Source organism: Variovorax sp. AC103 (assembly GCF_979254005.1).
Genome location: NZ_CEEDFC010000018.1, coordinates 1 through 55698, shown reverse-complemented (window position 1 = coordinate 55698; position 55698 = coordinate 1). Strand labels below are relative to the sequence as shown.

The following is a 55698-nucleotide window of genomic DNA, read 5'->3' as shown; positions in this document are numbered from 1 at the left end:
TGGCTGTCGGGCGCCGGCGTTGGCCATCGCACGCCGGAGGGAGCGGCTGAAACCGCAAGGGGCTCGGTGGCGCCGCAGGCCGTGAGCAGCAGTTGGGCGCACAGCAGCGCGGCGAGCGGGCGGCGAAACCGGGGAGCGAAAGGCTGGGTCATCGAAGAACTCCGGGTGGTTGGATGCAGGCTGATACGGCGGCCCACCGGCAACGGGGTTAAACCCGTGTCGTCTTTTTTTGCCGGCCCGAACCCCGATGCCTTCGGCCGCCCGTACAAGCTCGGGTGAGAATCCCTCGATGTCTGCGCTACCCCGCGCCCCTTCCGCCAAGAACGCTCCAGAGCGCCAAGCCATGCCCGACGACCAGTTGATGCTGGCCTACGCGCAAGGCGACGCCGCCGCGTTCGACGTGCTCTACGCGCGCCACGAAGGCGGGCTGTTCCGCTTCGTCAAGCGACTGCTGGGCGCGCGGCTCGCAGCGCAGGCCGACGAGGTGTTCCAGGACACCTGGGTGCGCATCATCTCGGCGCGGGACAGCTTCTCGCCGCAGGGCGCGACCTGGCGCACCTGGGCCTTCACCATCGCCCACAACCTCGCCATGGACCGCCTGCGCGTGAGCGGGCGCGAAGTGACGCTCGACGCGCATGCGGACGACGACGGCGACGCCGTGCCCACGCTGGCGCGCGGCGTGCGTGGCGCGCTCGATGCGGCCGCGCATCCGTCGGCCGAAGAGCTTGCGTTCTGGCGCGCTGCCGGCCGCCGCCTGCTGGCCTGCCTCGACGAACTGCCGGCCGACCAGCGCGCGGCCTTCCTGCTGCACCATGAAGACGGGCTGACCGTCGAGGCGCTGGCCGCGAGCCTGGAGATCGGATTCGAGACCGTGCGCAGCCGGCTGCGCTACGGGTTGCAGAAACTGCGCGGCTGCATGGCGCGCTATCTGTCGGTGCTGGAGCAACGGGCATGAGCGGCAATCGCACCGAATTCGACGAAGAAGACGACGGCCTGCGCGACCCGGCATTGCGCCGCGCGCTCGACCACGCCCCCGACCGCGATGCGGCACCCGATGCGCGCACGCGCGACGCGATCCTGAAGATGGCGCACAACCTGGCTGTGGCGCCGGTCTCGGCAACGGGCGCCGCCGCCGCCAACAGCGCGCGTGCGATGCCGTGGTGGCGTCGCCTGCTCGGCGGCGGTGGTGAGCCGCGTTCGCGCATGCCGTGGAATGCGGCCTTCGCCACGGTGCTCGTCGCCGCGTTCGTCACGGTGCTGTGGCGCAGCGAGCCGGTGCCCGATGCGCGGCTCGATGGCGAGGCGCGTGTCGGCGGGGCCGCCGCGCCTGCGGCTGAAGCACCTGCGGCACCTGCGGCACCTGTGGCACCTGTGGCACCTGTGGCACCCGCCACGCCCGAACCCGCGCCGCCGCCGCCGGTGGCGGCACAGCAGGCACCGGCCGCTCCGGCCCCGGCTGCGCCCGCGGCCGAACAGCGCGCCAACGTGCTGCGTGATTCATCGTCCGCCAAGGAAACTGGGCGTGCCCAGCCGGCGCGCAAACAGGCGGCTCCGGCGCCCGCCGCAGCGGCACCTGTCGCGCCTTCTGTGCCTTCTGTGCCTTCTGCGCCTTCTGCGCCCCCCGCCGTCGTGGCCGAGCCCTCCGTGCCCGCACCTGCACAGGACGAACGTCGTGAGGAGCGCGTGGACAACGAACGCCGCCGCGCCTTCGCGCCGCCGGCGCCTGCTGCGCCCGCTGCATCCGTCGCGCCGCCGCCGGCCATTGCCGCCGCACCGCTCTCGCGCCCATCGCCGGATGCATCGGCACTCGCCAGCCAGGGCGGTGCCAGTGCCGACGTTTCCGGTGCGTTGCGCGATGCCGCGCCGCGCGCAGCCGCCAAGGCCGCACCATCCCGCGTCGCTGCGCCGCCGTTCGCCGCACTGGAGCGATGGACGTCGTTGAGCTTCACACGCGCGGGCGCCGAGATGCGCCGCGAGCGCGGCGATATCGAAGGGTTGCCCGCGTTGGTGGGCACGGTGGCGCGTTCGGCCACGGCACCCGATGCATCGCTGGACGCACCGGTCGAGGCGCGCCTGGCCCTCTACCGCGGCGGCGCGCTCATCGCAGTGCTGGAGATCGCCGGCGGCCAGGTGCGCTGGACGCCGCAGCCCGGCGGCACCGCGCTGGTCGGCACGCCGCCGGCCCAGGCGCTCGACGCCTTGCGCTCGGTATTGACGCGTTGACCGGCGCGCCGCTCAGGCGTTCTTGAAGTCCGGTGCGCGCTTGTTCAGGAAGGCGTCCATGCCTTCCTTCTGGTCGAGGGTGGCGAACAGCGCATGGAACAGCCGGCGCTCGAACATCACGCCGTCGCTCAGGCCGCTCTCGAAGGCGCGGTTGACCGACTCCTTGGCCGCCATCACCGAGATCTGCGAGTAGCCGCAGATCACCAGCGCCGCGCCCAGCGCCTCGTCGGCGAGCTTCTCGAAGGGCACCACGCGGCTCACGAGGCCCGCGCGCTCGGCTTCGGCGGCATCCATCATGCGGGCGGTGAGCACCATGTCCATGGCCTTGCTCTTGCCCACCGCGCGCGGCAGGCGCTGCGTGCCGCCGGCGCCGGGGATCACGCCGATCTTGATCTCGGGCTGGCCGAACTTGGCGTTGTCGGCCGCGATGATGAAGTCGCACATCATTGCCAGCTCGCAGCCGCCGCCCAGCGCGAAGCCGGCCACCGCGCCGATCACCGGCTTGCGAATGGAGCGAATGCTTTCCCAGTTGCGCGTGATGTAGTCGCCCTTGTAGGTGTCGATGAAGCTGTACTTGGCCATGGCCGCGATGTCGGCGCCCGCCGCGAACGCGCGTTCGCTGCCCGTGAGGATGATGCAGCCGATGGCGTCGTCTGCGTCGAAGGCCTTCAGGGCCTGGCCCAGTTCGGTCATGAGCGCGTCGTTCAGTGCGTTCAGGGCCTTGGGGCGGTTGAGGGTGATGATGCCGACCTTGCCTGCTTCGGTGCGTACTTCGATGTTTTCGTAGCTCATGGTGTCTCCGGGGGTATCTGGGGATCGGGGGAACTGGGGGAAAAACGCGCTTCACTATACCCAGCATGCCGGTGGGCCGCACGTGTGCGCACAGCCGCGAGAGGGCGTCAAATTCCGCTGCGATGCCCTGCGCAAGCCGCAGGGACTCCCTGGGCCCAGATGGCGCCGCGCGCCGGGTTTGCCTAGAGTGCCCGGCCATGACATCCAACTACGCCTACCTGTTCGTCGCCATCGTGGCCGAAGTGATTGCCACCAGTTTCCTGAAGGGCTCCGACGGTTTTTCGAAGCTCTGGCCCACGCTGGCCGCGGTGGCCGGCTATGCGGTGGCCTTCTTCTTTCTCTCGCTGACGCTGCGCACCATTCCGACCGGCATTGCCTATGCGATCTGGTCCGGCGTGGGCATCGTGCTGATCTCGCTGGTGAGCTGGCTGTGGTTCGGCCAGAAGCTCGACGGGCCGGCCATCGCGGGACTCGGGCTGATCATCGCGGGCGTGGTGGTGGTGAACGTGTTCTCGAAGTCGGTTTCGCACTGAGCGGCAAACGGGCTTTAGTTGAGAATTGTTCTCATCTAGAATGCCCGCCATGGAGTCGCCGATGCAAGAACATGCCGTGTTGCTGCGGGCCTATGCCCGCGTGCAGGAGCGATGCTCGCGCCTGCTGGTCGAGCAGGCCGCGCTGGTGGAAAGGCTAGAGGCGCAGATCGTCCGTTTACGCGGCGCGCTGGTGGCACGCGACTCGGCCATTGCCATCGTGCGCGAAGAGCTGGCGGTGCGCGCGGCCGTGGGCGGGGCGCTGCCCAAGCGGCTGAACACCTTGCTGTCGCCGGACAGGCGCCGTCATCTGATGGCGCCGCCGCCGCCGCCGCCGCCGCCGCCGCACGTGCCGGCCGACCTGCGTGAAAAGGCCGTGCTGTGCGTGGGCCAGGAAGAAGAAGCGCCGTCGCTCGCACGGCAGCTGGTCGAGATCGCCGGCGGCCGCTACCTGCACCACGACGGCGGCGACAACGCGGACGACCCTGCGCTCGAAGCCAGCCTGCGCGCGGCCGACCTCGTGATCTGCCAGACCGGCTGCGTGAGCCACGGCGCCTACTGGCGCGTACAAGACCACTGCCGGCGCACCGGCAAGCCTTGCGTGCTGGTCGGCGAGCCGCAGCCGATGCGCTTCGTGCGGCACCCTGGCGCCGCGGAAAACGCCTAGCCCTTCAGCCAGCCCGCCAGCTTGGTGGCGTCGTGCGCGAACAGGCGCCAGGTGGTCACGCCGGCCGGCAGCACCAGCGGCAGCCTGATCAGCTTGCGGTCGCGCGCCACGATGGCCGTGAACTTGGTCGTGTCGCCCAGGTACAGCGCCAGGTCGTCGAGCTTGGCGATGCGCCAAGCCTGCGCCGGCCGCTGCTGGCCGCGCTTGGCGACGGCGGGCAGCTCGATGCCGATCCACTCGTCGTTCGCGGAAAAGCCCGCCTTCTCGGCCGCGCCGCCGCGCAGCACCACCTTCACCTGCACGCTGCCGCCGGCCTCGGCCACGCGCAGGCCGAGCACCTGGGCCTGCTGCGACGGGTCTTCCAGCGTGGCCACGCCGTGCGCGCGCAGCAGTTGCGCGAGCGGGAGCTCCTCGGTCGAATGCACCCAGCGCGCCAGCTCATCGGCGTATGAACGGCCGCTCACTGCCTCCAGCGCGGCGGCAATGTCGGCCTCGCTGATCGGGCCGCCGTTGCCGCTGTGCGTCCACAGGTGGCGCATGACGTCGTCGAGCGTGCCCTTGCCTTCGTGGCGCAGCGTGAGGTCGAAGCACAGCGCCACCAGCGCGCCCTTGGTGTAGTAGCTCACCGTGCTGTTGGGCGTTTGCTCGTCCTGGCGGTAGTACTTGACCCAGGCGTCGAAGCTGGCGTCGGCCACCGGCTGCACCAGGCGTCCCGGCGTCTGCATGACCTGGTTGAGGGTCTTGTTCAGCAGGCGCAGGTAGGCGCCGTCGTCGATGCGTCCGGCGCGGCGCAGCAGCAGGTCGTCGTAGTAGCTGGTGAAGCCCTCGAAGAACCACAGCAGCTGCGTGTAGTTCTCGCGGCCGTAGTCGTAGCGCGCGAACTCGGCCGGCCGCATGCGCTTGACGTTCCAGGTGTGGAAGTACTCGTGGCTGATGAGGCCCATCAGCGTGGTGTAGCCCTCGGATTGCTTCTTGGCGCCGCGCTGCGGCAGGTCGCGGCGATTGCAGATGAGCGCCGTGGAATGGCGGTGTTCGAGGCCGCCGTAGCCGTCGTCCACCGCGTTGAGCATGAACACGTAGCGGTCGATGGGCAGCTTCGGCCCGCCGCGCTTGCCGGCCTTGTCGCCGTGCCAGAAGCGGATTTCGGCTTCGCAGATGGCCTGGGTGTCGGCAATGAGCTTCTCGCCGTCGAACGAGGCGGCGGCGCCCGCGATCACGAAGCGGTGCGGCACGCCGCAGGCCTCGAACTCGGCGCTCCAGAAGGCGCCCAGCTCGACCGGGCTGTCGGCCAGCTCGTCGTAGCCCGAGGCCCGGTAGCTGCCGAAGCCGTGTCCGTCGGTCTTGAGCGGCACCAGCGCGGTGGCGCAGGACCAGCGCGCGGCGCCGGCGGCCAGCGCCGGCGCGACGATGTCCAGCGCATGCGGCGCTTCGGTCTGGCCTTCCACCCGCAGGCACACGCTGGTGCCGTTGAAGAAGCCGCGCTCCGCGTCGAGCCAGGCGGTGCGCACCGAGTTGTCGTAGGCGCAGACCTGGTAGTTCAGTACCAGCGGCTGGCCGGGCGTGCATTCGACCAGCCAGCTGCATTTGTCCAGCTGCGTCAGCGCGGGCTTGCGGCGGCCCTGCGTGGCGCGCAGGCCCTGCAGGTTCTTGGAGAACTCGCGCACGAGGTAACTGCCCGGAATCCACACCGGCAGCGTCAGGCGCTGCTGGGCGTCGGGGGCGTCGATGGTCAGCGTGACGCTGAACAGGTGCGCATGCAGGTCGGTGCACGCCACGCGGTAACGCACGCCTGCCTCAGGCGCTGCCACGGCCGCGCGCCGAACGGGGGTTTTCGTCGCCATCAGCTGGACGAGGCGGCGAGTTGCTTCTCGACCTGCTCTGCGGGAATGGCGCCGGGGGTGCGCGTGCCGTCGCTGAAGATCAGCGTGGGCGTGCCGGTGATGTTGTACTTGCGGCCGAACTCGACGTTGCGCTGCAGCGCGGTCACGTCGCAGCTGCCCGAAGCCGTGGCCGGCTTGGCGCTGGCTTCCATCCAGTCGCCCCAGGCCTTGCCCTTGTCCTTGCTGCACCAGATGTCGCGCGACTTGACGGTCGAATCGGGGCCGAGCACCGGGTACAGGAACAGGTACACGGTGACGTTGTCGACCGTCTTCATGTCCTTCTCGAAGCGCTTGCAGTAGCCGCAGTTCGGGTCTTCGAACACCGCCAGCTTGCGCTTGCCGTTGCCGCGCACGATCTTGATCGAGTCTTTCAGCGGCAACTGGTCGAAGGCGACGGCGGTGAGCTTCTCGACGCGCTCCTCCGTCAGGTTCTTGCGCGTCTTCACGTCGATCAGGTTGCCCTGGATCAGGTAGTTGCCCTGTTCGTCGGTGTAGAAGATCTGCGAGCCGTTCACGCGCACTTCGTACAGGCCCGGCACGGGTGCCTTCGACACCTCGTCGATGGCCGGGAACTGCGGAATGCGCAAGGGCAGGTTCTTGCGGATCTCGGCTTCGCCGGCGGTGGCGGCCACGACCGCGCCCAGCGTGCAGGCGGCGAGAAGGAGGTTGCGTGCGAGTGTCATCGGGGAGATCCGTTGGTGCTGTGCGTAAAGAGGGCGAAAGAGAACGGTCAGGCCTTCAGGCCCATGGCTTGCGCCGTGATCCAGTGCTTCACCAGGCGCGTGCGGTCGAAACCGCGCATGCCCCAGTTGCGCAATGCAGGAAGTGGACCCAGGTTGTGCGAGAAAAGTTGCTGCAAGCCGTCGGTGGCCAGGCTCATCTGCAGCACGTCGGCGCGGCGCTCGCGCTCGTAGCGGCGCAGCAGGCGCGCGTCGCCCACGCTGCGCCAGTAGTCGCGGTTCCTGATGACCTCGGCCAGCGCGGCCGCGTCGGCCAGGCCCAGGTTCAGGCCCTGGCCCGCGAGCGGGTGCACGGTGTGGGCGGCATCGCCCGCCAGCGCCCAGGAGCGCGTCGGCTGCCCGGGCATGGCACCGGTCCAGCGGTCGGCAATGGCGCGGGCCAGCGGCCAGGCACCGCGCTCGCTCGTGAGCTGGAGGGCGCCGAGCGCGTTGTGGCTGGCCTCGGTCACGGCGGCGTTGAATTCCTCGTCGCCCTGTGCCAGCAGGGCCGGTGCGCGCAGCTGGTCGACCGACCACACCAGGGCGACCGCCTTGCCGTGCATGCCGCCCAGCGGCAGCAGCGCGAGCACCTCGCCCTTGTCGTTGAACCACTGGCGCGCGATGCCGTCGTGCGACTGGCCGGCCTCCATGCGCGCCGCGATCGCGTGCTGCGGGTAGCGCGTGACCTCGTAGCTCACGCCGAGCGCCTCGCGCGTGCTGCTGGCCTTGCCTTCGCACACCACGGTGAGCGGTGCGGCCACGGGCTCGGCGACGATCTCGATCAGGGGCTGGAAGCGCACCGCGTCGACCAGTTGCTGCTCGAGCGCGGGCACGTCGACGATCCAGGCGAGCGCATCGACCTTCTGGCGCGCGGCGCTGAACTGCACGCGTCCGCCTTCGTCGCCGTGCACCAGCATTTCGCGCACCGCGGTGGCGTGGGCCGCGTCGGGCCAGGCGCGCAGCGATTCGAGCAGGGCCCGGGAGGCGGTGTTGAGCGCGTACGCGCGGATGTCTTCCTTGCCCTGCGCGGCCGGAGGCACGACCAGCGCGACGCGCACACGCTCGCGCGCGAGCAGCAGGGCCAGCGTGCGGCCGACGATGCCGGCGCCACGAATGCAAACTTCTGGGGGGAGGGCCATGAATTCATTGTAAGAACATGGACGGCCCCCGGTCTTTGCGCACTTCGTGCCGCTTCGCCAAGCCCCGCGCGGGGGGATACCCGCGGCCCGGCAAGGCCGGTCGGGCGGTCTCCCTGGCCTGGGCTGCCGTGGTCTTGAAGCTGCGGGACAATTGCGGCCGCCTTCCAAGCAACCAAGGAACCCTCACCGTGTCCCAGCCCGCTTTCGACCTCGAAGCCACCATCGCGCGCCTGTTCATCTACCCGGTCAAGTCCTGTGCCGGCGTCGAGCTCCCCGAAATGCTGCTGACCGAGACCGGCCTGGAGTTCGACCGTGCGTGGATGGTGGTCGACGCGCAAGGCGAATTCGTCACCCAGCGGCAGCTGCCGCGCATGGCGCTGATCCGCCCGCAGATGAAGCACATGGAAGTGGTGCTGCGCGCGCCCGGCATGCTGGCGCTGCACCTGGCCTTCGACCGGGTCGAGCAGCCGGTGCGCGTGCGCGTGTGGAGGGACGAGGTGGCCGCCTACGACATGGGCGACATCGCCGCCCAGTGGTTCAGCGACTTTCTCTCGGAGCCCGGCAAGCCGCAGACGCTGCGCCTGGTGCGCTTCGACCCCGAGCACAAGCGCCTGTCGAGCCTGAAATGGACCGACGGCGTCGAGGCGGAGAACCAGTTCGCCGACGGCTTTCCGGTGCTGGTGGCCAGCGAGGGCTCGCTGGCGGACCTGAACGAGCGGCTCGCCGCGGCCGGCCACGGTGCGGTCGGCATCGAGCGCTTTCGCCCGAACATCGTGCTCGCGGGCATGGAGTCGCACGACGAGGACCGCGTCGACGCGCTGCACATCACCACCGGCGAAGGCGAGGCCGAGCTGCGCCCCGTCAAGCCCTGCACCCGCTGCCCGATTCCGGACATCGACCCGGCCACGGCCCTGAGCAGCCCCGAAGTGGGCGACATGCTGCGCACCTACCGCAAGGACCCGCGCGTGGACGGCGGCATCACCTTCGGCATGAACTGCATCGTGATCCAGGGCGTGGAATACACGCTCAAGGTGGGGCAGGCCGTGGGCGCGAACTACAGGTTCGAGTAAACCGCCCCCGGCGGGCGCCTCAGAAGCTCACGCCGGCGATCAGGATGATGTTGGCGTAGGGCGTGCATTCGCCCGTGCGCACCATGGCGCGGGCCTTGGCGGTACGGCGCTTGAACTCTTCGTGCGACACGGTCTGCGGCGCGATGCCGAGCGACTGCGGGTACCAGCCCGGCAACTGCCCGGCGTCGCCCAGTGCCTCGCCGGCCACCACGATGCCTTCGACCTGCATCTCGGACAGCACGGCCGTCAGCACGTCGTCGAGCTGCGGCACGCCGCGCGCCACGGCCAGGTCGATGCGGCGCGGGCCGTCGGGAATCGGCAGGCCGGCATCGCCGAGCACCAGCATGTCGCCATGGCCGAGCGAGGCGATCACCTGGGACAGTTCGGCGTGCAGCAGGGCGGTACGTTTCACAGCGCGGTCCAGTCGGGCGGCAGGGGGCTTTGCAGCACGTCGTCGCGCCGCGGAATGGAGGGTTGGGCGCCGGGCTGCTGGATGCACAGCGCCGCGGCGCGAATGCCCAGGCGCACGGCCTCGTCGAAGGACTGGCCTTCGCCCAGCGCCACGGCGAGCGCGCCCAGGAAGGTGTCGCCGGCGGCGGTGGTGTCGACGGCCTGCACTTTCGGCGCGGGATGGTGGCGCGCCCCGTCGGCGTCGACCGCCACCGCGCCGCGCGCGCCCAGCGTCACGACCACGCGCGCAATGCCCTTGGCGCGCAGCGCCTGGCCGGCTTGCGCGGCTTGCTGCGGTGTGTCGGCGGACTCGCCGCACAGCGCCTGCGCCTCGATTTCATTGACCACCAGCGTGTCGATCTGCGGCCACAGCGGCTGCGCGATCGGCTGCATCGGCGACGGGTTCAGCAGCACCTTGCAGCCCGCGCCGTGCGCCACTGCGATGGCGCGCGCGACCTGGTCCATCGGCGTCTCGAACTGCGTCACCAGGAAGGCGGCACCCTGCACCTGCTGTGTCAGCGCGGCCTCGTCGAGCGCGACCCGGGCGTTGGCGCCGGGAATCATCACGATGCGGTTCTGGCCGCTGTCCTCCACGAGGATCAGGGCCGTGCCGGTCGGCTCGCTGGACACCGTGCGCAGCGCCGTGGTGTCGATGCCGTCGCTGCGCAATGCGTCGCGCAGGGCCGTGCCGTGCGCGTCGTCGCCCACGCAGCCGATCATCTGCACGCGGGCGCCTTCGCGCGCGCAGCTCACCGCCTGGTTGGCGCCCTTGCCGCCGGGAATGGTGGCGATCGAATGGCCGAGCAGGGTTTCGCCCGCGGCCGGCGCGTGCGGCACGCGCAGCACCAGGTCCATGTTGAGGCTGCCGAGCACCACGATGCGCGGCGGCGGGTTGCGGCTGGAAGAAGGCGTCGAAGGCACGGGGGTCACGGGGGTCACGGAGTACGGGACTTTCGGGTCGGCGTGGAAGATGTGGAAGAGGCGGAAGAGGCGGAAGAGGCGGAAGAGGGGGACGGGCTGTGGTCCGCCGGCACGGTCGCTTCGCGGAAGCTCGCATGGCGTGCCGTGGAGGCGCGCACGCGCAGCTCGGGCTGCAGCACCACCTTGCGCGCATCGCGCCGCTTGCCGCTGACGCGTTCGAGCAGCATGTCGACCGCCAGCGCGCCGATGCGCTCCTTGGGCTGCGCCACGGTGGTGAGCGGGGGGCTCATGTAGGCCGACAGTTCGATGTCGTCGAAACCCATGATGGACAGCTCGTCGGGCACGCGCACACCGCTTTCATGCGCCGCGCGCAGCGCGCCAATGGCCATGAGGTCGTTGCAGACGAACACGGCCGAGGGCTTGCGCTCGGTGCGCAGGATGGCATGCATGGCCTCGTAGCCGCCCTGGCTGGTGAAGCCGCCGCGCCACAGCAGCGCATCGGCGTCGGCGATGTCGGGGGTGGCGCCGCTCTCGGCCAGCGCCATGCGCCAGCCTTCGACGCGCTGCTCGCTCGGCATCACGCCCACCGGCCCGCCGATGCAGGCGATGCGCTTGTGGCCCAGCGACAGCAGGTGCCGCACCGCGAGCAGGCCGCCCTGCATGTGCGCGGTTTCGACGAGGTCGCAGGCCGGGTCGTCGATCTCGCGGTCGACCAGCACGGTCGGCACGCGCAGGCCGTGCAGCTGCTTGGCCAGGGAGTCGCTGTCGTCGGTGCCGGTGCCCGCGCCGGTCGACACCACGATCAGCCCGTCGATGCGGCGCTCGGCCAGCACTTTCAGGTACACGCTCTGGCGCTGCGGCTCGTCGTCGGTGTTGCACAGCACCAGCGTGTAGCCGGCGGCGAAGCAGCGGTCTTCCACGATGCGCACGATCTCGGCGAAGTAGGGGTTGGAGCTGTTGGGAATCAGCATGCCCAGCGTCGAGGTGGTGTTGCTCTTCAGGCTGCGCGCCATCGCGTTGGGCACGTAGCCCAGCTCGCGGATGGCAAGCTCCACGCGCTCGCGCACCTTGGGGCTCACGTGGCGCGTGTCGTTGACCACGTGCGACACGGTGGTGACGGAGACTTCCGCCTGCAGTGCGACGTCCTTGATGGTGGCCATGGCTGTGTCGGGTTCCTGGATTTGTGGAAGGGCGTCAGGCCAGGCGGCGGTCGGCCCGGCGCTGGCGCAGGGTGTCGATGATGACGGCCACCACGATCACGGCGCCGGTGATGATGCGTTTGCTCGGCTCGCTCGCGCCCACCTGCGCCAGCCCGGCTTCGAGCACCGCGATGATCAGCACGCCGAAGAAGGTGTTGATCACCGAGCCGCGCCCGCCCATGAGGCTGGTGCCGCCGATGACCACGGCCGCGATCACCTGCAGCTCGATGCCGACGCCGGCGTTCGGGTCGGCCGCCTCGAGGCGCGCCGACTGCATCAGGCCCGCGAGCCCGGCCAGCAGGCCGGTGACGGCGAACACGATGATGCGGATGGGGCGCGGGTCCACGCCCGCGAGGCGCATCGCTTCTTCATTGGTGCCGATGCCGACCACGTGCCGGCCGAACACCGTGCGCGTGAGCACCACCTGCCCTGCGACCACCAGCACCACCGCCAGCACGAAGGCGGCGGAGATGCCGCCGATCCACGGCGCGGCCAGGCCCGAGATGGCGTCGCCCACGTACTGCGTGCGCGAGTCGGTCACCAGGTAGGCACCGCCGCGCACCGCTTCGAGCATGCCCAGCGAGACGATGAAGCTCGGCAACCGCCAGGCCACCGACACCGCGCCCGTGACCGTGCCGCACAGCAGGCCGGTGACGAGGCCGAGCACCGCGGCCACGGGCACCGAGAGCTTCCATTCGAGGATGGCGGCGGCGGTGACGGCCGCGCTGAGCGCCAGCACCGAGCCGACGGACAGGTCGATGCCCGCGATGATCAGCACGAAGGTCATGCCCACCGCCATCACGGCCAGCGCGGGAATTTCGTTGGCGATGGAGACGAAGGTGTCGCGCGTGAGGAAGTATTCGCTCATCGAGCCGAACAGCGCGATCATGCCCACGAGCACGACGGTGAGGCCGAGGTAGGTGCCCAGCTGGCCCTTGAGCGCGGACTGCGCGGACGGCTTGGTGGGGGTCGGGGAGGCGGCAGCGGTCATGGTGTGTCGGCGGTGGCCGGGACGTTGTCGGTGGGGTCTGAAGCAAGGGCAGCGGCGGAGGGCGCGCGCCCGGTGGCGTCGCTGAATGCGGCGGCCAGCAGCGACTGCTCGCTCCATTCGCCGCGCTCGAACACCGCGACCAGCCGGCCCGCGCTCATCACGCCGATGCGGTCGCACATGGCCATCAGTTCGCGCAGGTCGCTCGACACCATCAGCAGTGCGCGGCCGGCGTCGGTCATGCGGTCGAGTTCGGCATAGAGGTCGGCGCGCGCGCCCACGTCCACGCCGCGTGTGGGTTCGTCGAGCAGCAGCACCTTGCATTCGCGGTGCAGCCAGCGCGCGAACACCACCTTCTGCTGGTTGCCGCCGCTGAGCGTGGCGACGGGCTGCTCGATGCTGCGCGAGCGAATGCGCAGCAGCTCCACCAGGCGCTGCGCAATGCCGCGCTCCCTGGCGCGCAGCAGCCAGCCGCCGCGCGAGACGGCGCCCAGGTCGCTCAGGGTGGCGTTGACGCGGATCGACTGCGTCAGCAGCAGCCCTTGCGACTTGCGGTCTTCCGTGACCAGCCCGATGCCGGCGCGAATCGCCTGCATCGGCGAGCGCCAGCCCTTGTGCACGTGCTGCGTGGGCTGGCCCTTTTCATACAGCGTGATCTCGCCGCGGTCCGCGCGATCGGCCCCGAACAGCAGCCGCACCAGCTCGGTCCGGCCCGAGCCGACCAGGCCGGCCAGGCCCATGACTTCGCCCGCGCGCAGGTCGATGTCGACATCGCGCACCACCTGCGCCCGGCCGATGCCGCGCGCGCTCAGCAGCACGGGGCCGGCAGTGCGGCGCTCGCGCCCTTCGTGCTCGTGCACCGCGCGCCCGACCATGCGCTGAACCAGCTCGGATTCGCGCACGCCGGCCATCGCGCGCACGTCGACCAGCCGGCCGTCGCGCAGCACTGCCACGCGGTCGGCGATGCGCTGCAGTTCCTCGAGCCGGTGCGACACGTAGACGATGGCCACGCCGCGCGCCTTCAGCAGGTCGATCTGCTCGAACAGGTGCGAGGTTTCGCGCGGGGTGAGCATGGCGGTGGGCTCGTCGAGCACCAGCACGCGCGTGTCGTCCTGCAGGTTGCGGGCAATCTCGACCATCTGCTGCTGGCCGATGCCCAGCCGCGCCACGGGCGTGGCCGGGTCGATGTTCTGCATGCCGATCTTGGCCAGCTGCCGCGAGGCCAGCTCGTGCAGCTTGCCGCGGCGGATCCAGCCGGTCTTGTTGGGCAGGCGGTCGAGCAGCAGGTTCTCGGCCACCGACAGCGTGGTGACGAGGCCGAGCTCCTGCATGACCATGCGCACGCCCAGGCGCTCGGCGTCGCGCCGCGAGGCGGGCGCGAAGGGCTTGCCGTCGAGCAGCATCTGGCCGCGCGTGGGCTGCACCAGGCCGCACACCATCTTCGACAGCGTGCTCTTGCCGGCGCCGTTCTCGCCCGTGAGGGCCAGCACTTCGCCGGCGTGGAGCACGAGCGAGACGTCGTCCAGCACCGGCGCCGCATAGTCCTTGCCGAGCGCACTCAGCGAAAGCACGGGCGCGCTGCGATCGTTGTCAGCCATCGATGGGCAACCTCATTCATTCCAGAAACACCACGGAGCCGGCTTCGCCGGGCCGTGGGTGCTGCCCCCGGCAGGGGTGGGCGTTGCGACACGAAGTGCGCGAAGCCTGGGGGCGAGCAACATTTACTTCGACGACTTGGTGACCAGCACCACGTCGGTCTTCACTTCGGCGGGCATTTCCGACTGCTTCTTCTTGTCGGCGATGGCCTTCAGCGCGGTCTCGATGCCGAACACGGCCTGCTTGGCGGCGAACTGGTCGGCCGTGGCGAGCACGCGGCCGTCGGCCAGCATCGGCTTGATGGCGCCGATGTTGTCGTAGCCCACCACCAGCACCTTGCCGGTCTTGCCCGCGGCCTTGACCGCCGCCACCGCGCCCAGCGCCATGCTGTCGTTGCCGGCCAGCAGGGCCTTCAGGTCGGGGTGCTCGCGCATCATGCCGGCGGCCACCGTGTTGCCTTTGTCGATTTCCCACTGGCCCGACTGCACGCCCACCACCGTCACGCCGGCCGCCTTCATGGCGTCCTGGTAGCCCAGCGTGCGCTGCTGGGCATTGAAGGTGGTCGACACGCCTTCGATGATGCCGACCTTGTCGCCCGACTTCAGCTCCTTGGCGAGCGCGTCGCCCACCAGCTTGGCGCCGGCGCGGTTGTCGGGGCCGACGAAGGGCACCTGGATGCCCTTTTCCTTCAGTGCGGCGGCGTCGAGCTGGTTGTCGATGTTGACCACCAGGATGCCCTTGTCGATGGCGGCCTTGATCACCGGCACCAGCGCCTTCGAATCGGCAGGCGCAATGACCAGCGCGTTGATCTTCTGCGCCACCATCTGCTCGACCATCTTGATCTGGGCGGCGGTGTCGGTCTCGTCCTTGATGCCGTTGGCGACCAGCGTGTATTGCGAGGCGTTGGCCTTGTTGTGCGCCTTGGCGCCGTCTTCCATGGTGCGGAAGAATTCGTTGGCCAGCGACTTCATGACCAGCGCGACCTTGGGCTTGTCCTGGGCGAAGGCGGGCGTTGCGGCGAAGGCGCCCAGCAGCGTCAGGGCGGCGGCGCTTTGCAGGGTACGGCGGGTGAACTTCATGGTGAATGTCTCCTGAGGTGATGGGGCAGCGGGTACGCCGGTCTTTGCCGGGGGCTCCGATGTTAACCAACGAAAACGTTTGCGCAAACGTTTGCCAATGAGTGCTAACCCTGATTTTCGGCATGCAGTTTTCGGGGCCAAAGGCGTGCCCAAGGGGCATGCAAGCCTGCTCGCCTAAAATCCGCGGTTACCCAAGAGGACCCCCCATGAGTTTGCAATGCGGCATCGTCGGCCTGCCCAACGTCGGTAAATCCACCCTTTTCAATGCGCTGACCAAGGCCGGTATCGCAGCGGAAAACTATCCGTTCTGCACCATCGAGCCCAACGTGGGCGTGGTGGAAGTGCCCGATCCGCGGCTGGCCGCGCTGAGCGAGATCGTCACGCCCGAGCGCGTGGTGCCCGCGATCGTCGAGTTCGTCGACATCGCCGGCCTGGTGGCCGGTGCCAGCACCGGCGAAGGCCTGGGCAACAAGTTTCTCGCACACATCCGCGAGACCGATGCCACGGTGAACGTGGTGCGCTGCTTCGACGACGAGAACGTGATCCACGTGGCCGGCAAGGTCGATCCGATCTCCGACATCGAGGTGATCCAGACCGAACTCTGCCTGGCCGACCTGGCCACGGTCGAGAAGGCGCTGCACCGCCACACCAAGGTTGCGCGTTCCGGCGACAAGGAAGCGCAAAAGCTCGTCGCCCTGCTCGAGCGCTGCCAGGCTTCGCTCAACGAGAACATCCCGGTGCGCGCGCTTTCCTTCACCAAGGAAGAGCAGCCGCTGGTGAAGTCGTTCACGCTGATCACCGCCAAGCCCGCGATGTTCGTGGGCAACGTGGCCGAGGACGGCTTCGAGAACAACCCCTACCTCGACCGCCTGCGCGAGTACGCCACCAAGCAGGGCGCGCCCGTGGTCGCCATCTGCGCCAAGATCGAGGCCGACCTGTCCGAGATGGACGACGAGGACAAGAAGATGTTCCTCGCCGAAATCGGCCAGGAAGAGCCGGGCCTGAACCGCCTGATCCGCGCGGCCTACAAGCTGCTGGGCCTGCAGACCTACTTCACCGCCGGGGTGAAGGAAGTGCGCGCCTGGACCATCCACATCGGCGACACCGGCCCGCAGGCCGCCGGCGTGATCCACGGCGACTTCGAGAAGGGCTATATCCGCGCCCAGACCATCGCGTTCGAGGACTACATCGCCTTCAAGGGCGAGCAGGGCGCCAAGGACGCGGGGAAGATGCGTTCGGAAGGCAAGGAATACGTCGTGAAGGATGGCGACGTGATGAACTTCTTGTTCAGTTCCTGAGATCCTGAACGAAATGCCCCGTCGATGAGCTATCCGAAGATCGTCGTCATCGCGGGCCCCAACGGCGCGGGTAAAACCACTTTTGCCCGCGCTTTTCTCCCGCAGGAGGCGCAGACCCAGCGTTTCATCAACGCCGACCTGATCGCTGCGGGGCTGTCGCCCTTCGCGCCGGAGGCCGAAGCGATCAAGGCGGGCCGGCTGATGCTGGACGAGATTGCCGCATGCGTTCGGCGCCGGGAGAGCTTCGCCTTCGAGACCACGCTGTCGGGGCTGGGCTACTTGCGCCACATCGGCGAATGGCGCAAGGCCGGCTACCACGTGAGTCTTTTCTTTCTGGCACTTCCGACCGCGGAATTTGCCGTTGCGCGCGTGGCCGAACGTGTACGGCAGGGCGGCCATCACATCCCTGAGGATGTGATTCGCCGGCGCTTCGAAGCGGGACGTCGAAATTTCGACGAACGCTATCGCGGTGCCGTAGATGCCTGGGCGCTGTACGACAACGCCGGCGAAGAGCCGGCGCTCATTGAATGGGGAGAAGCACCGTGACCGATGGGGAACTCGTGGAAGCCAAAGACAAGGACCTGGCTGCTTCACTGATTGCGATCCGACGCGCAGCGCAGCAGGCGCGCGAAGCCGCAGTGCGCACCAACACCGCCATCGTGGTGCAGCGGGGCGGGAAGCCGGTTCGCATCACGGCCGAGGAGCTGCGCAAGGCCGGCGTGAAGTAGCGCCGGTGCGGGCGCCCGAGGAGGCGCCCATGCTTGTTTGTTGGGTAGACTGCGCGCGCCCGAATCTCACGATTCCTCCTCCACAAGGCCCGTCCCCCATGCTCACCGTCCACCACCTCAACAACTCACGTTCGCAGCGTGTGCTCTGGCTGCTCGAAGAGCTCGACCTGCCCTACGAGATCGTCCACTACGAGCGCGATTCGCAAACCATGTTGGCGCCCGCTTCGCTGCGGGCCGTTCATCCGCTGGGCAAGTCGCCGGTGGTCACGACGGACGACGGACTCACGCTCGCGGAATCGGGTGCGATCATCGAGACGGTCATCGAGCGCTACGGCAGCGGCCGGCTCGCGCCTGCCGCCGGCACGCCCGAAGCACTGCGCTACCGCTACTGGCTGCACTTCGCCGAAGGCACGGCCATGTCGCCGCTGCTGCTGAAGCTGGTGTTCGACCGCATCGAGACCGCCAAGATGCCGTTCTTCGCCAAGCCGATCGCCAAGGCCATCGCGGCCAAGGCCAAGGGCGCGTTCATCAACCCGAACATCACGGGGCACCTGAACTTCATGGAAGCCGAGCTCGGCAAGAGCGAATGGTTTGCCGGCGACGACTTCAGCGGTGCCGACATCCAGATGAGCTTCCCGGTGGAAGCCTCGCAGGCGCGCGGCGGGCTCGACGCGAAGCGCCCCAAGCTGATGGCGTACCTTGAGCGCATCCATTCACGTCCGGCCTACAAGCGCGCGCTCGAACGCGGCGGCCCCTACGGCCTGCTGAGCTGATCAGAAGATCTGCATCAGCGCCAGCGTCATCGTGATGTAGCGCAGGAACTTCCCGACGGCCATGTAGGCCAGGCAGGGCCAGAACGGCAGCTTCAGCCATCCCGCCACCGCGCACAGCGGATCGCCCACCAGCGGCAGCCAGCTGAGCAGGCAGGCCTTCGGGCCCAGCCGCTCCAGCCAGCCCAAAACTCGCACATGGTGTTTCGAGTGCGAGTATTTGTCCGCCACCTTGTGCGCGCCGTAGCCCATCCACCAGTCGACCGCGCCCCCCAGCGTGTTGCCCACGGTCGCCACCGCGATGGCCGGCCAGAACATGTCGGGGTTGAGCTTGAGCAGCCCGAAGAGAAAGGGCTCCGAGCCCACCGGCAGCAGCGTGGCGGAGACGAACGCGGCCACGAACAGCGTCGAGAGACCGTACTGCGGCAGCGCCAGCAGCGCCATGAGGGAGTCGAGCCAGGCTTGCATAAGGTGAGGTAGGGCCCGCGCAGTATAGGCAGCGCTCACGTCGCACCCGCGTCGGAGGAAGCGCCGCGAAACACCCGTATTTACACGGGTACCCAGGGCGCAAATCGTTTCAGTCGCTGAAATGCGGCGTGGCTACAATCGTGCCTCATTTTTCAGCAGCCGAACGCGCACCGCTCCCCTTCCAAATGACCTTGCAGATCGGCACCCACACGCTGGAAAACCGCCTGTTCGTCGCGCCCATGGCCGGCGTGACGGACCGGCCTTTCCGCATGCTGTGCCGTGAACTGGGCGCGGGCTATGCGGTCAGCGAGATGGTCACCTCGCGCAAGGAACTCTGGGGCACGCTGAAGACCTCGCGCCGCGCCAACCACGACGGCGAGCCGGGCCCCATCGCGGTGCAGATCGCCGGCACCGACGCGGCGATGATGGCCGAGGCCACGGTCTACAACATCGAGCGCGGTGCGCAGATCATCGACATCAACATGGGCTGCCCGGCCAAGAAGGTCTGCAACAAGTGGGCCGGTTCGGCGCTGATGCGCGACGAGCCGCTGGCGCTGGAAATCGTGCAGGCCGTGGTCGATGCCGCGCAGCCTTTCAACGTCCCGGTCACGCTGAAGATGCGCACCGGCTGGAGCCACGACCGCCGCAACGCGGTGAAGCTGGCGCGCGACTTCGAATCGGCCGGCGTGCAGATGCTCACCGTGCACGGCCGCACGCGCGAGCAGGGCTACAAGGGCCATGCCGAGTACGACACCATCGCGGCCGTGAAGGCCGCGGTGCGCGTGCCGGTGGTGGCCAACGGCGATATCCGTTCGCCCGAGAAAGCGCGCGACGTGCTCGCGGCCACCGGCGCCGACGCGGTGATGATCGGGCGCGCCGCGCAGGGCCGGCCCTGGATCTTCGGCGAGATCGCGCACTTCCTGGAAACCGGCACGCACCGTGCACCGCCGCTCGTGGTGGACGTGCGCCGCCTGCTGCTCGACCATCTGGTGGAGCACTACGCGCTGTACGGCGACTACAGCGGCGTGCGCACGGCGCGCAAGCACATCGGCTGGTACGTGAAGACCTTGCCCGACGGTGAGGCGTTTCGCGCGCGAATGAACACCATCGAAGACTGTGCGGCGCAGCTGCGCGCGGTCGGCGACTATTTCGACGGGCTGGCGGACCGCATGGCGCGCATGCCCGAACAACACGAGGCGGACGAAGAACTGTCCGGTGAAGAGGAGGCGGCTTGCGCCGTCGATTGAGAGAGAAGAGAAGAAAAGCAATGAGCAAGAAACACATCGAGGACTGCGTGCGCACCAGTCTGGACAGCTACTTTCGCGATCTGCGTGGCACCGAACCCGACGGCATGTACGAAATGCTCGTGCGCGTGGTCGAGAAACCCCTGCTCGATGTCGTCATGACGCGCGCCGAAGGCAACCAGTCGAAGGCCGCGCAATGGTTGGGCCTGAATCGCAACACCCTTCGCAAGAAGCTGGTCGAACACAAACTTTTGAAATAACTCCACGGCACATCCATGGCTCAGACTGCACTCATCTCCGTTTCCGACAAGACCGGCGTTCTCGAATTCGCCCAGGCGCTGCATGCGCTGGGCATCAAGCTGCTGTCCACCGGCGGCACCGCCAAGCTGCTGGCCGACGCCGGCCTGCCGGTGACCGAGGTGGCCGACCACACCGGCTTTCCTGAAATGCTCGACGGCCGCGTGAAGACGCTGCACCCCAAGATCCACGGCGGCCTGCTCGCGCGTCGCGACCTGCCCGCGCACGTGGCGGCCATCAAGGAACACGGCATCGACACCATCGACCTGCTGGTGGTCAACCTGTACCCGTTCGAAGCCACCGTGGCCAAGCCCGGCTGCACGCTGGAAGACGCCATCGAGAACATCGACATCGGCGGCCCGGCCATGGTGCGCAGCGCGGCGAAGAACTGGAAGGACGTGGGCGTGCTGACCGACGCGTCGCAGTACGCGGTGGCGCTGGCCGAACTGAAGGCCGGCGGCAAGCTCAGCGACAAGACCAAGTTCGCGTTCTCGGTGGCCGCGTTCAACCGCATCGCCGACTACGACGGCGCCATCAGCGACTACCTCTCGGCCATCGATTTCGACGCCAGCATCGGGCAGGCCGCGCCCACGCGCACGCTGTTCCCGGCGCAAAGCAACGGCCGCTTCGTGAAGGTGCAGGACCTGCGCTACGGCGAGAACCCGCACCAGCAAGCCGCGTTCTACCGCGACCTCTATCCGGCGCCCGGCTCGCTGGTGTCGGCCAAGCAATTGCAAGGCAAGGAACTGAGCTACAACAACATCGCCGATGCGGACGCTGCATGGGAATGCGTCAAGAGCTTCGACGTGCCGGCCTGCGTGATCGTCAAGCACGCCAACCCCTGCGGCGTGGCCATCGGCAAGGATGCGGCCGAGGCCTACGGCAAGGCCTTCAAGACCGACCCGACCTCGGCCTTCGGCGGCATCATCGCCTTCAACCGCCCGGTCGACGGCGCCACCGCGCAGGAGATCGCCAAGCAGTTCGTCGAAGTGCTGATGGCGCCGGGCTACACGCCCGAGGCGCTCGAAGTGTTCCAGGCCACCAAGGCCAAGCTGAACGTGCGGGTGCTCGAAATTGCGTTGCCCAAGGGCGGTGCCACCGACTGGGACAACGGCCGCAACGCCATGGACGTGAAGCGCGTCGGCTCGGGCCTGCTGATCCAGACCGCCGACAACCACGAGCTCGCGGCCAGCGACCTCAAGGTGGTGAGCAAGAAACAACCCACGCCGCAGCAGCTGCAAGACCTGCTGTTCGCCTGGAAGGTCGCCAAGTACGTGAAGAGCAACGCGATCGTGTTCTGCGCCAACGGCATGACGATGGGCGTGGGCGCCGGCCAGATGAGCCGCCTCGACTCCGCGCGCATCGCCAGCATCAAGGCTGAGCACGCAGGCCTGTCGCTGAAGGACACGGCCGTGGCCAGCGACGCCTTCTTCCCGTTCCGCGACGGCCTCGACGTGGTGGTCGATGCGGGCGCGAGCTGCGTCATCCAGCCGGGCGGCTCGATGCGCGACCAGGAAGTCATCGATGCCGCCGACGAGCGCGGCGTGGTGATGGTCTTGTCGGGCGTGCGCCACTTCCGGCATTGACCGGGCTTCTTCGGCTTCTTTCAAGAACACCGCGGAACCGGCTGGCTTTGCCGGGCCGCTGGTGTTGCCCCCGCTAGGGGGTTGGCGAAGCGACGCGAAGTGCGCGCAGCCTGGGGGCGAGCCTATTCCCCGAACCGGTACTTCAGCTGGAAAGTGATGGCGCCGTAGAGGCGGTTCTTGATGGTCGGCACATAGGCGATGTTCAGGCCCCAGTTCCTGCCTTCGATGGCCGCCGTCGGAAGGATGGCCGGAAACCAGTTGCCGTTGCGGTAGTTGGGGTAGCCGTCGAAGCCGCCCACCACCGCGCCGAACTTCACGCCGTAGAACTCGAAGGGCAGCACGTAGAGCCCGACGTAGTTCGACTGCCGGCGGTCGCTGTTGCGAAAGGTGCCCGCCGTGACGCGGTAGGTGTCGTTCAGCGGGTACTCGATGCCGAAGCCCTGGTTGACGTTCTCCAGCCCCTTGCCGCCGTCGAAGTGCGCCGAATAGAAGCCGGGGTTGACCCAGATGTTCTTCGGGTCGAAGGCGGACTGCGCAAGCGCCAGGCCGGGTAGAAGAAGAGCGGAAAGAGCAACACTCGCTACCGGCAGCAGGCGCAGGGCGTTCATGGACTAAGGCGTTCTGAAAATCTCTCGTGCCGCTTCTATGGTGGCTGCGATATCTTCCTCCCCGTGCGCTGCGCTCACGAAGCCTGCCTCGTAGAGCGCGGGGGCAATATACACGCCGCGATCGAGCAAACCGTGAAACAACGCATTGAACCTGGCGTTGTCGGTTGTCATCACGGTGGCATAGTTTTGCGGCAGGTCTTTCATGAGGAAAAAGCCGAACATGCCGCCTTCGCTGTCGGCGTTGAAGGGCTGGCCTTCGGCCGCCGCTGCGGCCTTCAGGCCGTCGACCAGCGAGCGCGTTTTCTTGCCGAGCGCTTCGTAGAAGCCGGGCTTGGCAATCTCCTTCAGCGTGGCCAGGCCGCAGGCCGTGGCCACCGGGTTGCCCGACAGCGTGCCGGCCTGGTAGACCGGGCCCTGCGGCGCGAGCTGTTCCATGATCGCGCGCGGGCCGCCGAATGCTGCCAGCGGCATGCCGCCGCCGATGACCTTGCCCAGCACCGTGAGGTCGGGCTTGATGCCCAGCACGCCTTGCGCGCCGTGCAGGCCCACGCGAAAGCCCGTCATCACCTCGTCGAACACCAGCAGCGCGCCGTGCTTCGTGCAGAGCTCGCGGCAGCGCTGGGCGAATTCGGGCGTGGCGCGCACGAAGTTCATGTTGCCGGCAATGGCTTCGATCATCAGGCAGGCGATGTCGTTGCCGTGCAGCGAGAAGGCGTCTTCAAGCTGCTGCAGGTTGTTGTACTCGAGCACGATCGTGTGCTGCACCACTTCGGGCGGCACGCCGGCCGAGGTCGGGTTGCCGAAGGTGGCCAGGCCGGAGCCGGCCTTCACCAGCAGCGCGTCGGCATGGCCGTGGTAGCAGCCTTCGAACTTGATGATGCTCTTGCGTCCGGTGGCGCCGCGCGACAGGCGCAGGGCGCTCATGGCGGCCTCGGTGCCGGAGCTCACGAGCCGCACCATTTCCATGGACGGCACCAGCGCGAGGATGGCTTCGGCCAGTTCGATCTCGCGTTCGGTCGGCGCGCCGTACGAGAAGCCTTCGAGCACGGCCTTCTGTACCGCCTCGACCACGGCGGGGTGGCCGTGGCCCAGGATCATCGGACCCCAGGAGCCGATGTAGTCGATGTAGCGCTTGTCGTTGGCATCCCAGAAGTAGGCGCCTTGCGCCCGCTTGATGAAGCGGGGCGTACCGCCCACGGCCTTGAAGGCGCGCACGGGCGAGTTCACGCCCCCGGGAATCACGGCGCGGGCGCGCTCGAAAAGAATGTCGTTCTGGTCAGTCATCGGTATCAGTGTCGAGTGTCGTGGGGGGGCAGGGCGAAGTCCTGCGGGACATCGGGTTCGTCGCCATCGTCTTCGTCGTCTTCGGGCTCGGCCCAGAACAGGCGGTCGGGCAGCACATGGCCCATGCCGGGGCGAAAGCCCGCGTCGAGGCAGCGGTCCATGTAGGCCAGCGCCTCGGAGGTGGCCGCCACGAGGTCGGTGCCGCTGGCCAGCAGGGCGGCCAGCGCGGCCGACAGGGTGTCGCCGGCGCCGGCGAAGACGGCCTCGAGCCGTTCGTACTTCTCGCTGACCAGCACCGACTGCGGCGAGGCCAGCACGTTGTCGAAGAACTGTTCGGGCAGCACCATGCCGGTCACCAGCGTGTAGGGCACGCCGAACTCCCCGGCGGCCTTGGCGATGTCGCGCGCGCCGGGCGGGCGCTCGCCGCTCCAGTCCGGCAGCAGCCAGCGCCACAGGGTGCTGTGGTTTCCAACCAACACCGTTGTCTGGGGCAAAACCAGCTCGCGAAATGCGTCCAGGTAGGGCTCGATCAGGTTCTCGTCCCACCACGACAGGTTGGGCATGTAGGCCACCACGGGCACCTCGGGATAGTCCGCCGCGGTCTCGGCGATGGTGCTCAGTGCCTCGGGGGAGCCGGCGAAGCCGACCTTGATCAGCTGCACCTCCACGTCTTCCAGGATGGCGCGCGCCTGCTCCGCGATGGCCTCTTCGTCGAAGGGAAAGTGGTCGAAGATCTCCGCCGTGTCCCGGGCGTAGGCGCCCGTCACCACAGGCAGGATGTGTGCGCCCACCGACGCCATGGCCAGCGCGTCGGCGCCCAGGCCGCCCGCCCCGCTGGGATCGCTCGCATTGAACACCAGCACGCAGGGGGGATTCAGGTCGCGCTCGGACACCTCGCCGTCGTCCTGCGAGGGGTCGTTAAGATCGCCCGGTTTGCGGGCGTTATCTGCTGGAAGTAGGTAGATGGTCATACGCCGGGCTGAATCCCCTGGATGGTGGCATAGGCGCGACGTTTACGGTCGGCCAGTGAGATACGCATAGATACACTCGTTGCATTTAATGAACAAGGACTTTAAGCTCCGATGAATACGAAAACTTGGATGTGCCTGATTTGTGGGTGGATCTATGACGAAGCGGTTGGTGTGCCGGAAGACGGCATCGCGGCAGGCACGGCCTGGGCTGATGTTCCGATGAACTGGACCTGTCCTGAGTGCGGTGCGCGCAAGGAAGACTTCGAAATGGTTGAAATCTGAAAGCATGGCATAGATAGAGCTACGCGGTCTGCGTCGATGTTCGGCGCGGCGGGCTTCCAAGTCTCATGAGCAGGAGCATTTGCAATGGGCCCGAATGGATCAGGTTACAAGGTGCTTGTCATCGATGACAGCAACACCATCCGGCGCAGTGCCGAGATTTTTCTGAAGCAGGGCGGGCACGAGGTTCTTCTCGCGGAAGACGGCTTCGACGCGCTCTCCAAGGTGAACGACCACAAGCCGCATCTGATTTTCTGCGACATCCTGATGCCGCGGCTCGACGGCTACCAGACCTGCGCCATCATCAAGCGCAACGCGCATTTCTCCAACGTGCCGGTCGTCATGCTGTCCTCGAAGGACGGCGTATTCGACAAGGCGCGCGGCCGCATGGTCGGCTCCCAGGACTACCTGACCAAGCCCTTCACCAAAGACCAGCTGCTGCAGGCCGTGCAGCAGTTTGGCATCGTTCAACAGGAAGCGCAGTGATGCCCATTCGAAAAATCCTCGTCGTCGACGACTCCAAGACGGAACTGATGTTCCTGTCCGACCTCCTCCAGAAGAACGGCTTTGCCGTCAAGACCGCCGAAAACGCCGACGACGCCATGCGTCGCCTCGAGGAAGAGCAGCCCGACCTGATCCTCATGGACGTGGTCATGCCCGGCCAGAACGGCTTCCAGCTCACGCGTGCCATTGCCCGCGACCCGAAGTACGCGGCGATCCCGATCATCCTGTGCACGAGCAAGAACCAGGAAACCGACCGTGTCTGGGGCATGCGCCAGGGCGCACGCGACTACATCGTGAAGCCGGTCAACGCGGCCGATCTGATGTCCAAGATCAGCGCGCTGGTCTGAGCGAGAGACCTTCGAGTCCATGGCGAATCGCGACGCTCTGAGAGCCTTCCAGTCCCGGCTGGCGAGCCGCCTGCAGGCGGCTCGCACCACGGGCGTGGCAGCCACGTGGCTGGCGGTTGAGGCGGGGGAGGGCAAGTTCCTCTTCCCGCTGGGACACGCCGGCGAAATCTTTCCCTGGACGCCGCCCCAGCCCGTGCCCTACACGGAACCCTGGTTTCTCGGTGTGGCCAACCTGCGCGGCGGCCTCTACGGCGTGGTGCAGCTGTCGGCCTTCGCCGGCGGCCCGCTCACGCAGGCCCCCACCGAGGCGGCGCGCATCCAGTCGCGGCTCGTTGCGTTCAACGAGCTGCTCGAAGTCAACTGCGCATTGCTGGTCGACCGACTGGCGGGGTTGCGGGGCGCGGAGGCCTTCACGGCGTCCGAAGCCCCGGGCGCAGACGCACCTGCCTGGCACGGGCATCTGTACACCGACGCGGCAGGGGAGCGCTGGCAGGAAATCAACCTGCAGGCGCTTTCGCAGCAACCCCAGTTTTTGAGTATTGGTGCGTAGTGCCCTGGCACGCCGTACCGGAAACCACCTGAAGGACCGACCGTGAGCTCGATCGCCGACAAGTTCAAGAAATTACTGCCCCCCAACAACGGCCACGACAAGGCCCGCGTCGACGGCTCCGGTTCCACGCTATCGATCGACAACGTCGATACGGTCCAGGTCCCGGACGAGAAAACCGTGCGCCTCGCCAGCAAGGGCAGTGCCTCCGCGCCCACGGACACCAGCTTCGGCGACCTCGACCTGCCGGGCGGCGGCGACGCCGCCAACGAGCCGGCCGCCGCGGTGATCGACCCCGCGCCCGCCGCCTCGGGCGGCAGCGTGGGTGCCAACCCGGCGAAACAGCAGCGGATCCTGGCCATCCTGCTGGCCGTGGTCGTGCTGCTGCTGCTGCTCGTGGCAGGCTCCGCCATTCTTCGCGCGGAACGCCTCGCCCAGCAGGTGGCGGCCACCGGCCAGTCGCTGATGCAATCGCAGCGTCTCGCCAAGTCCATCTCGCAGGCCCTCGTCGGCAGCGCCTCGGCGTTCGTCGAAGTGAAGGAAAGCTCCGACGACCTGTCCCGCCGCGTGGCGGGCCTGACCAACGGCGACGACTCGCTGCGCCTCGAACGTGTGGGCAACCAGTACGACGAGGAGATGAACAAGATCAACCCGCTGGTCACCCGTGCCGACGCCAGCGCCAAGGCCGTGCTGGCCCAGCGCCAGATCCTGACCCAGGTGGGTGCCGCCTTGCGCGACATCAACCAGCAGTCGTCCACGCTGCTCGAAATGACGGAAACCGTCGCGTCGCTGAAGATGCAGCAGAACGCCACGCTGCCCGAAATCTCGGCCGCCGGCCAGCTCGTGATGCTCACGCAGCGCATCGGCAAGTCGACCAACGAGTTCTTCACGGTCGAGGGTGTGAACCCCGACGCCGTGTTCCTGCTGGGCAAGGACCTGAACACCTTCCAGGAAACCACCCGCGGCCTGCTCGACGGCAATGCGCAGCAGCGTTTCCCCGGCTCGCGCGACCCGCAGACGCGCGAACAGCTCGAATCCATCCTGAAGACCTACGAGCAGATGCGCACGCAGGCCTCGGCCATTCTGGGCAATCTGCAGGGCCTGGTGGCCGCGCGTGAAGCGCAGGCGTCGATCCTGACCGACAGCGAACCCCTGCGCAAATCGCTCGGCGACCTGCAGGACAAGCTCTCCGCCCGCACCGGCCTGGGCGCCGGCACCATCGTGCTGCTGTTCGTGCTGTCGCTGGCCGCCCTGGCACTGGCCGGCGCCATCGGTTTCGTGCAGGTGCGCGAAGGCCGCGAACGTGCCGCCGTCGCCGAACGCGAACGTCTGGCTGCCGAACAGGCCTCCGACGAGGCCGGCCGCGTGAACAACGCCAACCAGGCCGCCATTCTTCGGCTGATGAACGAACTGCAGACAGTGGCCGAAGGCGACCTGACGCAGGAAGCCACCGTGACCGAGGACATCACCGGCGCCATTGCCGACTCGGTGAACTACACGGTGGAAGAACTGCGCCTGCTGGTGGGCAACGTGCAGAACACGGCCACCCGCGTGGCGCAGACGACTTCGCAGGTGGAAAGCACCTCGACCGAACTGCTGGCCGCCTCGACCGAACAGCTGCGCGAGATTCGCGAAACCGGCCAGTCGGTGCTGACCATGGCCGAGCGAATCAACGGCGTGTCCTCGCAAGCGCAAGAGTCCGCCACGGTGGCGCGCCAGTCGCTGCAGGCCGCGTCCTCGGGCCTGCAGGCTGTGCAGAACGCCATCGGCGGCATGAACTCCATCCGCGACCAGATCCAGGAAACCTCCAAGCGGATCAAGCGCCTGGGCGAGTCGTCGCAAGAGATTGGCGAAATCACCGAGCTGATCTCGGACATTACCGAACAGACCAACGTGCTGGCGCTGAACGCCGCCATCCAGGCCGCATCCGCCGGTGAAGCCGGCCGAGGCTTCTCGGTGGTGGCCGAGGAAGTGCAGCGACTGGCCGAACGCTCCGCGGACGCCACGCGCCAGATCTCGGCGCTGGTGAAGGCCATTCAGACCGACACCCAGGATGCGGTGGGCGCCATGGAGCGCTCCACGCAGGGTGTGGTCGAAGGGGCCAAGCTGTCCGACAACGCAGGTACCGCGCTGACCGAGATCGACCGCGTGTCGCGCCGCCTGGCAGACCTGATCGAGCAGATTTCGCAGTCCGCCTCCCGCGAAGCCGATTCGGCCAACGTGGTGGCAGCGAACATCCAGCACATTTTTGCCGTGACGGAACAGACCGGCGAAGGCACGCGGACCACCGCCCAGCAGGTGCGCGAACTCTCGCAGATGGCTGAAGAACTGCGCCGCTCGGTGGCTCGCTTCAAGATTGCCTGACCCCAGACAGATAAGAACGGCGAGCACCCAACGTGTCGATCCAAACCCCTGCCACGGCCCCTCTTGCCGGCACCGTGCCGGCCACCGAAGACCTCGGGCCGCTGGCCTGGGTGCTGGGAGAAATCCAGAAATCCCTTGACGGTGTGGGCAAGTCGTTGCGGCGCTTCGTGCGCGACGTGGGCACCGCCGCCGAGCCCGAGAGCGGCCCGCTGCAAATGGCCCGCCTGCAACTGCACCAGGCCGTCGGCGCGCTGCAGATGGTGGGACACCCGTCGCCCGCGCTGGTGCTCGGCGCCATCGAGTTCGCGGTGCAGGGCTTCATTGCCGAACCGCAGCGCTGCACCGACGCCGCCGTGCTCAAGATCGAACGCGCCGGCTTCGCCGTCACCGATTTCCTCAACGCCCTGCTGGCCGGCAAGTCCGTGTCGTCGGTGGCGCTGTTTCCCCAGTACCGCGACGTGCTGGAGTTGGTCGGCAACGAACGTGTGCACCCGGCCGACCTGTGGAGCACCGCGTGGCGCTGGGTCGAGGTCAAGCCTGCACTGACGCAGGCTGCCATCGCGTATGAGCCGTCCGTGCGCTCGCGGCTGGACCGCGAGGTGCTGCAGCTCGTCAAGACCGGCGACGTGCAGGCCGCGCGGCGGCTGCATGCGCTGTGCCTGGGGCTCGGGCGCGGTGCGCTGCTGCCGCGCGTTGCGAGCTTCTGGACCCTGGCCGCCGGCTTCTTCGAAGCGCTGGCCGCCGGGCTGATCGCCCCCGATTCCTACGTGAAGCGTGCCGCTTCGCGCGTGCTGCTGCAGTACGCCACGCTCGCGCGCGGCGACAGCGTGGTGTCCGACCGCCTGGGCCAGGACCTGCTGTTCTTCTGCGCGCAGGCCGTGCCCGCCGACGGCGACGACACCGCCACGCTGCGCGCCGTGCGCAGCGCCTGGGGCATCGCCGGCGAGCCGCACATCGACTACAACGCCGAGCAGTTCGGCCGCTTCGATCCGCTGGTGCTGCAACAGGCGCGCAAGCGCATCGAGACCGCCAAGGAAATGTGGTCGGCGCTTTCGGGCGGCGACATCACCCGCACGCGCCAGGTGGCCGACACCTTCGCGCAGCTGGGCGAGTCCCTGCACAAGCTGCATCCGCCGAGCCAGCCGATGGTGCAGGCGCTGACCCACGCGGTCGAAGCGTCCCTGCGCTCGGGCCAGGCGCCGGGCACCGAACTCGCGATGGAAGTCGCCACCTCGGTGCTGTACCTGGAGGCCGCGCTCGAGGACCTCGACCCGAGCGACCCCCAGCTCACCTCCCGCACCCTGCTGCTCGCCGGGCGCATCGAACGTGTGCGCGACGGCGGCCATTCCGAGCCGCTCGAGCCGTGGATGGAAGACCTGTACCGCCGCGTGAGCGACCGCCAGACCATGGGCACCGTGGTCGACGAGCTGCGCAGCCACCTGAGCGAACTCGAGAAGTCGCTCGACCAGTATTTCCGCCGGCCGGCCGAAAAGGGCCTGCTGGGCACGGTGCCCACGCAACTCATGCAGATGCGCGGCGTGTTCTCGGTGCTCGGCCTCGACCAGGCCGCGCTCACCGTGCAGCGCATGCGCGACGACGTCGAGGCGATGCTCGTCAGCACCTCGCCGGCCGAGGAAATGGCCGGTTTCGACGCGCTGGGCAACAACCTGGGCGCGCTGGGTTTCCTGATCGACATGCTGGGCTACCAGCCCGCACTGGCCAAGCGCCTGTTCGTGTTCGACGCCGAAGCCGGCGAACTCAAGCCGCTCATGGGCCGCCAGTCCACCGACAGCACGGCTGCCGACAGCGCCGCACAGAGCCAGCCCCCGGCAGCCGCCGCCGTGCTCAGCATCGAGGAAGTCGACGCCCAGATCGCGTCGAAGCTCGCCGCGCTGGCCACGCCCAACCGCAAGGCCAAGGTCTCGCCGATCGAAGAGTTCAGCAACAAGGCCGACAGCTGGACGAACAAGATCTCCGGCCCGTCGGCGCTGCCCGACACCGAAGTCACCGAGCTCGAAGAAGACGACCTGCAGAACATCTTCCTGGACGAAGCCCGCGAAGTGGTGGAAGCCGGGTTGGCCGCCATTGCAGAACTTGCCAGCTACCCGGACGACACCGAAGAACTCACGATCCTGCGGCGTGCATTCCACACGCTCAAGGGCAGCTCGCGCATGGTCGGCCTCACCGACTTCGGCGACGCCGCCTGGTCGCTCGAACAGGTGGTCAACACCTGGCTGGCCGACCAGCGCGCCGCCACGCCGGAACTGCTGTCGGGCACCGAAAGAACGCTGAAGGACTTCAGCCAGTGGGTCGAAGCCATCGCTTCGGGGCAAGCCCACGGCTGGCAGGCCGCGCAGTTCAGCCGCGTGGCCAACGCGCTGCTGGCCGGCGAGCCCGTGCCACCGCCGGTGCGCCTGGCCGATGCGGATGCCCTGGCGGTCGCCGCGCGCCATATCGCAGCGGAAACGCCGGCGCCTGCGGCCTCGTTGCCGCCGCTGCCCACCTTGCCGGACCTGCCCGATCTGTCGCTGACCGAGGACGTGCCTGCGCCCGCCCCGGTTGCCGCACCGGCCGCGCCCGAGTCGTTCGAGACCTTCGCCTGGCAGGAGCCCGAGAAGTCCGCCGCGCTCGAAGCCGACGACGACTTCGCCTCGACCGACTTCCAGGATTTCGATTCGAAGCAGACCACCGAGCCGGCACCGCTGCTCAGCCTGCCGAGCGGCGACGAGTTCGATTTCCTGGCCCCCGCCAGGAAGCCCGCGCGCCCTGAGCCCGTGGCCTTCCAGCCCGAGCCGGAACCCGAGCCCATCGAGGCGGCTCCCGAAGTCATCGAAGCGACCCTCCCGACCGAGACGGCCTTGCCCGACTTCGACTGGGAGCCCGAGCCGCTGCCCGTTCAGGCCGCCGAGCCCGAAGTCATCGAAGCCGCGCAGCCACCGGCCGACGAGCCCGTGCAGGCGCCTGTCGAAACGATCGATGAAGCGCCTGTAGAAGCGCCCGAGCCGTTGCTGGCCATCGCGCCGGAACCCGAACCGGAGGCGGTGCCTGAAGCCGTGTTCGAACTGGAACCCGAGCCGGAGCCCGCACCCGCGGTCGCCGAAGTGGTCGTGCCCATCTTCGAGGCGCCCCCGGCACCCGTCGAGGCGCAGATCCTCGTCGCCGAAGAAGCGCCCGAACCGGTGGTTGCGGCCGCCCCGGCCGAGCCTGCCGAGCCGGTCACGCAAGACATCGCCGTGTCAGCCAGCGCCGAAGACCAGGTCAAGGTCATCGGCCCGCTGCGCATCGGCATCGCGCTCTACAACGTCTACCTCAACGAGGCCGACGAGTGGTCGCGCCAGCTGGCGAACGACGTGGGCGAGTGGGCGCTGGAATCGCACGAACGCCTGCCCGACTCGACCGTGGCGCTGGCCCATTCGCTGGCCGGCAGTTCGGCCACCGTGGGCTTCCACAGCCTGTCGGGCATGGCCCGCCTGCTCGAAGCCGCGCTGCAGCACCTGCAGATGCAAGGCAGCGGCACGCGTGAACAGGGCCTGGTGCTGGTCGCCGCCGCCGACGAGCTGCGTCGCCTGCTGCACCAGTTCGCGGTCGGCTTCCTGCGCGATCCGGCCGAAGGCACGTTGCAGGCGCTGCGCGACATCGCCGCCTCGCCGATGCCCACCGAAATCGCCATGCGCGCCGAAGTCCGGCCGCCGCAACAGGTGGTGGTGCACGACAGCGTGGCCGACGTGGCGCTGGACGACTCCGAGGACGCCATCGACCTGGCCGACGCGGTCGACATCGACCTGTTCCCGATCTTCGAGGAAGAGGCCGCCGATCTGCTGCCGCAACTGGGCGAGGCCCTGCGCCAGTGGGCGCACCACCCCGACGACAGCGCGCCGCGCGCGTCGGTGCTGCGCACGTTGCACACGCTCAAGGGCAGTGCGCGCCTGGCCGGCGCCATGCGCCTTGGCGAGCGTGCGCACCGCATGGAGTCCGAGATCGAAGTCCTGGGCTCCCAGGGCGCCGAACGCGCCGACATCGAAAAACTGCTCGCGCGCCTCGACGCCCTGCAGGCCACTTTCGACGCGCTGCGCGCGGCGGACGACGCCACGCAGGTCGAGCTGGCGCAGATCGTCGCCTCGGCAACCGCTTCCGTGCCGGCCGCCCAGCTGGTGCAGGTGGCGCATGACGCGTCGGTGCCGGCCAACGACGAAACCGCCGAGCCGCTGAGCGGCGACGCGGACGAAGCCGCCGGCATCGATGCCGCCGCCCCGGCCATGCTGCAGCCGCGTCCCGCGCCGGCCATGCTGCAGCCGCGTCCCGCGCCGGCCATGCTGCAGCCGCTGCGCACCGCGACCGGCCAGGCCGTGCGCATCCGCACCCAGCTGCTCGACCGCCTGGTCGCGCAGACCGGCGAGGTCATCATCACGCGTTCGCGCCTGGAGGCCGAACTGGGCCAGCTGCGCGGTTCGCTCGCCGACCTCACGGGCAACCTGGACCGCCTGCGCCAGCAGCTGCGCGACATCGAAGTGCAGGCCGAAAGCCAGATGCAGTCCCGCCTGGCGCAAGCCAAGGACTCGCAGCAGAGCTTCGACCCGCTGGAGTTCGACCGCTTCACCCGCGTGCAGGAGCTCACGCGCATGATGGCCGAGTCGGTGAACGACGTGGCCACCGTGCAGCGCACGCTGCAAAAGACGGTGCAGGCCACGGAAGACGACCTCAGCGTGCAGGCGCGCCAGACGCGCGAACTGCAGCGCGGCCTGCTGCGCACCCGCATGGTGGAGTTCGAGGGCATTTCCGACCGCCTGTACCGCGTGGTGCGCCAGGCCTCTAAAGACACCGGCAAGCAGGTGCGCCTGGACATCGTCGGCGGCTCCATCGAGATGGACCGCGGCGTGCTGGAACGCATGACGCCCGCCTTCGAGCACCTGCTGCGCAACTGCGTGGCGCACGGCATCGAGAGCGCGCAGGCACGCGAGCAGGCCGGCAAGGACGCCAGCGGCCTGATCGTCATCGAGCTGCACCATGAAGGCAACGACGTCTCGGTGAGCTTCCGCGACGACGGCGCCGGCCTCGACCACCAACGCATCGCCGAGCGTGCCCGCACGCTGGGCCTGCTGGGCCACGACCAGGACCTGTCGCCCGAAGAAGCCACCGAGCTGATCTTCAAGCCCGGCTTCTCGACCGCCGGCCAGGTGTCCGAACTTGCTGGCCGCGGCATCGGCATGGACGTGGTGCGCTCGCAGATCGCGGCGATCGGCGGACGCATCGAAACGCACAGCGCCGCCGGCCAGGGCACTACCTTCAAGCTGGTGCTGCCGCTCACCACCGCCGTGACGCACGTGGTGATGCTGCGCGCGGGCGAGGTGTCGATCGGCGTGCCGTCGAACCTGGTGGAGCTGGTGCAGCGCGTGAGCGCCACCGACCTCCAGTCGGCCTACGAGCAGAACAGCCATCCCTTCGGCAGCGAACAGGTGCCGTTCTACTGGGCCGGCGCGCTGCTGCAGCACTCCACCCGCAGCGAACAGGTGGCCAGCAGGAGCAACACGCTGGTCGTGGTGCGAAGCGCGGCGCAGCGCGTGGCGCTGCACGTGGACGAAGTGCTGGGCAACCAGGAAGTCGTGGTGAAGAACCTCGGCCCGCAGCTCGCTCGCTTGCCCGGCCTGGCCGGCATCTCGGTGCTGGCGTCGGGTGCGGTGGCGCTGATCTACAACCCGGTGGCGCTGGCCGCGGTGCACGGCGAGTTGGCGCGCGAGCGCCAGGCCGCCGCGCTCGCGGTGCCGGCCCATGCCACGGCCGAGGGCGATGCGCCGCAAACGCCGGTGGCCCTGGCCCCGGTGGTGCCGCAGGTTCCGCTGGTGCTGGTGGTGGACGACTCCATCACCGTGCGCCGCGTCACGCAGCGCCTGCTGCAGCGCGAAGGCTATCGCGTGTCGCTCGCGGCCGACGGCCTGCAGGCGCTCGAGCGCCTGCAGCAGGAACGCCCGGCGGTGGTGCTGTCGGACATCGAGATGCCGCGCATGGACGGCTTCGACCTGGCCCGCAACATCCGCGCCGACGCGGCCCTGGCCGAGCTGCCGATCATCATGATCACCTCGCGCATCGCCGAGAAGCACCGCGACTACGCGCGCACGTTGGGCGTGAACCACTACCTGGGCAAGCCCTACTCGGAAGAGGAACTGCTGCGCCTGGTGCGTGCGTACACGAGCGAACCGGCCCTGGCCGCCGCAGCCTGACGCTGGCCGTCCGGCACCGACCAGACAAAAGGGGCCGCGAGGCCCCTTTGTCATTGCTGCTGCGATTGCGGCGCGCTACTTCTGCACGGCTTTGGCCCGTGCCACCCCGTAGCGCTGCAGCGTCTTCTCGCGCGCCTCGGCGTGGTCCACCACCGGGGCCGGGTACGTGTCGCCCAGCTTGATGCCGGCCGCTGCCAGCTCCACCGGCGAGGCCGTCCACGGCGAATGGATGGCCGCGTTCGACAGCCCCGCCAGCTGTGGCAGGTAGCGGCGGATGAACTTGCCCTCGGGGTCGAAGCGTTCGCTTTGCGTCACCGGGTTGAAGATGCGGAAGTACGGCTGCGCGTCGCAGCCGCTGGAGCTGGCCCATTGCCAGCCGCCGTTGTTGGAGGCCAGCTCGAAGTCGTTCAGGTGCGTGGCGAAGTAGGCCTCGCCGCGCCGCCAGTCCAGCCCCAGGTCCTTGCACAGGAAGCTCGCCACCACCATGCGCAGTCGGTTGTGCATGTAGCCGCTCTGGTTGATCTGCAGCATCGCCGCGTCCACCAGCGGGTAGCCGGTGCGGCCCTGGCACCAGGCCTCGAACAGCTGGTCGGCGTGCTTGCCGTGGTGCCACTGGATCTTGTCGTACTCGGGCCGGAAGCTCTTCGACTCGCCGTTCGCGTGCACGTGCGGGAAGTGCGCCAGGATCTGGAAGTAGAAGTCGCGCCAGATCAGCTCGCTCAGCCACGTTGCCGCCCCCGCGTTGCCCTGCAGCGAGAGCTGGTGCGCCACGCTGGCCAGCTGGCGGATCGACACCGTGCCGAAGCGCAGGTGCACGCCCATGTAGCTGGGCCCGCGCACCGCCGGAAAGTTGCGCGCGTCGTCGTAGCGGTCGATGCGCTCGAAAAAGTCTTCGAACAGCGCGCCCGCACCCTGGGTGCCGGTGGGAATCTCCAGCGCCGAGAGGTTGGTCTTCTCGAAGCCGATCTCGCGCAGCGTCGGCACCGGCTCGCCGTAGGCCTGGGGCGAGGGCGCCAGCGCGTCGGCGTGGCTGCGCACCGGGTACGGCTTGAGGAAGAAGGAATCCACCTTGGCCAGCCAGGCCCGCTTGTAGGGCGTGAACACCGTGTACGGCTGGCCGGTCTTGGTCATGACCTCGTCGCGGTCGAAGACGGTGGCGTCCTTGTAGGTGTGAAAGGTCACGCCGGCATTGGCCAGCGCGCCGAACACCTTGGCGTCGCGCTCCAGCGCCTCGGGCTCGTCGTCGCGGTTGGCGAACACGGCCTGCACGTCGAGTTCGCGCGCAAGGGCCGGAATTTCGTGCGCCGCCGTGGCGTGCCGCACGATCAGCCCGCCGCCGAGGGCGCGCAGCTCGGCTTCGAGCGCCACCAGCGATTCGCGGATGAACTCGACGCGCCGGTCGGCGCTGGGCAGCAGGTCCAGGATCGCCTTGTCGAAGACGAAAACGCACACCACCTGGCGGCAGGCGCGAAGGGCGCGGTAGAGGGCAGCGTTGTCGTCCACGCGCAGGTCGCGGCGGAACCACATGAGCCCTTTGGGATAGGTCTTGTCGACGGCCAGTAAAATCGGAGGCATATGGCTGCCGATTCTGCCCCGATGAACCTCACGCATCACTTTTTGATAGCGATGCCCGGGATGGAAGACAAAACTTTCAACCGCAGCGTCGTGTACCTCTGCGAACACAGCGAGCGCGGCGCGCTCGGCCTGGTGATCAACAAACCCAGCGACATCAACCTCAAGGTGCTGTTCGAAAAAATCGAGCTGCACCTGTCCCGCCCCGAGCTGGGCGAGGCCCTCGTCTTCCAGGGCGGCCCGGTGCAGACCGAGCGCGGCTTCGTGCTGCACGAACCGGTCTTCACGCAGGCCGAGAAGCCCGAGGAATCGGTCTACGCCTCGACCATGTCCATCCCCGGCGGGCTCGAAATGACCACCTCCAAGGACGTGCTGGAGGCCCTGGCCACCGGCGCCGGCCCGCGCAAGGTGCTGGTGTCGCTGGGCTACGCCGCCTGGGGCGAGGGCCAGCTGGAGTCCGAACTGGCCGAAAACAGCTGGCTCACCGTGGGCGCCGACCCGGCCGTGATCTTCGACACGCCGGTCGAGCAGCGCTACGACAGGGCGCTGCTGCTGCTGGGCCTGGAGGCCTGGAAGCTCTCGCCCGACGCGGGGCACGCGTGAGCGCCGTGGTCATGCCTGAGGTGCCCGATCCCGTTCCCGTTGCCTCCGCCGTTCCCGCCCCCGCCGTCGTTCCCGCCCATTTCCAGTCCTTCCTGGCCTTCGACTTCGGCCTGAAGCGCACCGGCGTGGCCAGCGGCAACCGGCTGCTGCAAACCGCCACCCCGCAGGCCACCATCAAGGCCGAGGGCGATGCCCGCTTCGCGCACGTCGAGGCGCGCATCAAGGAATGGCAGCCCGACGCCCTGGTGATCGGCGTGCCCTACCACCCCGACGGCGCCCCGCACGAGAACACCCGCCGCGCGCAGAAGTTCGCGCGCCAGTTGCGCGGGCGTTTCAATCTCCAGGTGTTCGAGGTCGACGAGCGCTACAGCACCACCGAGGCCCTGTCATCGGGCGCGCGCGATGCCGATGCCGCTTCGGCCTGCATCATCCTGGAGCAATTTTTGAGGAGTCTCCAAGGATGAAGCTCTCCCCCAGGCTTCGCGCACTTCGTGTCCCTTCTCCTTCCCCCTCACCGGGGGCAACACCGGTGGCCCGGCAAAGCCGGTTCCACGGTGTTCCCGGAATTTTCCTTTTTCCCTGCCTTGTCCTGGAGCAATCATGGTGAGTCCTGTCGTGCCCGACGCGGAGTTGTTGTATCTCGATCTTCTGGCCGGCGTGAAGACGCTGATGCGCCCCGAGACCAAGCTGGTCGGCATCACCTCCGGTGGCGCCTGGCTGGTCGAGCGCATGCAGAAGGACCTGGGCCTGCCCGGTGCGCCCGGCGTCATCTCCTCGGCCATGCACCGCGACGACTTCGCGCGCCGCGGCCTTTCGGCCAGCGCGCAGACCGCGCTGCCCTTCGACGTGAACGGGACCGACGTGCTGCTGCTCGACGACGTGCTCTACACCGGGCGCACCATCCGCGCGGTGCTCAACGAGCTGTTCGACTTCGGCCGCCCGGCCTGCGTGCGCCTGGCGGTGCTGGTGGACCGCGGCGGTCGCGAACTGCCCGTGGCCGCGGACTTTGCCGCCACGACGCTCACGCTGCCCGAGACGCAACTGCTCGCCCTTGCCCGCGCCGAAGACGGCGCCTTCAGCCTCAAGGTGGAGGAAAACAACTGATGCTCTACAAGCGAAATCCGCAGCTCAACAAGCATGGCGAGCTGATCCACCTGCTGTCGATCGAGGGCCTGCCCAAGGACATCGTCACGCACATCCTGGACACCGCCGCCAACTTCACCAGCGTGAGCGACCGCGAGGTGAAGAAGGTGCCGCTCTTGCGCGGCAAGAGCGTGTTCAACCTGTTCTTCGAGAACAGCACGCGCACCCGCACCACCTTCGAGATCGCGGCCAAGCGCCTGAGCGCCGACGTCATCAACCTCGACATCGCGCGCTCTTCGGCCACCAAGGGCGAGTCGCTGCTGGACACCATCGCCAACCTGAGCGCCATGGCCGCCGACCTGTTCGTGGTGCGCCACAGCGAGTCGGGCGCGCCCTACCTGATCGCGCAGCACGTGGCACCCCACGTGCACGTGGTGAACGCCGGCGACGGCCGCCACGCGCACCCCACGCAGGGGCTGCTCGACATGTACACGATCCGCCACTACAAGAAGGACTTCTCGAACCTCACGGTGGCCATCGTCGGCGACGTGCTGCATTCGCGCGTGGCGCGTTCCGACATCCATGCCCTCACCACGCTGGGCTGCGCCGAAGTGCGCGTGGTCGGCCCCAAGACGCTGGTGCCCACCGACATGGCCGGCATGGGCGTGCGCGTGTGCCACACGCTCGAAGAGGGCATCAAGGACTGCGACGTCGTCATCATGCTGCGCCTGCAGAACGAGCGCATGAGCGGCGCGCTGCTGCCGTCGTCGCAGGAGTTCTTCAAGACCTTCGGCCTCACGCCGGAGAAGCTGCAACTGGCCAAGCCCGACGCCATCGTGATGCACCCGGGCCCCATCAACCGCGGCGTGGAGATCGACTCCGCCGTGGTCGACGGCAAGCAGAGCGTGATCCTTCCGCAGGTCACTTTCGGCATCGCGGTGCGCATGGCCGTGATGAGCATCGTGGCGGGCAACGAAGCATAGACATGTTGCTCGCCCCCAGTCTTCGCGCACTTCGTGTCGCTTCGCCCACCCCCTGCCGGGGGCAACACCAGTGGCCCGGCGAAGCCGGTTCCACGGTGTTTCCCGAAAAGGCCCTGACTGCCACCGGAAGAACAGACGCATGAACATCCAAATCATCAACGGCCGCGTCGTCGATCCCGCATCGGGCATCGACAAGCAGGCCGACATCGCCCTGGCCGACGGAAAGATCGTCGGCATCGGCAACACGCCGGCCGGCTTCAAGGCCGATCGCACCATCGATGCCACGGGCTGCATCGTCGCTCCCGGCCTGGTCGACCTGGCCGCGCGCCTGCGCGAGCCCGGCTACGAACACGAAGGCATGCTCGAAAGCGAAATGGCCGCGGCCATTGCCGGTGGCGTCACCAGCCTCGTGTGCCCGCCCGACACCGACCCCGTGCTCGACGAGCCCGGCCTGGTCGAGATGCTCAAGTTCCGCGCCGAGAAGCTGCAGGGCGCGCGCCTGTTCCCACTGGGCGCGCTCACGCGCAGCCTGGCCGGCGGCGTGCTCACCGAGATGGCCGAGCTCACCGAGGCCGGCTGCATCGGCTTCAGCCAGGCCGACGTGCCGCTGGCCGACACGCAGGTGCTGCAGCGCGCGCTGTCGTACGCCAGCACCTTCGGCTACACCGTGTGGCTGCGCCCGCAGGACCGCGACCTCGGCAAGGGCGTCGCGGCCAGCGGCCCGCTGGCCACGCGGCTGGGGCTGGGCGGCGTGCCGGTCTCGGCCGAGACCATTGCCATCTTCACCATCGTCGAGCTCATGAAGAGCACCGGCGCGCGCGTGCACCTGTGCCGCATTTCCAGTGCCCGCGGCGTGGCGCTGGTGCGCGAGGCCAAGGCGCAGGGCCTGCCGCTCACCTGCGACGTCAGCATCAACTCGCTGCACCTCGTGGACACCGACATCGGCTACTTCGACAGCCGTGCGCGCCTGAACCCGCCGCTGCGCCAGCAGGGCGACCGCGACGCGCTCTCGGCCGGCCTGGCCGACGGCACCATCGACGCGCTGGTGTCCGACCACACGCCCGTCGAAGCCGACGCCAAGACCCTGCCGTTCGCCGAAGCGGAGCCGGGCGCGACCGGTCTCGAACTGCTGCTGCCGCTGGCGCTGCAGTGGGGCGAGCGCAGCGGCGCCGGCGTGGCGCGCGCCATCGAGGTCATCACCTCGGCGCCGGCCCGTTTGCTCGCCGCGGCCGACGCGGGCACCGGCATCGGCCGGCTGGCCGAAGGCGGCGTGGCCGACCTGTGCATCTTCGACCCCGCGCTCGAATGGCAGGTGCAGCCCGACGCGCTCAAGAGCCAGGGCAAGCACACGCCGTTCGCCGGCTACCCGCTGCAGGGCCGCGCGCGCCACACGCTGGTGGCCGGGCGCGTGGTGCACGGCTAGACACCCACTCACCATCCCAACCGCAGGCAGACGACGCCCCATGGTCCATTCACTGAAAGCCTGCTGGCGCCTGTTGCATGCGGTGGCGCATGCACTGGCCGGGTGGTGGACCATCCGCTTCACCTTTCCCGGCCTGCCGCAGCAGGAGCGCAATGCGCGCGTGCAGGCATGGTCGAAGCGCATGCTCGAGATCATGGGCATCACGCTCAAGGTGCAGGGCACGCCGCCGCCCGAGGGGCCGGTGCTGCTCATCTGCAACCACCTGTCGTGGCTCGACATCACCTGCATCCATGCGGCGCGCCATGTGCGCTTCGTGTCGAAGTCCGACGTCAAGGGCTGGCCGCTGATCGGCACGCTCTCCACCGGCTCGGGCACGCTCTACATCGAGCGCGAACGCCGCCGCGACGCGCTGCGCGTGGTGCACCACATGACCGAGGCGCTGCGCAACGGCGACCTGATCGGCGTGTTCCCCGAAGGCACCACCAGCGACGGGCGCGGCCTGCTGCCGTTCCACGCCAACCTGCTGCAGGCGGCCATTTCGTCCGGCGCGCCCGTGCTCCCTGCCGCGCTGCGCTTCGCCGATGCCTCCACCAGCGAGACCAGCCAGGCCCCGCGCTACATTGACGACGACAGCCTGGCCGGCTCGCTGTGGAACACGCTGCGCGCGCCGCCGCTGCTGGCCATCGTGCGCTTCGGCGAACCGCAGGACTCGCACGGCCGCGATCGCCGCGTGTGGGCGCAGTCGCTGCATGAAGACGTGCAGCAGCTGCGCCGCGAAACGCACTGACCCTCGTCAGGACAAAAAAAAGCGCCTCCGAAGAGGCGCTGAACGACGCCGAAGCGCCGTGAGGAGGAACCGCAATTGCAGTTCGAGCAAAACCGGGAGGGTCAGAGGATGCCGAAGATCTTCAGGCCGATGATCACGATCAACGGTACGCCGCACAGCCAAAGAATGATGCTTTTCATGATCGAGGTCTCCTGAAGTAGTGAGCCTTCAGGTTCGCCCCGCCCGGGGCGGGCGCGTGCGGGATAAAGCAAAACACGCGCGTGAGCGTGTGCCTACATTGCTGTGCGCTCAGGCCTGCTCGCCTGTGGGCACGAAGCCCAGGCGGCGCGAGATTTCCAGGGCGCAGGCCTTCAGCGGCGCCGCCACGCGGCCTTCCCATTCGCGGTCGAACGTGGCCTCGGGCCCCATGGCCGTGATGCCCAGCACCAGGTTGTTGGTCGAGTCGAACACCGGCGCGCAGAAGGCGTCGATGCCCGGAATCGGCTGGCCCAGCGTGCGCGACATGCCGTGCAGGCGCGTTTCGACCAGCAGCGCCTCGATCTCCGCGCGCGACAACTCGGTGGTGGCGCCGCGCCCGTCCGCCGGGCGGGCGCGCGCCAGGTCGTCGAGCATCATTTTTTCCACCACCTTCGGCGGCAGGTACGCCGCGAACAAGCGCCCCGTGGCCGTGTAGGCCAGGGACATCACGGTGCCCGTGCGCAGGTTCACGTGCAGCGGGTGGATGGGTTCTTCCAGCCGCACCACGGTCGGGCCGAAGTTGCCCCACACGGCCACCGCAATGCTTTGTTCGGTTTCGGAGGCGAGCGCCTCGATGAGCGGCGAGGCCTCCTTGATCGGGTCGAGCCGCTGCAGCTTGGCAAGCCCCAGTTGCAGGGCCAGCGGGCCCAGCTCGTAGCGCCCGGCGCTGTCCTGAACGACGAAGCCGACCTTCAGGAAGCTGACCAGGTACGGGTGCGCCTTGCCGACCGGAACGCCCGCCGACTTGCCCAGGTCGCGCAACGCCATGGGCGCCACGTGCCGCCCGAGGGCGACCAGGAGCTGGGTTCCGATTTCGATCGACTGAATGCCACGTCTTGGCTTTTCCATGGGGCGCCCGGCGTGGGGAATGAGAGTGGGGGCGAGTATAGCCATCAGGGTTTCTACTGATATTGTCACAGTCCATCGACGATGACTGATCGTCTGATAGTAACTAAACGACTTGACCATATCAATGTCGCTGCCTAAACTCCGCCGCAACTTAAGACGTACACAACAGAGGCAAGACAGGCAGATGGAACAGAACACTTTTGAATGCGATGTGCTGGTGGTCGGCAGCGGCGCGTCGGGCATGTCCACCGCCATCACGGCGGCGTCGCAGGGGTTGAAGGTGCTGGTGGTCGACAAGGAGCCGCGCTTCGGCGGGACCACCGCGCGCTCGGGCGGCTGGCTGTGGATTCCGGGCACGCGCCTGGCCACGGAGCAGGGCATTCACGAACCCGAGGGCGCCGCGCTCGCCTACATGCAGCACGAGACCACCACGCACTTCGACGCGGCACGCGTCGGCGCCTTCCTCGACATGGGCCCCAAGGCCATCGACTTCTTCACGCGCAACACCTGCGTGCAGTTCGACATGCCGCCCGTGTTCCCCGACTACCACGCCGAAGCGCCCGGCGGCCAGCAGGGCGGCCGCTCGATGGTCACGCGCCCGTTCGACGGCCGCGAACTCGGCGCGCGCGTCAAGCAGCTCGCGCCGCCGCTGCCCGAACTCACCGTGTTCGGAATGATGTTGGGCTCGGGCCCCGAGATCAAACACTTCATGCGGGCCTTCAAGTCGCCCACCTCGTTCTGGTACGTCACCAAGCGGCTCACCCGCCACTTCCTCGACGTGCTGGGCCACGGCCGCGGCATGACGCTGACCAACGGCAACGCGCTGGCCGGCCGGCTGGCCAAGGCCGCCATGGACCTGGACATTCCCGTGTGGCTTTCCTCCCCAGTGAAGAAGCTCGTGGTCGAGTACGACGGCGTCTCGGGCGCGGTGGTGGAGCACGAAGGCAAGACGATGCGCATCGTGGCCAGGCGCGGCGTGGTGCTGGCCTGCGGCGGCTTTCCGTTCGACGTGGAGCGCCGCAAGCAGCTGTTCCCGCATGCACCCACGGGCAAGGAGCACTACTCGCCATCGCCTTCCACCAACACCGGCGACGGCCTGCGCCTGGCCGAGGCCGTGGGCGGCCGCGTCGACGGCACCATTCCGCACGCCGCCGCGTGGGTGCCGGCCTCGGTCACCACGCGGCCCGACGGCACCCAGGGCGTGATGCCCCACTTCATCGACCGCGCCAAGCCCGGCGTGATCGCGGTCACGCCCAAGGGCAAGCGCTTTGCTAACGAAGGCAACTCGTACCACGACTTCGTGCAATCGATGGTCAAGGCCTGCGAACGCGACGGCGAGCCCGAGGTCACGGCCTGGCTGCTGTGCGACCACAAGGCGCTGCGCAACTACGGCCTGGGCTGCGTCGCGCCGGCACCGCTGCCCATCGGGCGCCACCTGAAGAGCGGCTACCTGAAGCGCGGCGCGAGCATCGGCGAGCTGGCGCAAGAAATCGGCATTGCCCCCGCCACGCTCGAAGCCACCGTGCAGGAGTTCAACAAGGCCGCCGCCACCGGCGACGACCCGCTCTTCGGCAAGGGCAGCAAGGCCTACAACCGCTACCAGGGCGATGCCAACGTCACGCCCAACCCCTGCGTGGCGCCGCTGGACAACGGCCCGTACTACGCCATCAGGCTGGTGGTCGGCGACATCGGCACCTTCGCCGGCCTGGTCACCGACGAGAAGACCCGCGTGCTCGACGCCGACCGCCAGCCCATCAAGGGCCTTTATGCAGTGGGCAACGACGCGGCCAGCGTCATGGGCGGCAACTACCCCGGCGCGGGCATCACGCTCGGCCCGGCGTTGACCTTCGGCTATGTGGCGGGCCTGCAGCTCGCGCAGGCCGAGGCCCTGGCCACCGTGCAGCTCCAGGTCGAACAGCGCGAAGCCGTGCCGCTCGCCCGCAAGGCCTGACGCCTTTCCGTTCCCAACCCTCAGATACAGGAGCCACCGATGGCCTTTCCCGCAAACGTCGCCCCCCGCCTGCTCGAAGGCCGCCTCGCCTTCATCACCGGTGCCGGGCAGGGCAACGGCCGCGCGCTCGCGCTGGGCCTGGCGCAGGCCGGCGCCCGCGTGGTCGTCACCGACATGAACGACGCCACCGTGCGCGAGACCGCGCAGCTGGTGCGCAACGAAGGCGGCGAGGCCTGGCCGTTCGTGCTCGACGTCACCGTGCCCGAGGCCTGCCATGCGCTCGCCGAGCGGGTAGGCAAGGAGATCGGCAACGTCGACCTGCTGGTGAACAACGCCGGCATCATCATTCGCGAGAACACCAGCAGCCCGAACGCCGCGGCCAACTGGAAGAAGACCATCGACGTGAACGTGCACGGCACCTTCAACACCACGCTGGCCTTCATTCCGGTGCTCAAGCAGACCAAGGGTTCGATCGTCAACATCGCCTCCATCGCCGCCTACGCGGGGCAGGCCGCCAGCCTGGGCTACGCGCCGTCGAAGGGCGCCATCAAGATGCTCACGCAGTCGCTCGCGCAAGAGCTGGCCCCGGCCGGCGTGCGCGTGAATGCGCTGGCCCCCGGCGTCATCGAAACGCCCATGACCGCCGCCACGCGCGAAAACCCGGCCCGCCTCGAATCGTTCATGACGCGCATTCCCATGGGCCGCGTCGGCCAGACCGAAGACCTCGTGGGGCCGGTGATCTTCCTGGCCAGCGACATGTCGCGCTACGTCACCGGCATCGTGCTGCCGGTGGACGGCGGCTTCCTCGCCGTCTGAGCGCCGCCCTTTCTTTCGCTTCCGCTTCCTCGTCCGTCAACCTCAGGAGACAAAAAATGAAAACCATCCGTCTGTACAAGACCCTGCTCGCAGCCGCTGCATTCGCCGCCTTCACCGCCGGTGCCGCGGCGCAGGACATCAAGGTCGGCTACAACGGCGACCTGTCCGCCTCGCCCTCGGCGCAGAGCGGCCAAGCCGCGGTGCTGGGCATGGAAGCGGCCATCGCCGACATCAACGCCGCCGGCGGCGTGCTCGGCAAGAAGCTGGCGCTGGTCACGCGCGACGACGTGTCGGCCCCGCCCAAGTCGATCCAGAACATGAGCGACCTGATCGACAACGAGAAGGTGGTGGCGGTGTTCGGCCCCACCAACTCGGGCAACGCCATGGCGTGGAAGCACATCGCCAACCAGAAGAAGATTCCCGTGCTGGGCAACGTGGGCTCGGGCACCGACATCACCAAGCCCATGAGCCCGGGCGCCGACAACTACATGTTCCGCGTGTCCATGGTCGACCGCGAGCAGGTCGCCGCGCTCATGGCCTACGTGAAGAAGAACAGCGCCGGCTCCAAGGTGGTCGGCCTCATGGCCGAGACCACCGGCTACGGCCAGGGCGGCCTGAAGGACATGGAGGAAATCGCCAAGCTGCAGGACATCAGGATCGCGGCCACCGAGCGCTTCGGCGTCGGCGACACCGACATGACCTCGCAGCTCAGCAAGATGAAGGCCGCCAACGTCGACACCGTGGTGGTGTGGGCCCAGGGCACGCCCATCGCGCAGCTGGTGCGCAGCATGGAGAAGATCAACTACTTCCCGCTCACCCTCACCTCCTGGGCGGCAGACAACATCACCTTCTACGACGCGGCCGGCAAGGCGCTGGCCGAGAAGCCGATCTTCATGCGCACCGTGAGCGAAACCCGCACGCCCGCGCAGCAGAAGCTGTTCGACCGCATCGGCAGCAAGCTGAAGGCCCCGGGCTCGTTCTCGTTCGCGCTGCACGGCTATGACTCGATGCAGCTGCTCGCGCAGGCGATGAAGCAGGCCAACAGCACCGAAGGCTCGGCCGTGCGCCTTGCGCTCGAAGACCTGAAGACGCCCGTGCAAGGCGTGCTCAAGACCTACGACAAGCCCTTCAGCAAGACCAACCACGAAGCCCTGACCGCCAAGGACCTGGTGTGGATCCGCTGGAAGGACGGCAAGCTGCTGCCCTACACCGACGCGCTGATCGGCGGCCTCAACGCCGCCGACTTCAAGCAGTAAGCCCCGGCCAAGAAGACGCTAGAAGAGACAAAGACCATGGTTGTAGCGCTCCTGCAGGCGCTCATCAGCGGGCTCGCCGTCGGCGGTGCCTATGCGCTGGTGGCGCTCGGTTTCAGCATCACGTTCACGACGACCAAGACGCTGAACTTTTCGCACGGCGAGTTCGTCTCGGCCGGCGCGTTCATCGGCATGAGCGCACTGTTCCTGGTGCTGGGCAAGCCCTTCGACTCCACCACCTTCGGCGACGCCGTGCCCGGCGCGGGCGCACAGCTGTTCGCGCTGGTGGCGGCACTGGGCGTGATGGGCTTTCTGGGCTGGCTGCTCTATGTGCTGGGCGTGCGCCCCTTCGCGGGCCGCCCCGGCATGGCCTGGGTCATGAGCACCCTGGGCTTCGGCGTCATCCTGCAAAGCGTGGGCCTGGCCATCTGGGGGCCCAAGCCCGTGGTGGTGCCCGCGCCCGTGGGCGACGCCGTGATCCGCATGTTCGGCGTGGGCGTGCGCCCGCAGGAGCTGCTCACGCTGGGCGTGGCCGTGGTCGTGATGTTCGGATTCGACCGCGTCATGAACCGCACCATGGTCGGCAAGGCCATGCGCGCGGTCGCGCAGAACGGCAACGTCGCCAGCCTCATGGGCATCAACACCAACGCCATGATGATCGGCGCCTTCGTCGTCAGCTCGGCGCTGGCGGGGCTGTCGGGCTTTCTGCTGGCGCCCATCGCGCAGGCCTCGCTCTTCATGGGGCTGACCGTGGGGCTCAAGGGCTTCTCGGGCGCAATGATCGGGGGGCTGAGCAATCCGCGCGGCTGCGTCATCGGCGGCTTCCTGCTCGGCGTGCTGGAGTCGATGGTCAACCTCTGGCAGGCGCAGTGGCGCGAGGTGGCGGTGTTCGCGCTGGTCATCCTGGTGCTGGCCTTCCGTCCCACGGGCCTGTTCGGCCGCTCGACGGTGGAGAAGGTATGAGCGGCACCACTGCAATGTCCCGCTTCGCCCACCCCGCCGGCGTGGTGCTGGTGGCCGCCGCCCTGTGCGGTGCCGCCTCGCTGCTCGGCAACGACTACTACCTGCGCATCGCCTTCATGATGTGCGTCTACTACCTGTGCGCCGCCGGCATGAACGTGCTGGTCGGCTATGCGGGGCAGAAATCGCTCGGCCAGGCGGGCCTTTTCGCCGCGGGCGCTTACGGCGTGGCGCTGCTGACTTCGCGCACCGACATGAACCCGTGGCTCGCGCTCGCGCTGGCCGCCGTGATCTCCGGCGTGTGCGGCGTGCTCATCGCGCTGCCTTCGCTGCGCGTGAAGGGTCCGTACCTCGCCATGGTCACGCTGGCCTTCGGCATCGTGGTGGAAAAGCTCGTGGGCGAATGGACCGACGTGTTCGGCGGCGCGCAGGGCATCTACGGCATTCGCCCGCTCACCTGGAAGGGCGCGCCGCTGGACACCACGCAGTGGGTCATCCTTGGCATCGTGCTGTGCGCGGCCCTGCACCTGCTGCTGCGCAACCTGCTGGGCGGACGATTCGGGCGTGCGCTGCTGTCGCTGCAGGCGGACGAGATCGCGTCGTCGTCGGTGGGCGTGCGCGTGTACCGCGCCAAGGTCATGGCCTTCGTGGTCGCGGCCGTCACCTGCGGCATTGCGGGTGCGCTCGTGGCACAGCAAAACCAGTACATCAACTCCGACTTCATCACCTTCCACCTGTCGATCTTCATCCTGCTGCTGGTGCTGTTCGGCGGCGCGGGCTCCATGTACGGCCCGCTGGTGGGCGCGGTGCTGCTCACGCTGACCGACGCGCTGCTGGCGCGCTGGCCGTCGGCGCAGCATTTCCTGTACGGCTTCCTGCTGCTGTTCGCGCTGTACGTCATGCCGGGCGGCGTGGTGGGCCTGTTCAACAAGTGGTTCATGAAGTCGCGCCACCGCGGCGAGGGCGCGGGCACCAACGGCGTGCCCGGGCAGATCGGCCCCGGCGGCGAAGGCGAGCTGCTGGTGGTGCAGGGCGTGACCAAGTCGTACGGCGGCGTGAAGCCCGCGCAGGACGTGTCGTTCCGCCTGCAGCGCGGCCACATCCACGCGCTCATCGGGCCCAACGGCGCGGGCAAGAGCACCATGATCAACATGCTCACCGGCGTGATCGCGCCCGACGCGGGCTCCATCCGCTTCCTGGGCCAGGACATCGCGGGACGCCCCGCGCACACCATCTGCTGCATGGGCATGGGCCGCACCTTCCAGAACCTGCGCCTGTTCGCCGAGCTGTCGGTGCTCGACAACGTGATGCTGGGCCGGCACAGCCGCATGAGCAACGGCTTTCTCTCGTCGCTGGTCGCATGGCCGACGGCGGGCAGGCAGGAGCGCGCCACGCGCGAGCGCGCGCTGCAGCTGCTCGACCTGGTCGACCTGGGCCACCTGGCGCACTGGCCCGCGGGCAGCCTGCCCTACGGCCTGCAGCGCCGCGTGGAGCTGGCGCGTGCGCTGGCCACCGAGCCGCAGTTGCTGCTGCTCGACGAACCGGCCGCCGGCCTGAACCCGCAGGAGACCGCCGAGCTGGGCGCGCTGCTGCTGCGCGTGGGCAAGTGCGGCGTGTCGATCCTGATGGTGGAGCACCACATGGACCTGGTGATGTCGATATCGGACCACGTCATCGTGCTCGACTACGGCATCAAGATCGCCGAGGGCAAGCCCGCCGAGGTGCAGTCCAACCCGCGCGTGGTCGAGGCCTACCTGGGCGTCGACGACGACGAAGAAGCGCAGGGGCATTCCCCACAGGCGCCGCAGCCCGTGCCCGCCTGAGCGAAGGACCGAAACCATCATGTTGAAAATCGAATCGGTGAAGGTCTCCTACGGCGCCATCGAGGCCGTCAAGGGCGTGAGCCTGGAAGTGCGCGCGGGCGAGGTCGTCACCATCATCGGCGCCAACGGCGCCGGCAAGAGCACGCTGCTCAAGAGCATCGTCGGCCTGGAGAGCGTGGCCGAAGGCCGCGTGCTGATCGACGGCAACGACTGCACCCGCGTGCCCGCGCACCAGCGCGTGGGGCTGGGCGTGGCGCTGTCGCCCGAAGGCCGCGGCGTGTTCCCCGACCAGACGGTGCGCGAGAACCTCATGCTCGGCGCCTACTCGCGCCGCAGCGACAAGGCCTTCGTGGACCGTGCCATCGAGCGCGAGTTCGCGCGCTTTCCGCGCCTGAAGGAGCGCCAGCACCAGCCCTCGGGCACCTTGTCGGGCGGCGAGCAGCAGATGCTGGCCATTGCCCGCGCGCTCATGAGCGAGCCGCGCCTGCTGCTGCTGGACGAACCCTCGCTGGGCCTGGCGCCGCTCATCATCAAGGACATCTTCGACGCCATCCGCCAGCTGCGCAGCTCGGGCCTCACCATCCTGCTGGTGGAGCAGATGGCCAAGCAGGCGCTGGGCGTGGCCGACCGCGCCTATGTGCTCGAAACCGGCCGCATCACGCTCGAAGGCTCGGGCCGCGAGCTGCTCGACAACCCCAAGGTGAAGTCCGCGTACCTCGGCACGCACTGATTCCATCGCCTACCGCTCAACGTCAAAAGGAACACACCCATGACCGCACCCGTCACCAAGAAATTCGCCAGCCAGGCCGACCTGGAAGAAAAGAAGGTCTCCTTCACCCGCCTTTCCGAAAACGCCTACGCCTACACGGCAGAGGGCGACCCCAACACCGGCATCTTCATCGGCGACGAGGCCGTGATGGTGGTCGACACGCAGGCCACGCCCGCCATGGCGCAGGACGTGATCCGCCGCATCCGCGAAGTCACGCCGCTGCCCATCAAGTACGTGCTGCTGAGCCACTACCACGCGGTGCGCGTGCTGGGCGCGTCGGCGTACTTCAAGGAAGGTGCCGAGCAGATCATTGCCAGCCGCGACACCTACGACCTGATCGTGGAGCGCGGCGAGCAGGACAAGGCCAGCGAAATCGGCCGCTTCCCTCGCCTGTTCCGCAACGTCGAGTCGGTGCCCGCCGGCCTCACCTGGCCCACCATGACCTTCGACGGCACCATGAGCGTGTGGCTGGGCAAGAAGCTGGAAGTGAAGATCGCGCAGGTGGGCCGCGGCCACACCAAGGGCGACACCATCGCCTACCTCGAAGACCAGAAGATCTGCTTCGCGGGCGACCTCGTCGAATACCAGAGCACGGCCTACGCGGGCGACTGCTACTTCCGCGACTGGCCCACCACGCTGGACCGCCTCGCGGGCTTCGGCTTCGAGAAGCTGGTGCCCGGCCGCGGCGCCGCGCTGGAGAACGCGAGCGACGTGCGCAAGGCCATCGCTTCCACGCGCGCCTTCATCTCCGACGTGTACACGCTGGTCAACAACGGCGTGGCCGCGGGCAAGACGCTGAACGTCATCTACAAGGAAACCGTGGCCGCGCTGCGCCCCACCTACGGCCATTGGGTCATCTTCGACCACTGCATGCCCTTCGACGTGACCCGTGCCTACGACGAGGCCACCGGCCATGTGGACCCGCGCATCTGGACGGCGGAGCGCGACATCGAGATGTGGAACGCCCTCGAAAGCTGAGGTGAACCGGCGCTCGCCTTCATCGGGCGCCACGCCCGCCGCGGTGCAGGGCTGGATGCTGCTGGCGATGGTGCTGTGGGGCGTGAACGTGTCGGCCGTGAAGGCGCTCACCGCGTCCTTCGAACCGCTGACGCTCGCCGCGCTGCGCATGGCCGTGGCCTGGCTGGCGCTCAGCGCCATCGTGCTGTGGCGGCGCGGCGGCCTGCCCGCGCTCGGCGCGCGGCAGTTCGCGGCGCTCGCGGGTTGCGCGTTCCTGATGGTGTATGCCAACCAGATCCTGTTTGCGCAGGGGCTGCAGCGCTCCACCGCCACCAACGGCGCGCTCATCATGGCGCTGAGCCCGCTGGTGTCGGCGCTGATGGCCGCGCTGGTGTTCGGTGAACGCTTCACGCCGCGCCGCATGCTGGGCGTGGCGCTGGGCTTTGCGGGCGTGGTCGCGGTGGTGCTGAGCCACCCCGGCGCGGGCCTGTCGAGCGCCGGCATCGGCGACCTGATGCTGGCGTTGTCCGTCGCGAGCTTCGCGGTCGGCGGCGTCGGCGTGCAGCGCCTGGCGCGGCAAGTCGATCCGCTGTCGATCAGCTGGTTCATCTACGTGATCGGCACGCTCATGCTCGTGGTGCACGCCGTGCTCGGGCCTTCGCGGCTGGGCACCGCGCAGTTGTTTCCCGGTGCGTGGCCGTGGGCGCTGGTGCTGTTCTCGGGCATTGCCGCCACCGCGGCGGGCAACCTGATCTGGAACCGCGCCATCTCCGTCATCGGCGTGGCGCGCACCGCCGTGTTTCTTTATTGGGTGCCGGTGTTCGGCGTGGGCTTTGCGGCGCTGCTGCTCGGCGAAACGCTGACGTGGTGGCACCTGTTCGGCTTTGCCGCGGTGATGACGGGCACCTGGCTCGGCACCCGGCCCACACCCTCGTCCTGATGCCTTCGAAGATGTCCGACTCCCTTCCCCTGCTGTTCCAGCCCCTGAGCCTTCGCGCGCTCACGCTCGCCAACCGCGTCGTCATTTCGCCGATGTGCCAGCACGCCGCCGAGCGCGGCCACGCCACGCCGTGGCACCTGGTGCACCTGGGCAAGTTCGCGCTGGGCGGCGCGGGGCTCATCCTCACCGAGAGCACCGCCGTCGATCCGCGCGGGCGCATCGGCACGGCCGACCTCGGGCTGTGGAAGGACAGCCAGATCGCGCCGCTGAAAGCCGTGGTCGATTTCGTGCACGCGCAGGGCAGCGCCATCGGCGTGCAGCTCGCGCACGCGGGGCGCAAGGCCGGCAGCGAGCCGCTGTGGGAGGGCGGCGCGGCCTTGGGCGATGCGCGCATGGCCGCCGACGAAGAGCCCTGGGAGCGCCTGGGCCCGAGCGCGCTGGCGGCCGGCCCCGGCTGGTCGGCGCCGCGCGCCCTCGACGCCGAGGGCATCGAGTCGGTCGTACGGCACTTCGTCGATGCGACGGTGCGCGCGGACAAGGCGGGCTTCGACGTGGTCGAGCTGCACTTCGGCCACGGCTACCTGGTCGCCAGCTTCCTGTCGCCCAACGCCAACCACCGCGGCGACGCGCACGGCGGCAGCCGCGAGAACCGCATGCGGCTCGCCTTGGAAATCGCGCAGCGCGTGCGTGCCGCGTGGCCCGCGGGCAAGCCGCTGTTCTGCCGGCTGTCGGCGGTCGACGGCACGCTCGACGGCTGGAACCTCGACGACTCGGTGGTGCTCGCGCGCGAGCTCAAGCGCTGCGGCGTCGACGTCATCGACTGTTCGTCGGGCGGCCTCACCGAAGAGACGCGCGCCTTGCCCGTGCCGCGCGGGCTGGGCTTCCAGGTGCCGTTCTCGGAGTGCATCCGGCGCGAGGCGCAGGTGCCCACGCAGGCGGTCGGGATGATCGTCGATGCGCAGCAGGCCGAGGCCGTGCTGGCGGCAGGGCAGGCCGACCTGATCGCGCTGGGCCGCGAGGCGCTGTTCGACCCCTACTGGCCGCACCACGCGGCCGCCGCGCTCGGCGCGGACCCCGGCTACGAGCGATGGCCCGTGCGCCACGGCGTGTGGCTGGCCAAGCGCGCGCCCGGCCTGGCGCGTGCGCGTGCCGAGGCCGAAGCACTGCACCACCCCAAGGAGACAGACGCATGACCGAACCGACGACCCTGCGCATGGGCTTGATCCGCAAGAAGCCCGGGTGGACCGACGAAGCCTTTCGCAACCACTGGCGCTACAGCCACGGCCCGCTGGTCGCGCGACTGCCCACACTGCGCGCCTACCGGCAGAACCTGGTGGTCGACCGCCTGCAGCGCGGCATCGACTTTGCGCGCGGGCCGTGGGACTTCGACGGCTTCTCGCAGCTGCGCTTCGATGCGGCAGCCCAGGCCGGCGACGCTTTCAGCAACGGCGAGCTGGCTGCGGCCATCCGCGCCGATGAAGCGCATTTCCTGGGCGGCCTGCACATCGTGAGCGTCGCGCAGACCGAAGTCATTGCACTGCCGCCGAAGCCTGAAGGCCTGCTCAAGCGCATCTCGCTGCTGCGCCGCCCGGTCGCGCAAACCGAAGAAGACTTCCGCCGCGAATGGAAGGTGCACGCCGACCATGTGCGCCGCATGCCCGGCGTGAGCGGCTACCGCCAGAACGTGGTGACCGCGCGCGAGTTCGACAAGGGCACGCCCTGCGACTATCCCGAGCTACCGATCGACGGCATCGTCGAGCTGTGGTTCGAGAACACCGACACGCTGGACGCCGCGTTCGCCTCGCCGCCGGGACAGGTGACCATGGCGCATGCGCTCAGCTTCCTGGCGGAGATCACGGCCTTCGTGGTGGAAGAGCACACGGTGGTGTAACGGCACCCCCCTGCCATCGGGCCTCGACAACACCAAGGCGCACATGGGTCGAATCTTCTTCCTGGGCATCGTCATGGCCACCGCCGCGTGGTCGGCATCGGGCCAGACGCGCAAGCCGTTTCCGCCCGGCGTGATCGGCGCCATGCAGGTCGACGCGGGCACCGAGTACGTGTTTCTCGACCGGCCGAGCACGGTGGGCGGTGCCTGCAGGGGATGGAAGGCCGTGTCCATCCAGCAGCCGGGCCGGCTGGGCTCGGGCACGCTGGGCGTGATGTGCTGGAAAGAATCGAACGGCCAGCTGATGACCGCCACCGCCACCAAGGTGTCGCCGCAGCGTGCGTCCATGGACCTGATTCGCTGAGGCGAACCCCTGGGCAGGTCCGCGCAGGGGCCCGTCAGGCCGGCAGCAAGCGGTCTTTCCGCAGGGGCACCGCGCGGGCCGGTGCGTCCGGCCGTGCCTGCACCCATTCGGCCTGCACGGGCGCATCGTCGGGCAGCACGAACTGGCTGATGAGCGTGTCCAGGTTGCGCGCCTGGTCGCGCAGGCCCTCCGATGCGGCGGCCGACTCCTCGACCATGGCCGAGTTCTGCTGCGTCATCTGGTCCAGGCGGGTGACGGCGGTGTTGATCTGCCCGATGTCCTGCATCTGCGACTGCGTGGCCGCCGTGATGGCGCTGACCGTGCCCGCGACCTGGCCGATCGAGGCCACGATGCGGCCCATGGTCCGGCCCGCGCTGTCGGCCAGCACCGTGCCGGCCTCGATGCGCTGCACCGAGGAGTCGATCAGGCCCTTGATCTCGCGCGCCGCCGCTGCCGAGCGCGTGGCCAGCATCCGCACTTCCGACGCCACCACCGCGAAGCCGCGCCCTGCGTCGCCCGCGCGCGCGGCTTCGACCGCGGCATTGAGCGCCAGGATGTTCGTCTGGAACGCGATGCCGTCGATCACGCTGGTGATGTCCGCCACCTTGTGCGACGCGCGATGGATGTCCTGCATGGTGCTCACCACCTGCGACACCACCTCGCCGCCCTGGGCCGCCACCGCGGCCGCGGCGCCGGCCAGCTGTTCGGCCTGGTTCGCGGCCTCGCTCGAATGCCGCACGTTGCGCATCACCTGCTCGAGCGCCGCCGCCGTCTGCTGCAGGCTGGACGCGGCATCTTCGGTGCGCGCCGACAGGTCGGCGTTGCCCTGCGCCATTTCGCCGGCGGCCGTGCGCACGTTCTGCACCGACTCCCGCACCCGCAGCACCAGTTCGCGCAACGCGCCCTGCATGGCGCCCAGCGCCAGCAGCATCTGGCCGGCTTCGTCGCGCGTGTGGCCTTCGATGTTTTGGCGCAGGTCGAGGCCGGCCACGCGCTCGGCGGTTTCGTTGGCGGCGCGAATGGGCCGGCTGATGCTGCGCACCAGCCATTGCGCCAGCACCGCGCCCAGCAGCAGGGCGGCGGCACTGAACAGCACCAGCGCCAGCCGGGCGGAGGCGCTCAGCTCGGCGATGCGCACGCCGGCCGCGTCGATGGCCTCGCGCTGCGATTGCGCGAGCCTGGACACAGCGGCCAGCAGCGCGGCCGAGCTGGGCTGGAAGCGTTGCGCGTACACAGTGCGGATGCGCTCGGTCAGGCCCGAGTCGCGCGCGGCCACCAGCTCCTTGACGGCGGCCGCGAAGTCCTTGGCGGCGGCGTCGGCCTGCGCGAGCAATGCGCGGTCGGCGTCGTCGTGCAGGCGCTGGCGCACCTGCCCGAGCAGGTCGTCGTACCGGGCCGCGGTGGCCTGGATGTCCGCCGAGAGAATCTCGCCCACCTCGGGCTCGGAGCTCAGCGCCATGGCCTTGTAGCGCTCGGCGTTGATGGCCTGCAGGCGGTAGGCGTCGACCACCAGCCGCTCGGACACGCCGTGCTCCTGGATGGCGACGCGCGTGGCCTCGTCCACCTTGGCGAGCGACCAGATGCCGATGCCCGAACCCGCCAGGGTCAGCAGCAGCACGACGCCGAAGGTGGCCAGCAGGCGGCGGCCGAGCGTGTTGCTGTCTCTTATACACATCT

Annotated in this window: 54 protein-coding genes (1 of these 54 only partly in view); 35 read left to right on the top strand and 19 right to left on the bottom strand. The window is 68.6% G+C overall.

Going from position 1 to position 55698, the window contains the following annotated elements:
• Positions 1 to 152 carry the beginning of a vWA domain-containing protein gene (locus tag AC0IYU_RS23875; RefSeq protein WP_472121799.1) on the bottom strand. Its footprint begins 1405 nt before the window's first position, so the window shows 152 of its 1557 coding nt (coding positions 1-152); it begins with the start codon at positions 150 to 152; the stop codon falls past the left edge of the window.
• A 137-nt stretch (positions 153 to 289) separates the two neighbouring features.
• Between AC0IYU_RS23875 and AC0IYU_RS23870 the strand changes: the two genes are divergently transcribed.
• The gene (locus tag AC0IYU_RS23870) at positions 290 to 955 is read left to right on the top strand and encodes a sigma-70 family RNA polymerase sigma factor (protein ID WP_472121796.1); all 666 of its coding nucleotides are present in this window, start codon (positions 290 to 292) and stop codon (positions 953 to 955) included.
• The gene (locus AC0IYU_RS23865; RefSeq protein WP_472121793.1) at positions 952 to 2223 is read left to right on the top strand and encodes a hypothetical protein; all 1272 of its coding nucleotides are present in this window, start codon (positions 952 to 954) and stop codon (positions 2221 to 2223) included. Before AC0IYU_RS23870 ends, AC0IYU_RS23865 begins: the two co-directional genes overlap by 4 nt.
• A 12-nt stretch (positions 2224 to 2235) precedes the next feature.
• On the opposite strand, the gene AC0IYU_RS23860 is transcribed toward AC0IYU_RS23865, so the two are convergent.
• Positions 2236 to 3015 (bottom strand): enoyl-CoA hydratase, encoded by a 780-nt coding sequence (locus tag AC0IYU_RS23860; protein ID WP_435436851.1) that lies wholly within the window; start codon positions 3013 to 3015, stop codon positions 2236 to 2238.
• Between the two features lie 197 nt (positions 3016 to 3212).
• Here AC0IYU_RS23860 and AC0IYU_RS23855 point away from each other — a divergent pair, with 197 nt between their 5' ends.
• A complete protein-coding gene (locus AC0IYU_RS23855) occupies positions 3213 to 3548 on the top strand; it encodes an SMR family transporter (protein ID WP_435484924.1) in 336 nt (111 codons plus the stop codon).
• A gap of 61 nt (positions 3549 to 3609) precedes the next feature.
• Positions 3610 to 4212 (top strand): DUF2325 domain-containing protein, encoded by a 603-nt coding sequence (locus AC0IYU_RS23850; RefSeq protein WP_472121790.1) that lies wholly within the window; start codon positions 3610 to 3612, stop codon positions 4210 to 4212.
• Here the strand turns inward: AC0IYU_RS23850 and AC0IYU_RS23845 are convergent.
• Genes AC0IYU_RS23845 through AC0IYU_RS23835 form a run of 3 tightly spaced genes read right to left on the bottom strand, consistent with a single transcriptional unit; the run spans position 4209 to position 7950 of the window.
• A complete protein-coding gene (locus AC0IYU_RS23845; protein ID WP_472121787.1) occupies positions 4209 to 6053 on the bottom strand; it encodes a M61 family metallopeptidase in 1845 nt (614 codons plus the stop codon). The genes AC0IYU_RS23850 and AC0IYU_RS23845 overlap by 4 nt on opposite strands.
• Complete coding sequence (locus AC0IYU_RS23840; RefSeq protein WP_472121784.1) at positions 6053 to 6775, bottom strand: DsbC family protein; 723 nt, start codon at positions 6773 to 6775, stop codon at positions 6053 to 6055. The genes AC0IYU_RS23845 and AC0IYU_RS23840 overlap by 1 nt, the downstream gene beginning before the upstream one ends.
• Before the next feature lie 47 nt (positions 6776 to 6822).
• Positions 6823 to 7950, bottom strand: a complete 1128-nt coding sequence (locus AC0IYU_RS23835) for an FAD-dependent monooxygenase (RefSeq protein WP_472121781.1) — start codon at positions 7948 to 7950, stop codon at positions 6823 to 6825.
• Between the two features lie 188 nt (positions 7951 to 8138).
• Here AC0IYU_RS23835 and AC0IYU_RS23830 point away from each other — a divergent pair, with 188 nt between their 5' ends.
• Entirely contained in the window at positions 8139 to 9020 is an 882-nt protein-coding gene (locus AC0IYU_RS23830; RefSeq protein WP_472121779.1) for an MOSC domain-containing protein, read from the top strand.
• A gap of 19 nt (positions 9021 to 9039) precedes the next feature.
• Here AC0IYU_RS23830 and rbsD read toward each other — a convergent pair whose 3' ends face one another.
• The 6 genes from rbsD to AC0IYU_RS23800 all read right to left on the bottom strand — a co-directional run bounded on the left by rbsD (position 9040) and on the right by AC0IYU_RS23800 (position 15253).
• Positions 9040 to 9432 carry a D-ribose pyranase gene (gene rbsD / locus AC0IYU_RS23825; RefSeq protein WP_472121776.1) on the bottom strand — a complete coding sequence of 131 codons (393 nt, stop codon included), beginning with the start codon at positions 9430 to 9432 and terminating at the stop codon, positions 9040 to 9042.
• A complete protein-coding gene (gene rbsK, locus AC0IYU_RS23820; protein WP_472121772.1) occupies positions 9429 to 10400 on the bottom strand; it encodes a ribokinase in 972 nt (323 codons plus the stop codon). The genes rbsD and rbsK overlap by 4 nt, the downstream gene beginning before the upstream one ends.
• 5 nt (positions 10401 to 10405) lie before the next feature.
• Positions 10406 to 11551 (bottom strand): LacI family DNA-binding transcriptional regulator, encoded by a 1146-nt coding sequence (locus AC0IYU_RS23815; RefSeq protein WP_472121769.1) that lies wholly within the window; start codon positions 11549 to 11551, stop codon positions 10406 to 10408.
• A gap of 34 nt (positions 11552 to 11585) precedes the next feature.
• On the bottom strand, positions 11586 to 12581 hold the full coding sequence (locus AC0IYU_RS23810) for an ABC transporter permease (protein WP_435484932.1): 996 nt from the start codon (positions 12579 to 12581) through the stop codon (positions 11586 to 11588).
• The gene (locus AC0IYU_RS23805) at positions 12578 to 14176 is read right to left on the bottom strand and encodes a sugar ABC transporter ATP-binding protein (RefSeq protein WP_472121766.1); all 1599 of its coding nucleotides are present in this window, start codon (positions 14174 to 14176) and stop codon (positions 12578 to 12580) included. The genes AC0IYU_RS23810 and AC0IYU_RS23805 overlap by 4 nt, the downstream gene beginning before the upstream one ends.
• A 123-nt stretch (positions 14177 to 14299) precedes the next feature.
• The gene (locus tag AC0IYU_RS23800; protein ID WP_472121763.1) at positions 14300 to 15253 is read right to left on the bottom strand and encodes a substrate-binding domain-containing protein; all 954 of its coding nucleotides are present in this window, start codon (positions 15251 to 15253) and stop codon (positions 14300 to 14302) included.
• Positions 15254 to 15459: 206 nt separating this feature from the next.
• Here AC0IYU_RS23800 and ychF point away from each other — a divergent pair, with 206 nt between their 5' ends.
• The 4 genes from ychF (at position 15460) to AC0IYU_RS23780 (ending at position 18052) form a co-directional block, all read left to right on the top strand.
• Entirely contained in the window at positions 15460 to 16551 is a 1092-nt protein-coding gene (ychF, locus tag AC0IYU_RS23795; RefSeq protein WP_472121760.1) for a redox-regulated ATPase YchF, read from the top strand.
• A gap of 24 nt (positions 16552 to 16575) precedes the next feature.
• Positions 16576 to 17097, top strand: coding sequence for a zeta toxin family protein (locus AC0IYU_RS23790; protein WP_472121757.1), 522 nt, complete (start codon positions 16576 to 16578; stop codon positions 17095 to 17097).
• Positions 17094 to 17279 carry a hypothetical protein gene (locus AC0IYU_RS23785; protein ID WP_472121754.1) on the top strand — a complete coding sequence of 62 codons (186 nt, stop codon included), beginning with the start codon at positions 17094 to 17096 and terminating at the stop codon, positions 17277 to 17279. Before AC0IYU_RS23790 ends, AC0IYU_RS23785 begins: the two co-directional genes overlap by 4 nt.
• Before the next feature lie 98 nt (positions 17280 to 17377).
• Positions 17378 to 18052, top strand: coding sequence for a glutathione S-transferase family protein (locus AC0IYU_RS23780; protein WP_472121752.1), 675 nt, complete (start codon positions 17378 to 17380; stop codon positions 18050 to 18052).
• On the opposite strand, the gene AC0IYU_RS23775 is transcribed toward AC0IYU_RS23780, so the two are convergent.
• On the bottom strand, positions 18053 to 18517 hold the full coding sequence (locus AC0IYU_RS23775) for a YqaA family protein (RefSeq protein ID WP_472121749.1): 465 nt from the start codon (positions 18515 to 18517) through the stop codon (positions 18053 to 18055).
• Positions 18518 to 18702: 185 nt separating this feature from the next.
• Here AC0IYU_RS23775 and dusB point away from each other — a divergent pair, with 185 nt between their 5' ends.
• Genes dusB through purH form a run of 3 tightly spaced genes read left to right on the top strand, consistent with a single transcriptional unit; the run spans position 18703 to position 21644 of the window.
• Entirely contained in the window at positions 18703 to 19764 is a 1062-nt protein-coding gene (gene dusB / locus AC0IYU_RS23770) for a tRNA dihydrouridine synthase DusB (RefSeq protein WP_472121746.1), read from the top strand.
• 20 nt (positions 19765 to 19784) lie between these two features.
• A complete protein-coding gene (locus AC0IYU_RS23765) occupies positions 19785 to 20021 on the top strand; it encodes a Fis family transcriptional regulator (RefSeq protein WP_007838304.1) in 237 nt (78 codons plus the stop codon).
• Positions 20022 to 20036: 15 nt separating this feature from the next.
• Positions 20037 to 21644 (top strand): bifunctional phosphoribosylaminoimidazolecarboxamide formyltransferase/IMP cyclohydrolase, encoded by a 1608-nt coding sequence (gene purH / locus AC0IYU_RS23760; protein ID WP_472121743.1) that lies wholly within the window; start codon positions 20037 to 20039, stop codon positions 21642 to 21644.
• Between the two features lie 122 nt (positions 21645 to 21766).
• On the opposite strand, the gene AC0IYU_RS23755 is transcribed toward purH, so the two are convergent.
• From AC0IYU_RS23755 to thiD, 3 genes are read right to left on the bottom strand one after another with little or no spacing between them, the layout of a single operon-like run.
• On the bottom strand, positions 21767 to 22252 hold the full coding sequence (locus AC0IYU_RS23755; protein WP_472121741.1) for a hypothetical protein: 486 nt from the start codon (positions 22250 to 22252) through the stop codon (positions 21767 to 21769).
• Between the two features lie 3 nt (positions 22253 to 22255).
• A complete protein-coding gene (hemL, locus tag AC0IYU_RS23750; RefSeq protein ID WP_472121739.1) occupies positions 22256 to 23536 on the bottom strand; it encodes a glutamate-1-semialdehyde 2,1-aminomutase in 1281 nt (426 codons plus the stop codon).
• 5 nt (positions 23537 to 23541) lie between these two features.
• Complete coding sequence (thiD, locus tag AC0IYU_RS23745) at positions 23542 to 24507, bottom strand: bifunctional hydroxymethylpyrimidine kinase/phosphomethylpyrimidine kinase (RefSeq protein WP_472121737.1); 966 nt, start codon at positions 24505 to 24507, stop codon at positions 23542 to 23544.
• Between the two features lie 111 nt (positions 24508 to 24618).
• On the opposite strand from thiD, the gene AC0IYU_RS23740 reads away from it, so the two are divergent.
• The 6 genes from AC0IYU_RS23740 to AC0IYU_RS23715 all read left to right on the top strand — a co-directional run bounded on the left by AC0IYU_RS23740 (position 24619) and on the right by AC0IYU_RS23715 (position 34763).
• The gene (locus AC0IYU_RS23740) at positions 24619 to 24789 is read left to right on the top strand and encodes a rubredoxin (protein WP_007838397.1); all 171 of its coding nucleotides are present in this window, start codon (positions 24619 to 24621) and stop codon (positions 24787 to 24789) included.
• A gap of 84 nt (positions 24790 to 24873) precedes the next feature.
• Positions 24874 to 25272 carry a response regulator gene (locus tag AC0IYU_RS23735; protein WP_081271091.1) on the top strand — a complete coding sequence of 133 codons (399 nt, stop codon included), beginning with the start codon at positions 24874 to 24876 and terminating at the stop codon, positions 25270 to 25272.
• Positions 25272 to 25637: a response regulator gene (locus AC0IYU_RS23730; protein WP_435436872.1), complete on the top strand. Its 366-nt coding sequence runs from the start codon at positions 25272 to 25274 to the stop codon at positions 25635 to 25637. The genes AC0IYU_RS23735 and AC0IYU_RS23730 overlap by 1 nt, the downstream gene beginning before the upstream one ends.
• Before the next feature lie 19 nt (positions 25638 to 25656).
• Positions 25657 to 26187: a chemotaxis protein CheW gene (locus AC0IYU_RS23725; RefSeq protein ID WP_435436873.1), complete on the top strand. Its 531-nt coding sequence runs from the start codon at positions 25657 to 25659 to the stop codon at positions 26185 to 26187.
• A 42-nt stretch (positions 26188 to 26229) separates the two neighbouring features.
• Positions 26230 to 28548: a methyl-accepting chemotaxis protein gene (locus AC0IYU_RS23720; protein WP_472121734.1), complete on the top strand. Its 2319-nt coding sequence runs from the start codon at positions 26230 to 26232 to the stop codon at positions 28546 to 28548.
• A gap of 32 nt (positions 28549 to 28580) precedes the next feature.
• Positions 28581 to 34763 (top strand): Hpt domain-containing protein, encoded by a 6183-nt coding sequence (locus AC0IYU_RS23715; RefSeq protein ID WP_472121732.1) that lies wholly within the window; start codon positions 28581 to 28583, stop codon positions 34761 to 34763.
• Between the two features lie 75 nt (positions 34764 to 34838).
• Here the strand turns inward: AC0IYU_RS23715 and AC0IYU_RS23710 are convergent, their stop codons facing one another.
• Positions 34839 to 36338, bottom strand: coding sequence for a cryptochrome/photolyase family protein (locus AC0IYU_RS23710; RefSeq protein ID WP_472121729.1), 1500 nt, complete (start codon positions 36336 to 36338; stop codon positions 34839 to 34841).
• Here AC0IYU_RS23710 and AC0IYU_RS23705 point away from each other — a divergent pair, their 5' ends adjacent.
• The 6 genes from AC0IYU_RS23705 (at position 36339) to AC0IYU_RS23680 (ending at position 41214) form a co-directional block, all read left to right on the top strand.
• Positions 36339 to 36938: a YqgE/AlgH family protein gene (locus AC0IYU_RS23705; protein ID WP_472121726.1), complete on the top strand. Its 600-nt coding sequence runs from the start codon at positions 36339 to 36341 to the stop codon at positions 36936 to 36938.
• A gap of 11 nt (positions 36939 to 36949) precedes the next feature.
• A complete protein-coding gene (ruvX, locus tag AC0IYU_RS23700) occupies positions 36950 to 37402 on the top strand; it encodes a Holliday junction resolvase RuvX (protein WP_472122030.1) in 453 nt (150 codons plus the stop codon).
• Positions 37403 to 37538: 136 nt separating this feature from the next.
• The gene (gene pyrR / locus AC0IYU_RS23695; RefSeq protein WP_472121723.1) at positions 37539 to 38042 is read left to right on the top strand and encodes a bifunctional pyr operon transcriptional regulator/uracil phosphoribosyltransferase PyrR; all 504 of its coding nucleotides are present in this window, start codon (positions 37539 to 37541) and stop codon (positions 38040 to 38042) included.
• Positions 38042 to 39004 (top strand): aspartate carbamoyltransferase catalytic subunit, encoded by a 963-nt coding sequence (locus AC0IYU_RS23690; protein WP_435436880.1) that lies wholly within the window; start codon positions 38042 to 38044, stop codon positions 39002 to 39004. The genes pyrR and AC0IYU_RS23690 overlap by 1 nt, the downstream gene beginning before the upstream one ends.
• Positions 39005 to 39143: 139 nt before the next feature.
• A complete protein-coding gene (locus AC0IYU_RS23685) occupies positions 39144 to 40427 on the top strand; it encodes a dihydroorotase (RefSeq protein WP_472121720.1) in 1284 nt (427 codons plus the stop codon).
• 40 nt (positions 40428 to 40467) lie between these two features.
• On the top strand, positions 40468 to 41214 hold the full coding sequence (locus tag AC0IYU_RS23680; RefSeq protein ID WP_472121717.1) for a lysophospholipid acyltransferase family protein: 747 nt from the start codon (positions 40468 to 40470) through the stop codon (positions 41212 to 41214).
• Positions 41215 to 41315: 101 nt separating this feature from the next.
• Here the strand turns inward: AC0IYU_RS23680 and AC0IYU_RS23675 are convergent, their stop codons facing one another.
• Positions 41316 to 41465 (bottom strand): hypothetical protein, encoded by a 150-nt coding sequence (locus tag AC0IYU_RS23675; protein ID WP_435484948.1) that lies wholly within the window; start codon positions 41463 to 41465, stop codon positions 41316 to 41318.
• Positions 41466 to 41502: 37 nt separating this feature from the next.
• On the bottom strand, positions 41503 to 42300 hold the full coding sequence (locus AC0IYU_RS23670) for an IclR family transcriptional regulator (RefSeq protein ID WP_435437281.1): 798 nt from the start codon (positions 42298 to 42300) through the stop codon (positions 41503 to 41505).
• 184 nt (positions 42301 to 42484) lie between these two features.
• Between AC0IYU_RS23670 and AC0IYU_RS23665 the strand changes: the two genes are divergently transcribed.
• Genes AC0IYU_RS23665 through AC0IYU_RS23615 form a run of 11 tightly spaced genes read left to right on the top strand, consistent with a single transcriptional unit; the run spans position 42485 to position 54021 of the window.
• Positions 42485 to 44251 carry an FAD-dependent oxidoreductase gene (locus AC0IYU_RS23665; RefSeq protein WP_472121714.1) on the top strand — a complete coding sequence of 589 codons (1767 nt, stop codon included), beginning with the start codon at positions 42485 to 42487 and terminating at the stop codon, positions 44249 to 44251.
• Between the two features lie 39 nt (positions 44252 to 44290).
• Complete coding sequence (locus AC0IYU_RS23660) at positions 44291 to 45067, top strand: SDR family NAD(P)-dependent oxidoreductase (protein WP_472121711.1); 777 nt, start codon at positions 44291 to 44293, stop codon at positions 45065 to 45067.
• 56 nt (positions 45068 to 45123) lie between these two features.
• The gene (locus AC0IYU_RS23655) at positions 45124 to 46323 is read left to right on the top strand and encodes an ABC transporter substrate-binding protein (protein ID WP_472121709.1); all 1200 of its coding nucleotides are present in this window, start codon (positions 45124 to 45126) and stop codon (positions 46321 to 46323) included.
• Positions 46324 to 46359: 36 nt separating this feature from the next.
• The gene (locus tag AC0IYU_RS23650; RefSeq protein ID WP_435436886.1) at positions 46360 to 47283 is read left to right on the top strand and encodes a branched-chain amino acid ABC transporter permease; all 924 of its coding nucleotides are present in this window, start codon (positions 46360 to 46362) and stop codon (positions 47281 to 47283) included.
• Positions 47284 to 47297: 14 nt separating this feature from the next.
• Positions 47298 to 49103, top strand: coding sequence for a branched-chain amino acid ABC transporter ATP-binding protein/permease (locus tag AC0IYU_RS23645; protein ID WP_472122027.1), 1806 nt, complete (start codon positions 47298 to 47300; stop codon positions 49101 to 49103).
• A 19-nt stretch (positions 49104 to 49122) separates the two neighbouring features.
• On the top strand, positions 49123 to 49833 hold the full coding sequence (locus tag AC0IYU_RS23640) for an ABC transporter ATP-binding protein (protein ID WP_435436888.1): 711 nt from the start codon (positions 49123 to 49125) through the stop codon (positions 49831 to 49833).
• 39 nt (positions 49834 to 49872) lie between these two features.
• Positions 49873 to 50850 carry an MBL fold metallo-hydrolase gene (locus tag AC0IYU_RS23635; RefSeq protein WP_435436889.1) on the top strand — a complete coding sequence of 326 codons (978 nt, stop codon included), beginning with the start codon at positions 49873 to 49875 and terminating at the stop codon, positions 50848 to 50850.
• A gap of 1 nt (position 50851) precedes the next feature.
• Positions 50852 to 51769, top strand: coding sequence for a DMT family transporter (locus AC0IYU_RS23630; protein ID WP_472121706.1), 918 nt, complete (start codon positions 50852 to 50854; stop codon positions 51767 to 51769).
• A gap of 11 nt (positions 51770 to 51780) precedes the next feature.
• Positions 51781 to 52962 carry an NADH:flavin oxidoreductase/NADH oxidase gene (locus tag AC0IYU_RS23625; protein ID WP_472121703.1) on the top strand — a complete coding sequence of 394 codons (1182 nt, stop codon included), beginning with the start codon at positions 51781 to 51783 and terminating at the stop codon, positions 52960 to 52962.
• A complete protein-coding gene (locus AC0IYU_RS23620) occupies positions 52959 to 53660 on the top strand; it encodes an EthD domain-containing protein (protein ID WP_472121700.1) in 702 nt (233 codons plus the stop codon). The genes AC0IYU_RS23625 and AC0IYU_RS23620 overlap by 4 nt, the downstream gene beginning before the upstream one ends.
• 43 nt (positions 53661 to 53703) lie before the next feature.
• On the top strand, positions 53704 to 54021 hold the full coding sequence (locus tag AC0IYU_RS23615; RefSeq protein ID WP_472121697.1) for a hypothetical protein: 318 nt from the start codon (positions 53704 to 53706) through the stop codon (positions 54019 to 54021).
• 34 nt (positions 54022 to 54055) lie between these two features.
• On the opposite strand, the gene AC0IYU_RS23610 is transcribed toward AC0IYU_RS23615, so the two are convergent.
• Entirely contained in the window at positions 54056 to 55696 is a 1641-nt protein-coding gene (locus AC0IYU_RS23610; RefSeq protein ID WP_472121695.1) for a methyl-accepting chemotaxis protein, read from the bottom strand.
• Positions 55697 to 55698 lie beyond the last annotated feature (2 nt).

Coding starts and splice junctions, on each gene's coding strand:
- AC0IYU_RS23855 (WP_435484924.1), top strand. CDS start 3,213: ATGACATCCAACTACGCCTACCTGTTCGTCGCCATCGTGGCCGAAGTG.
- pyrR (WP_472121723.1), top strand. CDS start 37,539: ATGGTGAGTCCTGTCGTGCCCGACGCGGAGTTGTTGTATCTCGATCTT.
- AC0IYU_RS23685 (WP_472121720.1), top strand. CDS start 39,144: ATGAACATCCAAATCATCAACGGCCGCGTCGTCGATCCCGCATCGGGC.
- AC0IYU_RS23725 (WP_435436873.1), top strand. CDS start 25,657: ATGGCGAATCGCGACGCTCTGAGAGCCTTCCAGTCCCGGCTGGCGAGC.
- AC0IYU_RS23645 (WP_472122027.1), top strand. CDS start 47,298: ATGTCCCGCTTCGCCCACCCCGCCGGCGTGGTGCTGGTGGCCGCCGCC.
- AC0IYU_RS23680 (WP_472121717.1), top strand. CDS start 40,468: ATGGTCCATTCACTGAAAGCCTGCTGGCGCCTGTTGCATGCGGTGGCG.
- AC0IYU_RS23805 (WP_472121766.1), bottom strand. CDS start 14,176: ATGGCTGACAACGATCGCAGCGCGCCCGTGCTTTCGCTGAGTGCGCTC.
- AC0IYU_RS23740 (WP_007838397.1), top strand. CDS start 24,619: ATGAATACGAAAACTTGGATGTGCCTGATTTGTGGGTGGATCTATGAC.
- AC0IYU_RS23730 (WP_435436872.1), top strand. CDS start 25,272: ATGCCCATTCGAAAAATCCTCGTCGTCGACGACTCCAAGACGGAACTG.
- AC0IYU_RS23850 (WP_472121790.1), top strand. CDS start 3,610: ATGCAAGAACATGCCGTGTTGCTGCGGGCCTATGCCCGCGTGCAGGAG.
- AC0IYU_RS23755 (WP_472121741.1), bottom strand. CDS start 22,252: ATGAACGCCCTGCGCCTGCTGCCGGTAGCGAGTGTTGCTCTTTCCGCT.
- AC0IYU_RS23775 (WP_472121749.1), bottom strand. CDS start 18,517: ATGCAAGCCTGGCTCGACTCCCTCATGGCGCTGCTGGCGCTGCCGCAG.
- AC0IYU_RS23710 (WP_472121729.1), bottom strand. CDS start 36,338: ATGCCTCCGATTTTACTGGCCGTCGACAAGACCTATCCCAAAGGGCTC.
- AC0IYU_RS23790 (WP_472121757.1), top strand. CDS start 16,576: ATGAGCTATCCGAAGATCGTCGTCATCGCGGGCCCCAACGGCGCGGGT.
- AC0IYU_RS23765 (WP_007838304.1), top strand. CDS start 19,785: ATGAGCAAGAAACACATCGAGGACTGCGTGCGCACCAGTCTGGACAGC.
- AC0IYU_RS23870 (WP_472121796.1), top strand. CDS start 290: ATGTCTGCGCTACCCCGCGCCCCTTCCGCCAAGAACGCTCCAGAGCGC.
- AC0IYU_RS23865 (WP_472121793.1), top strand. CDS start 952: ATGAGCGGCAATCGCACCGAATTCGACGAAGAAGACGACGGCCTGCGC.
- AC0IYU_RS23625 (WP_472121703.1), top strand. CDS start 51,781: ATGTCCGACTCCCTTCCCCTGCTGTTCCAGCCCCTGAGCCTTCGCGCG.
- AC0IYU_RS23665 (WP_472121714.1), top strand. CDS start 42,485: ATGGAACAGAACACTTTTGAATGCGATGTGCTGGTGGTCGGCAGCGGC.
- AC0IYU_RS23815 (WP_472121769.1), bottom strand. CDS start 11,551: ATGGCCACCATCAAGGACGTCGCACTGCAGGCGGAAGTCTCCGTCACC.
- purH (WP_472121743.1), top strand. CDS start 20,037: ATGGCTCAGACTGCACTCATCTCCGTTTCCGACAAGACCGGCGTTCTC.
- AC0IYU_RS23635 (WP_435436889.1), top strand. CDS start 49,873: ATGACCGCACCCGTCACCAAGAAATTCGCCAGCCAGGCCGACCTGGAA.
- AC0IYU_RS23670 (WP_435437281.1), bottom strand. CDS start 42,300: ATGGAAAAGCCAAGACGTGGCATTCAGTCGATCGAAATCGGAACCCAG.
- AC0IYU_RS23780 (WP_472121752.1), top strand. CDS start 17,378: ATGCTCACCGTCCACCACCTCAACAACTCACGTTCGCAGCGTGTGCTC.
- AC0IYU_RS23705 (WP_472121726.1), top strand. CDS start 36,339: ATGGCTGCCGATTCTGCCCCGATGAACCTCACGCATCACTTTTTGATA.
- ruvX (WP_472122030.1), top strand. CDS start 36,950: ATGCCTGAGGTGCCCGATCCCGTTCCCGTTGCCTCCGCCGTTCCCGCC.
- dusB (WP_472121746.1), top strand. CDS start 18,703: ATGACCTTGCAGATCGGCACCCACACGCTGGAAAACCGCCTGTTCGTC.
- hemL (WP_472121739.1), bottom strand. CDS start 23,536: ATGACTGACCAGAACGACATTCTTTTCGAGCGCGCCCGCGCCGTGATT.
- AC0IYU_RS23620 (WP_472121700.1), top strand. CDS start 52,959: ATGACCGAACCGACGACCCTGCGCATGGGCTTGATCCGCAAGAAGCCC.
- AC0IYU_RS23840 (WP_472121784.1), bottom strand. CDS start 6,775: ATGACACTCGCACGCAACCTCCTTCTCGCCGCCTGCACGCTGGGCGCG.
- AC0IYU_RS23800 (WP_472121763.1), bottom strand. CDS start 15,253: ATGAAGTTCACCCGCCGTACCCTGCAAAGCGCCGCCGCCCTGACGCTG.
- AC0IYU_RS23655 (WP_472121709.1), top strand. CDS start 45,124: ATGAAAACCATCCGTCTGTACAAGACCCTGCTCGCAGCCGCTGCATTC.
- AC0IYU_RS23735 (WP_081271091.1), top strand. CDS start 24,874: ATGGGCCCGAATGGATCAGGTTACAAGGTGCTTGTCATCGATGACAGC.
- ychF (WP_472121760.1), top strand. CDS start 15,460: ATGAGTTTGCAATGCGGCATCGTCGGCCTGCCCAACGTCGGTAAATCC.
- AC0IYU_RS23835 (WP_472121781.1), bottom strand. CDS start 7,950: ATGGCCCTCCCCCCAGAAGTTTGCATTCGTGGCGCCGGCATCGTCGGC.
- AC0IYU_RS23690 (WP_435436880.1), top strand. CDS start 38,042: ATGCTCTACAAGCGAAATCCGCAGCTCAACAAGCATGGCGAGCTGATC.
- AC0IYU_RS23860 (WP_435436851.1), bottom strand. CDS start 3,015: ATGAGCTACGAAAACATCGAAGTACGCACCGAAGCAGGCAAGGTCGGC.
- AC0IYU_RS23660 (WP_472121711.1), top strand. CDS start 44,291: ATGGCCTTTCCCGCAAACGTCGCCCCCCGCCTGCTCGAAGGCCGCCTC.
- AC0IYU_RS23810 (WP_435484932.1), bottom strand. CDS start 12,581: ATGACCGCTGCCGCCTCCCCGACCCCCACCAAGCCGTCCGCGCAGTCC.
- AC0IYU_RS23845 (WP_472121787.1), bottom strand. CDS start 6,053: ATGGCGACGAAAACCCCCGTTCGGCGCGCGGCCGTGGCAGCGCCTGAG.
- AC0IYU_RS23615 (WP_472121697.1), top strand. CDS start 53,704: ATGGGTCGAATCTTCTTCCTGGGCATCGTCATGGCCACCGCCGCGTGG.
- AC0IYU_RS23650 (WP_435436886.1), top strand. CDS start 46,360: ATGGTTGTAGCGCTCCTGCAGGCGCTCATCAGCGGGCTCGCCGTCGGC.
- AC0IYU_RS23640 (WP_435436888.1), top strand. CDS start 49,123: ATGTTGAAAATCGAATCGGTGAAGGTCTCCTACGGCGCCATCGAGGCC.
- AC0IYU_RS23610 (WP_472121695.1), bottom strand. CDS start 55,696: ATGTGTATAAGAGACAGCAACACGCTCGGCCGCCGCCTGCTGGCCACC.
- thiD (WP_472121737.1), bottom strand. CDS start 24,507: ATGACCATCTACCTACTTCCAGCAGATAACGCCCGCAAACCGGGCGAT.